53 protein-coding genes (2 of these 53 cut by a window edge) are annotated in these 57,671 nt (G+C 57.4%); 17 read left to right on the forward strand and 36 right to left on the reverse strand.

Annotated features, from left to right (window positions below; translation table 11 throughout):
• From FHR98_RS12325 to FHR98_RS12335, 3 genes are all read right to left on the reverse strand, one after another.
• Positions 1-1,309: the 5' portion of a cytochrome c oxidase subunit I gene (locus tag FHR98_RS12325; RefSeq protein WP_183417008.1), read on the reverse strand. It extends 473 nt beyond the left edge of the window; 1,309 of the gene's 1,782 nt are visible here — the first part of the coding sequence; its start codon is at positions 1,307-1,309; its stop codon lies beyond the left edge, outside the window.
• 88 nt (positions 1,310-1,397) lie between these two features.
• Positions 1,398-2,444 (reverse strand): cytochrome c oxidase subunit II, encoded by a 1,047-nt coding sequence (locus tag FHR98_RS12330; RefSeq protein WP_322091252.1) that lies wholly within the window; start codon positions 2,442-2,444, stop codon positions 1,398-1,400.
• Between the two features lie 640 nt (positions 2,445-3,084).
• Positions 3,085-4,713: an adenylate/guanylate cyclase domain-containing protein gene (locus tag FHR98_RS12335; RefSeq protein ID WP_183417009.1), complete on the reverse strand. Its 1,629-nt coding sequence runs from the start codon at positions 4,711-4,713 to the stop codon at positions 3,085-3,087.
• A gap of 235 nt (positions 4,714-4,948) precedes the next feature.
• Between FHR98_RS12335 and FHR98_RS12340 the strand changes: the two genes are divergently transcribed.
• A complete protein-coding gene (locus FHR98_RS12340) occupies positions 4,949-6,292 on the forward strand; it encodes a mechanosensitive ion channel family protein (RefSeq protein WP_183417010.1) in 1,344 nt (447 codons plus the stop codon).
• Between the two features lie 40 nt (positions 6,293-6,332).
• Here the strand turns inward: FHR98_RS12340 and FHR98_RS12345 are convergent, their stop codons facing one another.
• On the reverse strand, positions 6,333-6,707 hold the full coding sequence (locus FHR98_RS12345) for a DM13 domain-containing protein (protein WP_183417011.1): 375 nt from the start codon (positions 6,705-6,707) through the stop codon (positions 6,333-6,335).
• Positions 6,708-7,128: 421 nt separating this feature from the next.
• On the opposite strand from FHR98_RS12345, the gene FHR98_RS12350 reads away from it, so the two are divergent.
• The 5 genes from FHR98_RS12350 to FHR98_RS12370 all read left to right on the forward strand — a co-directional run bounded on the left by FHR98_RS12350 (position 7,129) and on the right by FHR98_RS12370 (position 12,333).
• Positions 7,129-8,280: an extracellular solute-binding protein gene (locus tag FHR98_RS12350; RefSeq protein WP_183417012.1), complete on the forward strand. Its 1,152-nt coding sequence runs from the start codon at positions 7,129-7,131 to the stop codon at positions 8,278-8,280.
• Between the two features lie 70 nt (positions 8,281-8,350).
• Positions 8,351-9,439 (forward strand): ABC transporter ATP-binding protein, encoded by a 1,089-nt coding sequence (locus FHR98_RS12355; RefSeq protein ID WP_183417013.1) that lies wholly within the window; start codon positions 8,351-8,353, stop codon positions 9,437-9,439.
• Positions 9,432-10,481, forward strand: coding sequence for an ABC transporter permease (locus FHR98_RS12360; protein ID WP_183417014.1), 1,050 nt, complete (start codon positions 9,432-9,434; stop codon positions 10,479-10,481). The genes FHR98_RS12355 and FHR98_RS12360 overlap by 8 nt, the downstream gene beginning before the upstream one ends.
• Positions 10,478-11,299, forward strand: coding sequence for an ABC transporter permease (locus FHR98_RS12365; protein ID WP_183417015.1), 822 nt, complete (start codon positions 10,478-10,480; stop codon positions 11,297-11,299). Before FHR98_RS12360 ends, FHR98_RS12365 begins: the two co-directional genes overlap by 4 nt.
• A complete protein-coding gene (locus FHR98_RS12370; RefSeq protein ID WP_221205880.1) occupies positions 11,296-12,333 on the forward strand; it encodes a sugar phosphate isomerase/epimerase family protein in 1,038 nt (345 codons plus the stop codon). Before FHR98_RS12365 ends, FHR98_RS12370 begins: the two co-directional genes overlap by 4 nt.
• A gap of 3 nt (positions 12,334-12,336) precedes the next feature.
• Here the strand turns inward: FHR98_RS12370 and FHR98_RS12375 are convergent, their stop codons facing one another.
• Entirely contained in the window at positions 12,337-12,702 is a 366-nt protein-coding gene (locus tag FHR98_RS12375) for a hypothetical protein (RefSeq protein ID WP_183417016.1), read from the reverse strand.
• A 70-nt stretch (positions 12,703-12,772) separates the two neighbouring features.
• A complete protein-coding gene (locus FHR98_RS12380) occupies positions 12,773-12,931 on the reverse strand; it encodes a thioredoxin domain-containing protein (protein ID WP_183417017.1) in 159 nt (52 codons plus the stop codon).
• Between the two features lie 349 nt (positions 12,932-13,280).
• Here FHR98_RS12380 and FHR98_RS12385 point away from each other — a divergent pair, with 349 nt between their 5' ends.
• A complete protein-coding gene (locus FHR98_RS12385) occupies positions 13,281-14,657 on the forward strand; it encodes a DEAD/DEAH box helicase (RefSeq protein WP_183417018.1) in 1,377 nt (458 codons plus the stop codon).
• Between the two features lie 78 nt (positions 14,658-14,735).
• Here the strand turns inward: FHR98_RS12385 and FHR98_RS12390 are convergent, their stop codons facing one another.
• The 5 genes from FHR98_RS12390 to FHR98_RS12410 are packed head-to-tail and all read right to left on the reverse strand — an operon-like array spanning position 14,736 to position 19,618.
• On the reverse strand, positions 14,736-15,497 hold the full coding sequence (locus FHR98_RS12390; RefSeq protein ID WP_183417019.1) for an SDR family NAD(P)-dependent oxidoreductase: 762 nt from the start codon (positions 15,495-15,497) through the stop codon (positions 14,736-14,738).
• Positions 15,498-15,538: 41 nt separating this feature from the next.
• The gene (locus FHR98_RS12395; protein WP_183417020.1) at positions 15,539-16,363 is read right to left on the reverse strand and encodes an ABC transporter permease; all 825 of its coding nucleotides are present in this window, start codon (positions 16,361-16,363) and stop codon (positions 15,539-15,541) included.
• A 10-nt stretch (positions 16,364-16,373) separates the two neighbouring features.
• Entirely contained in the window at positions 16,374-17,225 is an 852-nt protein-coding gene (locus FHR98_RS12400; protein WP_183417021.1) for an ABC transporter permease, read from the reverse strand.
• A 37-nt stretch (positions 17,226-17,262) separates the two neighbouring features.
• On the reverse strand, positions 17,263-18,432 hold the full coding sequence (locus FHR98_RS12405) for an ABC transporter substrate-binding protein (protein ID WP_183417022.1): 1,170 nt from the start codon (positions 18,430-18,432) through the stop codon (positions 17,263-17,265).
• Positions 18,433-18,490: 58 nt separating this feature from the next.
• On the reverse strand, positions 18,491-19,618 hold the full coding sequence (locus FHR98_RS12410) for an ABC transporter ATP-binding protein (RefSeq protein ID WP_183417023.1): 1,128 nt from the start codon (positions 19,616-19,618) through the stop codon (positions 18,491-18,493).
• A gap of 197 nt (positions 19,619-19,815) precedes the next feature.
• On the opposite strand from FHR98_RS12410, the gene FHR98_RS12415 reads away from it, so the two are divergent.
• The 3 genes from FHR98_RS12415 to FHR98_RS12425 all read left to right on the forward strand — a co-directional run bounded on the left by FHR98_RS12415 (position 19,816) and on the right by FHR98_RS12425 (position 23,400).
• Positions 19,816-20,646: a helix-turn-helix transcriptional regulator gene (locus FHR98_RS12415; RefSeq protein WP_183417024.1), complete on the forward strand. Its 831-nt coding sequence runs from the start codon at positions 19,816-19,818 to the stop codon at positions 20,644-20,646.
• A gap of 104 nt (positions 20,647-20,750) precedes the next feature.
• Positions 20,751-22,373, forward strand: a complete 1,623-nt coding sequence (locus FHR98_RS12420) for a GMC family oxidoreductase (protein WP_183417025.1) — start codon at positions 20,751-20,753, stop codon at positions 22,371-22,373.
• A gap of 133 nt (positions 22,374-22,506) precedes the next feature.
• Positions 22,507-23,400 carry an RT0821/Lpp0805 family surface protein gene (locus tag FHR98_RS12425; RefSeq protein ID WP_221205882.1) on the forward strand — a complete coding sequence of 298 codons (894 nt, stop codon included), beginning with the start codon at positions 22,507-22,509 and terminating at the stop codon, positions 23,398-23,400.
• Between the two features lie 2 nt (positions 23,401-23,402).
• Here FHR98_RS12425 and FHR98_RS12430 read toward each other — a convergent pair whose 3' ends face one another.
• Positions 23,403-24,584 (reverse strand): LL-diaminopimelate aminotransferase, encoded by a 1,182-nt coding sequence (locus tag FHR98_RS12430; protein ID WP_183417131.1) that lies wholly within the window; start codon positions 24,582-24,584, stop codon positions 23,403-23,405.
• A gap of 334 nt (positions 24,585-24,918) precedes the next feature.
• Positions 24,919-25,740 (reverse strand): 4-helix bundle domain-containing protein, encoded by an 822-nt coding sequence (locus FHR98_RS12435; RefSeq protein WP_183417026.1) that lies wholly within the window; start codon positions 25,738-25,740, stop codon positions 24,919-24,921.
• A gap of 100 nt (positions 25,741-25,840) precedes the next feature.
• Here FHR98_RS12435 and FHR98_RS12440 point away from each other — a divergent pair, with 100 nt between their 5' ends.
• Positions 25,841-26,503: a Fe2+-dependent dioxygenase gene (locus tag FHR98_RS12440; protein WP_183417027.1), complete on the forward strand. Its 663-nt coding sequence runs from the start codon at positions 25,841-25,843 to the stop codon at positions 26,501-26,503.
• Between the two features lie 36 nt (positions 26,504-26,539).
• Here FHR98_RS12440 and FHR98_RS12445 read toward each other — a convergent pair whose 3' ends face one another.
• The 5 genes from FHR98_RS12445 to FHR98_RS12465 form a co-directional block, all read right to left on the reverse strand.
• Positions 26,540-27,298, reverse strand: coding sequence for an amino acid ABC transporter ATP-binding protein (locus tag FHR98_RS12445; RefSeq protein ID WP_221205883.1), 759 nt, complete (start codon positions 27,296-27,298; stop codon positions 26,540-26,542).
• Between the two features lie 24 nt (positions 27,299-27,322).
• Complete coding sequence (locus FHR98_RS12450) at positions 27,323-28,216, reverse strand: amino acid ABC transporter permease (RefSeq protein WP_183417028.1); 894 nt, start codon at positions 28,214-28,216, stop codon at positions 27,323-27,325.
• An 8-nt stretch (positions 28,217-28,224) separates the two neighbouring features.
• Positions 28,225-28,977, reverse strand: coding sequence for an amino acid ABC transporter permease (locus FHR98_RS12455; RefSeq protein ID WP_322091253.1), 753 nt, complete (start codon positions 28,975-28,977; stop codon positions 28,225-28,227).
• A gap of 167 nt (positions 28,978-29,144) precedes the next feature.
• A complete protein-coding gene (locus FHR98_RS12460; RefSeq protein WP_183417030.1) occupies positions 29,145-29,948 on the reverse strand; it encodes a transporter substrate-binding domain-containing protein in 804 nt (267 codons plus the stop codon).
• Between the two features lie 81 nt (positions 29,949-30,029).
• Positions 30,030-30,557 (reverse strand): DUF6314 family protein, encoded by a 528-nt coding sequence (locus FHR98_RS12465; RefSeq protein WP_183417031.1) that lies wholly within the window; start codon positions 30,555-30,557, stop codon positions 30,030-30,032.
• Between the two features lie 114 nt (positions 30,558-30,671).
• On the opposite strand from FHR98_RS12465, the gene FHR98_RS12470 reads away from it, so the two are divergent.
• From FHR98_RS12470 to FHR98_RS12480, 3 genes are all read left to right on the forward strand, one after another.
• Positions 30,672-31,598 (forward strand): AraC family transcriptional regulator, encoded by a 927-nt coding sequence (locus FHR98_RS12470; protein ID WP_183417032.1) that lies wholly within the window; start codon positions 30,672-30,674, stop codon positions 31,596-31,598.
• Between the two features lie 118 nt (positions 31,599-31,716).
• Positions 31,717-32,268: a carboxymuconolactone decarboxylase family protein gene (locus tag FHR98_RS12475; protein WP_183417033.1), complete on the forward strand. Its 552-nt coding sequence runs from the start codon at positions 31,717-31,719 to the stop codon at positions 32,266-32,268.
• Positions 32,269-32,304: 36 nt separating this feature from the next.
• Complete coding sequence (locus FHR98_RS12480; RefSeq protein ID WP_183417034.1) at positions 32,305-32,787, forward strand: YHS domain-containing (seleno)protein; 483 nt, start codon at positions 32,305-32,307, stop codon at positions 32,785-32,787.
• Between the two features lie 210 nt (positions 32,788-32,997).
• Here FHR98_RS12480 and FHR98_RS12485 read toward each other — a convergent pair whose 3' ends face one another.
• Positions 32,998-33,675, reverse strand: a complete 678-nt coding sequence (locus FHR98_RS12485; RefSeq protein WP_183417035.1) for a cupin domain-containing protein — start codon at positions 33,673-33,675, stop codon at positions 32,998-33,000.
• A 39-nt stretch (positions 33,676-33,714) separates the two neighbouring features.
• Positions 33,715-34,341, reverse strand: a complete 627-nt coding sequence (locus FHR98_RS12490) for a glutathione S-transferase family protein (protein WP_183417036.1) — start codon at positions 34,339-34,341, stop codon at positions 33,715-33,717.
• A gap of 133 nt (positions 34,342-34,474) precedes the next feature.
• Between FHR98_RS12490 and FHR98_RS12495 the strand changes: the two genes are divergently transcribed.
• Both FHR98_RS12495 and FHR98_RS12500 read left to right on the forward strand, forming a co-directional pair.
• Positions 34,475-35,038 (forward strand): TetR/AcrR family transcriptional regulator, encoded by a 564-nt coding sequence (locus FHR98_RS12495; RefSeq protein WP_183417037.1) that lies wholly within the window; start codon positions 34,475-34,477, stop codon positions 35,036-35,038.
• A 57-nt stretch (positions 35,039-35,095) separates the two neighbouring features.
• A complete protein-coding gene (locus FHR98_RS12500) occupies positions 35,096-36,028 on the forward strand; it encodes a DMT family transporter (RefSeq protein ID WP_183417038.1) in 933 nt (310 codons plus the stop codon).
• Here the strand turns inward: FHR98_RS12500 and FHR98_RS12505 are convergent.
• The 11 genes from FHR98_RS12505 to FHR98_RS12560 form a co-directional block, all read right to left on the reverse strand.
• The gene (locus tag FHR98_RS12505) at positions 36,012-37,307 is read right to left on the reverse strand and encodes an amidase family protein (protein WP_183417039.1); all 1,296 of its coding nucleotides are present in this window, start codon (positions 37,305-37,307) and stop codon (positions 36,012-36,014) included. The genes FHR98_RS12500 and FHR98_RS12505 overlap by 17 nt on opposite strands.
• A 4-nt stretch (positions 37,308-37,311) precedes the next feature.
• A complete protein-coding gene (locus FHR98_RS12510; RefSeq protein ID WP_183417040.1) occupies positions 37,312-37,992 on the reverse strand; it encodes a DUF4286 family protein in 681 nt (226 codons plus the stop codon).
• Between the two features lie 139 nt (positions 37,993-38,131).
• Positions 38,132-39,112, reverse strand: a complete 981-nt coding sequence (locus FHR98_RS12515; protein ID WP_183417041.1) for a hypothetical protein — start codon at positions 39,110-39,112, stop codon at positions 38,132-38,134.
• Positions 39,113-39,186: 74 nt separating this feature from the next.
• The gene (locus tag FHR98_RS12520; RefSeq protein WP_183417042.1) at positions 39,187-39,948 is read right to left on the reverse strand and encodes a hypothetical protein; all 762 of its coding nucleotides are present in this window, start codon (positions 39,946-39,948) and stop codon (positions 39,187-39,189) included.
• Positions 39,949-39,952: 4 nt separating this feature from the next.
• Entirely contained in the window at positions 39,953-41,968 is a 2,016-nt protein-coding gene (locus FHR98_RS12525) for a class I SAM-dependent methyltransferase (RefSeq protein WP_183417043.1), read from the reverse strand.
• A 155-nt stretch (positions 41,969-42,123) separates the two neighbouring features.
• On the reverse strand, positions 42,124-43,143 hold the full coding sequence (locus tag FHR98_RS12530; protein ID WP_183417044.1) for a hypothetical protein: 1,020 nt from the start codon (positions 43,141-43,143) through the stop codon (positions 42,124-42,126).
• A gap of 190 nt (positions 43,144-43,333) precedes the next feature.
• Positions 43,334-43,738 carry a hypothetical protein gene (locus tag FHR98_RS12535; RefSeq protein WP_183417045.1) on the reverse strand — a complete coding sequence of 135 codons (405 nt, stop codon included), beginning with the start codon at positions 43,736-43,738 and terminating at the stop codon, positions 43,334-43,336.
• Between the two features lie 109 nt (positions 43,739-43,847).
• Positions 43,848-45,314: a right-handed parallel beta-helix repeat-containing protein gene (locus FHR98_RS12540; protein WP_183417046.1), complete on the reverse strand. Its 1,467-nt coding sequence runs from the start codon at positions 45,312-45,314 to the stop codon at positions 43,848-43,850.
• Positions 45,315-45,735: 421 nt separating this feature from the next.
• Entirely contained in the window at positions 45,736-47,214 is a 1,479-nt protein-coding gene (locus tag FHR98_RS12550; protein WP_183417048.1) for a right-handed parallel beta-helix repeat-containing protein, read from the reverse strand.
• A gap of 248 nt (positions 47,215-47,462) precedes the next feature.
• Positions 47,463-48,365 (reverse strand): PhzF family phenazine biosynthesis protein, encoded by a 903-nt coding sequence (locus tag FHR98_RS12555; protein ID WP_183417049.1) that lies wholly within the window; start codon positions 48,363-48,365, stop codon positions 47,463-47,465.
• Complete coding sequence (locus FHR98_RS12560; protein ID WP_183417050.1) at positions 48,362-49,420, reverse strand: isopenicillin N synthase family dioxygenase; 1,059 nt, start codon at positions 49,418-49,420, stop codon at positions 48,362-48,364. Before FHR98_RS12560 ends, FHR98_RS12555 begins: the two co-directional genes overlap by 4 nt.
• 163 nt (positions 49,421-49,583) lie before the next feature.
• Between FHR98_RS12560 and FHR98_RS12565 the strand changes: the two genes are divergently transcribed.
• Positions 49,584-50,036, forward strand: coding sequence for a hypothetical protein (locus tag FHR98_RS12565; protein WP_183417051.1), 453 nt, complete (start codon positions 49,584-49,586; stop codon positions 50,034-50,036).
• Between the two features lie 22 nt (positions 50,037-50,058).
• Here FHR98_RS12565 and FHR98_RS12570 read toward each other — a convergent pair whose 3' ends face one another.
• The 5 genes in view from FHR98_RS12570 to FHR98_RS12590 are tightly spaced (at most 12 nt apart) and all read right to left on the reverse strand, a layout consistent with a single transcriptional unit that may run on beyond the window.
• Positions 50,059-50,994: a choline/ethanolamine kinase family protein gene (locus FHR98_RS12570; RefSeq protein ID WP_183417052.1), complete on the reverse strand. Its 936-nt coding sequence runs from the start codon at positions 50,992-50,994 to the stop codon at positions 50,059-50,061.
• An 11-nt stretch (positions 50,995-51,005) separates the two neighbouring features.
• Entirely contained in the window at positions 51,006-53,426 is a 2,421-nt protein-coding gene (locus FHR98_RS12575; RefSeq protein WP_183417053.1) for a GcvT family protein, read from the reverse strand.
• 12 nt (positions 53,427-53,438) lie between these two features.
• Complete coding sequence (locus tag FHR98_RS12580; RefSeq protein WP_183417054.1) at positions 53,439-55,880, reverse strand: GcvT family protein; 2,442 nt, start codon at positions 55,878-55,880, stop codon at positions 53,439-53,441.
• Between the two features lie 7 nt (positions 55,881-55,887).
• On the reverse strand, positions 55,888-56,772 hold the full coding sequence (locus FHR98_RS12585; protein ID WP_183417055.1) for a phosphotransferase family protein: 885 nt from the start codon (positions 56,770-56,772) through the stop codon (positions 55,888-55,890).
• Positions 56,769-57,671: the end of an ABC transporter permease gene (locus FHR98_RS12590; protein WP_183417056.1), read on the reverse strand. 1,116 nt of this gene lie beyond the right edge of the window; the window shows 903 of its 2,019 coding nt (coding positions 1,117-2,019); its start codon lies beyond the right edge, outside the window; the stop codon is at positions 56,769-56,771. Before FHR98_RS12590 ends, FHR98_RS12585 begins: the two co-directional genes overlap by 4 nt.

Here is a 57,671-nt window from a genome sequence, read left to right on the forward strand (position 1 = left end):
GATAAATGGCGCCGAAGATAACCAAAATGGGCGCGACACCCATGACCATGTGGAAATGGGCAACCACGAACATGGTATCGGAAAGTGGGACATCCACCACGGCGTTGCCCAAGAACAGGCCCGTCATGCCGCCATTCACGAAGGAGATGACGAAACCCAGCGCAAACAGCATCGGCACTGAGAAATGGATGTTTCCGCGCCACAGCGTCAGAACCCAGTTGTATACCTTCAGAGCCGTCGGAACCGCGATGATCAGGGTCGTCGTGGCGAAGAAGAACCCGAAATAGGGGTCCATGCCGCTGACGTACATGTGGTGTGCCCAGACGATGAAGCTGAGACCGCCGATGATGACAATCGCCCAGACCATCATGCGATAGCCGAAGATGTTCCGTCGGGCATGAACGCTGATCAAGTCGGATACAATTCCAAAAGCAGGGAGGGCGACGATGTAGACCTCCGGATGCCCGAAGAACCAGAAGAGGTGCTGGAACAGGATCGGGCTGCCCCCTTGGTAGTCCAGCGCTTGCCCCATCTCAACGATGGCCGGGACGAAGAAGCTTGTGCCGAGGATACGATCAAACAGCAGCATGACCGCGCCGACGAAGAGAGCCGGGAAGGCCAGCAAGGCCAGCACGCTGGCGGTGAAGATGCCCCAAACGGTCAGTGGCATGCGCATTAGTGTCATTCCGCGCGCGCGCGCCTGAAGCACCGTTACGACATAGTTCAGGCCACCCATCGTAAAGCCGATGATAAAGATAATCAGCGAAACCAGCATCAGGATGATGCCCGCGCCGCTTCCCGGCGTCCCGGACAGGATGGATTGCGGCGGATAGAGCGTCCAACCTGCGCCAGTTGGGCCGCCCGGCACAAAGAAGCTGATGACCAGGACGATGACCGCCAGCAAATAGAGCCAATAGCTGAGCATGTTTACATAGGGGAATACCATGTCCCGAGCGCCCACCATGAGCGGAATCAGGTAGTTACCGAATCCCCCCAGAAACAGCGCCGTGAGCAGATAGATCACCATGATCATGCCGTGCATGGTGATGTACTGGTAATACTGCTCTGCATCGATGATCGATAATTCAGGAAAGCCCAACTGCAGACGCATCAGCCATGACAGCACAAGCGCCACTAAACCGATGGCGATTGCCGTGCTGGAATACTGGATCGCAATCACCTTGGCGTCTTGGCTAAAGACGTACTTCGTCAGCCAGCTTTTGGCGTGATAGAGCTCTACTTCAGGAACTTCCAGGGGGGGTACTGCGTCCGAGGCGCCACCCGGCATGTTGTGCGTTGTATCGACCATCAGGCGACTCTCCTCGATCCAATCAATTGGCGCCGCAGATGCCGGGCAGCCAATCCGTGCGTTCCTGTCGTCACAGCGGGTCTCATCGTCATGGCTTAGCCTCCCCCTGGTTTTGTGTCAGGCTTGAAACCCGGCTTTCGCGGGCTGCCGCGGCTAACTGTGCGAAGGTCTTTTGTTCCTGCAGCCAAGCGAGATATTCGGCTTCCTCATCCACCACGACTTCGCCGCGCATCAGGGCATGGGCGACGCCACAGAGCTCTGCGCAGAGAACTTGGAAGGTTCCGGTGCGAGACGGTGTCAGCCAAAGGAAAGTGACCATACCCGGCACCATATCCATCTTGGTGCGGAACTCCGGCACGTAGAAGCTGTGCAGGACGTCTATGGAGCGCATCAGGACTTTGACGGGCTTGTCCAAAGGCAAGTGCAAAGCGCCACCCTGAACGACGATATCATCCTGACCGTTGGGATCGTCGGGATTGATGCCCAGCGGATTGTCAGGGCCAATGTGCTTGATGTTGGACGTACCGAGCTGGCCATCCTCGCCCGGTAGGCGATAGCTCCAGTTCCACTGCTGGCCGATTACCTCGATCTCAGTTGCCTCCGCTGGCGGTTCGACGAACTGGTTCCACACAAACAGGCCGGGAGCCAGCATCGCCGCAACCGCAACCGTTGTCAGAACGGTGAGGATAACCTCCAGTTTCTTGCTTTCGGGCTCGTACTCCGCACGGTTCCCTTTCTTGTGGCTGTAGCGGACAACGCAGTAGGCCATGAAAAGCAGAATGATCACGAACACTGCACCAGTCAGCAGAAAGGTAAGATTTATCGTGTCGTCGATGTACTGCCAGTTGGACGCGATCGGAGCCCACCACCAGGGGCTGAAAATATGAAACGCGACAGTGCCGAGAGCCACACCGATCAACATGTGCGCTACATAGTTCGGTCGTTCCCGGACCAAACCTTCCGATTCGTCGAAAGCCGCGCGAATCAAGTTGAAGACAACAAGGATGCCGGCGAGGAAGACGATCAGGCCGATCCAGTAGAAAATCCCGCTGCCCGCACGGCTTGCCAAAAATAATCCCAGCAGGCTGGCAAGGCCCATACATCCGCCGAGGTTCCATCTCGCACTTTTACTCACCGTTCCCTCACCTTCGTTTTATGGGTCCGGCGTGTTTGCGTACGCCGTCCCTTCATTGTTCCAGCGGTCAAGGTTGAAGTAGCGATATGCCGCTTGCGGTCGAGCCTCGGTTTCGCGGGTTGTGGCCCCGTGAATTCTGCCTCGTCCCGAAGCCAATTGAATCGACTGAAAAACGCGTAAGGAATTCGCTCTGCGCCTGAATGTTTAGCGCAGCCTGCAAAAATCGCTGTCGTGCCGAAGCGAAGGGTAGGCGAATCGACTTGCCACCCCTGGCGGTCGGCGATCGCGTACTGGTATGCCATATGCACACCTCCAGTCCCGCCGCGCCGGGCGGACGTAGTCGCGATAGGTCAATCTGTTCCCGGACTGGCCAGCGGAAGCAAGAAGCACGCCTTGGCCCTACCAGCCTCGCCGGATCTGTTGCCCGTCACGACTGTTAATCGATCTCCGGTGTCTCTGACTCACTGCGTGATCGACGCAAAAATACTGCGCGACTTATATGCTGTGGTCAAGCGTAAGCCCTTTATTAGGCTTGTATATCTAAATCAGAATATGTTTTTTGCGATATGAGGTCCGGGGTTACGTGGGGCCTCTGGCCAGCAGCCTAGGGCCATCTCTAAAGCGGCTGAAAACTGCAAAATCAGTGGCGCAGTATAGCGTTCAGGGCAGAAGAAAGCGCCTTTTCGATCTCACGTCTTTCACCCTCGTCAATCGCGGAGAGGTTGAGATGCAGTTGCATTCTCTCGGACTTGACCTCGATCACGTCCGAGGACAGATCCATGTGGTCACCGTAAATGTTTTCTATGACGTAAGGCACGATCTCCCTGCTGATACCCTTGAGCGTGATGGGTTCAAGCGCGCGCGCGGTGACATGATCCTGGACCAGGGCGTAAGTTTCATAGCTCATGACGATGCCGCCGGGCTGTGCGATGGACTCGAGCCTGGCCGCTAAATTGGCTTCGGCGCCGATGATGGTGTAGTCCATGCGGTCGTCGCTGCCGAAGTTTCCGACGTTGCAGTACCCGGTGCTGATGCCCATGCGGGCGCGCAATGGGTTCTCCAGGCCACGCCGCCGCCATTCGCCCCCCAGTTCCTCCAAGCGCCGTTGCATGGTGATGGCCATCTTCACGCAAGCCAAGGCGTCTTCCTTCGCACCTCTGGTTTCGGGATCGCCGAAGAATGCCAGTATCGCGTCGCCGATAAACTTATCGACCGTGGCGCCGTGTTCGTGGGCGATCTTCGCCATCTCGGTAAAGTATTCATTCAACAGTGCGGTCAGTTCTTCAGGCTGGAGGCGCTCGGTGGTGACGGTGAAATCCTTGATGTCCGAGAAAAAGATCGTGAGTTTCTTGCGCTCGGTCGCGATTACGGCGTCGCGCGCACCGCTGAAGATCGATTTGTAAACCTGCGGCGAAAGATACTTTGAAATCTTGATCGAGATGGCTGCCAGGAAGGAGTTCGCCTCCTCCAGCTCGCTGTTCATGCCTGCGAACTGTACCGCCAAACGCCATTGCACCGCCGCGAAGGCAAGACCGATGAATCCAGCAAACCCCAAATAGGTCAGCAGGTAGGTGAAGGAGAACAGATTTGCGGCAATGGGTTGGTCTATCCTGATGGATTGAATGCCACGCACGTCGCCGACCTTCCAGTCGCTTCGCGGGCTTTCAGGATGAGAGTTGTGGCAGGCAACGCAGGTCGTGCCCATGACGATCGGCACCGCCATCCGGATCTGCCGATTCAGAAGCGATCCGCCAACCTCGGTGACATTGCTGTCAGGGCGTCCGTCGGCGCGCAGCGTGTCAAGGGCTTGGATCTCGAATGGGTCCAGCACATGCGGGACGCGCCCCTTGAAGGTTTCATCGGAGACGAAACGGTAGGTAATTCCCTCCGCCCGCTTGCCGATCACTTCGCCTAACTCGATAGACAAGGTCGCAGGGATCGGGATTCCACCCTCGATCTCCTCATAGTTATGGGCCAAGATCGCGTTGCCATCATTGTCAAGGACCCGGCGAACCACATTGCTTGAGTAGTATCCCCGGATCTCGGAAATCATCCCGTTGAGATCTCTGGCTTGCCGGGTCAGCGATTCGTTGGAGAGTTGGTGAAGATCGAGCCAAACGGCGACCGGCAACATAATCAAAGCCAACAGGACCACCGCTACCACGCCGACCGGATGGGAAAGCGATCGCCGTCCGGCGGCATCCACCCGTGCGAGGATGCCATCGCCCTCGCCGCGTAGTGACGCACCCGCAGATTTTTGACTGCTCATTCCCACTCCCCCAGCGCCGCCAACGCCTCGGCCCAAATGCGCCTCACTTTGACGCCGCTTACGGCCAGCCTTTCCCCTTAGGCAGCTCTCGAGGATCAGGATATACCAACTTTCACCTTGGTCGCCGTTTTTCTGCTTCTGCCTAGGTGGGCGGTGGCAAAAGCGTTTGGGGTCTGCGGGATTTTCGCAAAGCAGGTTACACTGATGGAAGCCGACAACGATCAGGGGCGATGCTTTGGACCAGGAAGCAGACTTCATCCACTCCCTCGGTTTACTAGAATTGCCCGGCCATTTGCACGACTGGCTTCAGGATAACTTTCTGCGCCTGGAGACCTTGACGCAGGCCGGGATAATCGTCGCCGCTCTATTGGTGGCCTGGCTGTTGCGAGGCAGTGTTAAAGGTGTCCTGGGGATACCGGCCAAGCGCACGCTTACATGGGACGCCAAGCTACACCGTGTTGCCGAAGCGCTCCCCGACCTCGCCTTTCCGATCGCACTGTTGCTCTTGATCCTTGCGGGTCGGGCCGTAGCCGAAGCGGCGGAGCTTCCCAGCGGTCTGCTGGTGGTGGCGATCAGTCTGACGGCGGCCTGGATCGTGATCCGCTTGGGCGCTGCCGTTGTCCAAAGTCCGCAAACCTCCCGCATTCTGGCGGTTTCCGCCTGGGCGCTTGCGGCCCTCAATATCTTGGGTTGGTTGGACGATACCATCAGAATCCTGGATGGAACCGCACTTCCCTTCGCAGGGCAGCGCATTACGCTTCTTGTGGCCTTGAAGGCGGCAATCCTGCTGCTCCTGCTCCTGTGGCTTGCCCGCGTGCTGACGCGCTTTGCCCGTGGACGCATCGACCGTTCCAAGATGCTTACGCCTTCGATGAAGGTTTTGATCGAGAAGTCGCTCAAGATCGTCGTCTTCTCTTTAGTTTTCCTGGTGACCCTTGATTACCTCGGTGTCGATTTGACGGCCTTTGCGGTTTTTACGGGTGCGTTGGGCGTGGGCGTCGGCTTTGGCTTGCAGAAGGTCGTTTCGAATCTGGTTAGTGGTTTCATTCTCTTGATGGATCGCTCTATCAAACCCGGTGACGTGATCGAACTGGACGAAACGTTCGGATGGGTGACATCTCTTGGCGCACGCTATGTCGCGCTCTCGACCCGTGATGGTAAGGAGTGGCTCATACCGAATGAGGATCTGATTACCCAGCGGGTCGTGAACTGGTCCTATTCCAACAAACTCCTGCGCCTGCCGGTTCGTTTCGGTGTCGCTTATCATTCGGATGTGCGCAAAGCGATGGAATTGGCGATACAGGCCGCGAAATCCGAGCCTCGCGTGTTAACGGACCCGGCACCGGTATGCCGCCTTGTCGAATTCGGCGACAACTCAGTCAACTTTGAGCTGCGGGTCTGGATTTACGATCCCGAAGGCGGTGTCATGAATGTACGCAGCAACATTCTTTTGGCTCTATGGGATCTCCTACGCCAAGAAGAGATTGAGATACCCTTCCCGCAGCGCGACCTCCACATCAAGGAAGGTTCACGGCTGGTCGTGAAGTTGGACAAGGATCAACCGGACGATCAAAAGTAGTGCGTGTCAGGAAATTTCATAGCGCCCGTCAACCCGACGGTCATTGCCGGATTTTGGCGACTCCTAGTGGGACCGCGTATTTCTTGCACCAGATGATGACTTCCGATGCCTCTTCGAGCGCGGCGGTTGCTGGCGCACTGTAGCTTTGTTCGCCGGTCCAGGATTCGAGCTTTTCGAGAATGCCGCCATCGGTTGGCTTTGATGCGTTACCCAATGCAACGTAGGCATCCGGGGCGCTATCGAGCGAGAAACTTTCATCTAGCTTGATCGTGATCGTGCCATTCTCGTTCGTAACGGAGACCGTCCCAGAGGTCTTGTGACCCGATGCGCCGGTGAAGGAGCCCTCGCCAGCAAAGGCCGGGGATGTGATGATCAAGACTGTCGCCACGGCTGCTAAAAAGGTCCGCTGGAACATGATGTGCCTCCAGATATATCAAAGGAAGTTCTGTATCTTTAACACCTTTATCGGACTGTTGGCCCCGTCTTGCCAGTTAACATCTCGTGATGAAGCGGTGTTTACAAAGCTGGGGCAGGGTTCTACCGAAACCAGCCGAGTGCTGGCGAACCTGCGAGTTTCACCGAGGCAGCAACTGTTACAATTTCCGTATTGTCGGCCCTTTGACACGCGCCTATTGTCATCAAACGTTGGCTTTTGAAAGCCTGTTCCAACGTGCATCATGCGCCGCAGCGCGTCGGTGTCTGGTGCTAGGCCAAAAATGGTAAAGGTACCTTTGTAACGACCTAATCCTAGAACGTGCGCGCGCAGACGTTTCGGGCACCTGCCCAAAAAAAAGACCGCGGAAGCACCGGGGTCACGACGACAGGAGAGAATGAAGATGGAAACAAAAATCACCTTAACGCCCCGCGCCAAGCGGGCCTTTAGCCGCCGCTCCGTTCTTGGTGGTGTCGCGGCTGCTGCACTTGCAGCACCCATGATTAGCCGCCGTGCCTTGTCTTCATCGGGCGAGGTCAATGTCTTTACCTGGGGTGACTACTTCCAGGACAACATGACCGAGGCCTTCACCAAGGCGACGGGCATTAAGGTCAATGTATCGACCTATGGTTCGAACGAGGAGGCGCAAAGCAAGCTACGTGCCGCCAACGGTGCTGGCTTTGACCTGATCTTCCCATCGGTGGATACCCGTCCCAACTACGATGACGGGGACTTGCTCGCCGAGATCGACGAGAGCCGCATCAAGGTAGACAGGGTACAGTCCGCGCTGTGGCGTAATTCCCTGCGATTGGGCGCCGCCCGTCGCGGCAAACGGTACCTCGTGCCGTTCAGCTGGGGTACCGAAGGCATCACCTATGACAGCAGTGTTCATAACATCGGGCCGGGTGAGCTGTCCTATGGACACCTTTGGGCCGACGGACTGGACGGCAAGGTAGCCGCCCGTCAGAAATCGGTGCTGGTGAGCTTGGCGATCTATCTCGACTCGACCGGTGAGTTGAAGTCAGACCGTGCCATGGATTTCTATAAAACCGAAGCCGATTGCCGTCGGGTCTTCGAGGGCTGTCTGGCGTTTGCCGGTAAGCACAAGAAGAACATTGGCGCTTATTGGAACAATGCCACGGAAGCAACCGGCGCTTTCACGGATGCCGGCTGCACGGTCGGACAAACTTGGGACACCACCGGCATCAAGTTGCATCAGGATGTCGATCCGAAATGGCGCTATGCGGCGCCCAAGGAAGGCGCTCTGGGCTGGATGGACACCGTGGCCATTCCTTCCGGCGCGGCGAACGTCGATCAGGCCTACGAGCTGATCAACTTCCTGATGACGCCGGAGATCGGCGGCATGTTCGCGAACAACACCGGCTATAACTCTGCCGCAGTGAATGCCAGCGAACATCTGACCGATGCCAGCAAGGAAGCCTTCGCATTCGCTTATCCGGGCGATGCAATCGATAACCTCTGGTGGTGGCCGATGTTCACGCCATGGTTCTCGGAAATGCGTCAGGAGTACGTTGAGAAACTGACGAACCTCTGATCTGTCGAGGGCGCGGGCGAAAATTCGCCCGCGCCTTTTTCCGCCAATGACATGGATAAAGGGCCGACAGATGCGTGGTAAGGATATCGTTCTGGATGGCGCTTCGGTGATGTTCGGCAGTTTCACTGCGGTGCACCCGACCGATCTCAAGATAGAAGCCGGAGAGTTCTTCTCCATTCTCGGCCCGTCGGGCTGCGGTAAAACAACCATTCTCAGGATGCTGTCAGGGTTCTTGCAGCCGACCGAGGGGGAAGTCCTGATCGGCGGCGAGCCGATGACCGGGATCGGACCCAGTAAACGTCCGACCGCTCTGATCTTTCAGAATCTGGCGTTGTTTCCTCTGATGACGGTTTGGGAGAACGTTGCTTTCGGCCTGGAAATGCGGGGATGGAGCAAACCCAAACGCCGGGAACGAGCCTTGGAGCTCTTGGCGACCGTCGAATTGACCGATCATGCGGACAAGACACCTGCGGAGTTATCCGGCGGTCAGCGCCAGCGCGTTGCCATCGCCCGGGCTTTGGCGGTTGAACCTGCGGTGCTGTTGCTAGACGAGCCGCTGTCGGCCTTGGACCTAAAGTTGCGCCAGCACATGCGCGCCGAATTGAAACAGATCCAGAAGGCAACCGGTATCACGTTCGTTTACATTACCCACGATCAGGGCGAAGCCTTGACCATGTCCGACCGGGTCGCGGTCATGAACCAAGGGCGCATCGAACAGGTCGGCACTGCGGATCATATTTACAGCGCGCCAGCAAACTCCTTTGTCGCGTCCTTCGTCGGCGAGAACAACCTGCTGCACGGCGAGATCGCGGAGATCAACGGTGATTACGCATTGCTTGCGGCGCCCCAAGGTCGTTTCAGAGCGCGTAACGCCCATGGCTTGAACCTGGGGGACAAGGCCATGCTTTTCGTTCGGCCTGAACGCATGCAGATTGTCGCCAACGGCGAAGCAACGGAAAACACCATGGCGGCAAAGTTTTTGAGACGTGATCTTGAAGGCCCTTTTGCTAACCTTTTCGTGCGCTGCAATGGCGGTGAATTCGCAATTCACCAAACCAATTTGGCTGAAGCCAGCGCCTCTCATCCCGAGGATTTGACCGTTACCTTTCCGGCCGATGCAGCCATCGTGATGGCGGAGGGGATATTAGCCGATGAGTAATCTGCTGCGCTCCTTTGGCGGCCCCATGACGGCCGTTATTCTGTTCCTCGTCAGCCTGTGGGTGTTTGGGATGATCGCCGGCCCGCAGGTCATTATGATCGAGCAGTCCTTGTGGAAGATCGAGCGCGGCGAGGGTGGGGCGGAGCTCTCGAACCGGATCGACGGTCTATACAACCAGGTCGACATTCTTTCGTTGGACCGGATGGATCTAGAAGAAAAGCCGGCGACACCCGAACGCGACGCCAAACTTGCAGCGATAGACGCTGAGATCGCCGAGATACAGGCTGAAGTGAGCGAACTGGAGAGCCGCGAGATCGAGCCGAGAAAAGTCTACACCTGGGAAAATTACGGCCTCATGGGGTCGGCCCATCTGTCGATTTTCATCAAGACAATTCTGGCATCGCTCTCCGTAACGGCCATCGCTTTCGTGGTTTGCTATCCCATTGCTTTTGCGGTTGCCAAACTCGCCACGCCCGGGCGCGCGGCCATCATCATGCTTGGTCTCGTTATTCCCTATGCAATCAACGAGTTGTTGCGAATTTTCGCCTGGCAGATGATCTTGAACTATAACGGGGTGGCGAACGTGTTGCTGGGGCTGCTCGGATTTGAGCCGATTCCCTTTTTGGAAAGCGGCACGGGCGTCTTCATCGCTATGGTTTATGCCTACATCCTCTTCATGGTCTTCCCGATCTACAACACCATCGAAACTCTGGACATGAACCAGATAGAAGCCGCACGTGATCTCGGCGCGCCGACCTGGAAGATTCACTGGCGCGTTGTTCTGCCCCACGCCAGACCTGGGATCGCAGTCGGGTGTATCATGACCTTCATGCTGTCGGCCGGGTCTTATGCCGTGCCCTACATCATGACGCGCGGCATCGCCGAGCCCTGGTTCACACAATTAATCTACAATAAGTTCTTTGAGTCGACGAACTGGAACGCCGGATCGGCCTACGCCTTTACACTGCTGTGCGCCTGTGTGGTCTTCATCTTTGTCATGATGAAACTCCTCAAGGTTCGACTACAGGATATTGCGAAATGACCGGGGTTGCTGCCGCCGCGCCAGGGGCCGCCAGCCGCATGGTATTGCGGGTCTACATGACGATTTTCTTCATCTACATGTTCTTCCCGCTCTTCATCATGGTGGCCGCCGGATTCAACGACTTCGCTCAGCCGTCCGTCACGGTCTGGCGGGGTTTTACCTTCAAATGGTTCGGCCTGCTGGCACAAGACGAGCGCATGTGGACCGGGTTGGCCAACTCGGTGATCATTGCCGTTGTGGTGATCATCGTAGCGTTGCCCCAAGGATTGGCCGGGGCGTTTTTGATTACGCGCCTGCAGTCGCGGTTCACGGGGCTCATTTATGCAATCATGGTTTCACCCTTGCTGACCCCGGGGATCATTCTGGGAATCTCCACCTTGATCTTTTGGCGCAACCTGGGGGTTGCCGGCGGCCTCTTCACCGCTATCCTCGCGCAATCCACCTTCATTGCGTCGTATGCCATGTTGATGTTCATGGCGCGGTTGCAGCGCCAGGACTTGAGCCTGGAGGAGGCGGCATTGGACCTTGGCGCCACACACTCGCAAGCATTCTGGCGGATCACCGTTCCCTTCTTGAAGCCAACGATCGTTACTGCCTCGGTCATTGCATTCCTGCAGTCTTTTGAAAACTACAATACGACCATCTTTGCGATCGGCGGTGAGCACACCTTGGTGACCGAAATTGGATCACGTATGCGCTTTGGTCTTAGCCCGACCATCAATGTGATCGGTATTCTTTTCATTGTTTTGACCGTGATCTTCGCCACGCTCTATGTGCTGGTGCGCGAACGCGAACGTCGCCGGGAGGCCGCCAAGTGAACGCGCCTGATGGTTTTGTGGGATCGGATCATGGATTGTGGGCACAGCGAATCGCAGGCCTGTCCAAGACGCAAGCAGCGGAGTTGGCAAGACGAGCACGCCACGCGCCCTTGTTTATGCACGCCTATTCATTGCACTTGAACTTTCGGTTCGGCGATTTCAAACCGATTGATCTGCTGGATTTTGCGGCGGAGCAGAAGCTGATCGGCGTGAAAATCCATGTTGAGGATGGTGAGGAGGCAAACAGCCTGCTGACGGCTTCCGACAAGACGCGCGCGGCATTCGCAGATCATGCGCGCGCGCTGGGCTTGAAGGTGCATATCGAAACCAGTTCGACGGCGCTGGGAGACCTTGAGGCCGCCATTGAGGTGGCGCGTGCCGTTGGCGGCGTGTCCGTTCGTTCCTATCCACGCTATGAGGCCCATGTTTCGGAGATAATCGCACGCACCATCGACGACCTCAAAGCCTTGTCCCGATTGGATCCGGAAGGAAAGTTGCTTTTTACTCTCGAACAGCACGAAGACCTAAACTCCACAGACTTGGTCGGAATCGTCGAAGCCGTCGGCAATCCGCACCTTTCGTTGCTGTTCGATTTCGGCAACATGATCAATGCCTATGAGCGTCCGCTGGAGGCACTTCGGATACAGGCACCGCACGTGACGGAGGTGCATGTCAAAGATTGTCACGTCGTCCCGGACCGGGGCGGATGGGCGCAAACCGGCTGTATCAGCGGCACGGGTGATCTGCCCTTCGCCGATCTGTTGGTGGAATTGCTCTTGTTGGGCCGCGACAAACCTCAGGTGACGGCTTTGGCGCTGGAAGAAGAGGTTGATTACCACGCACCGGCGATGCGGTTTCCTGACGAGACGGATGACCCCTTCATTCCCTTTCGTACCGCGAGCCTGACACCTTTCGATGTGGCGACGCTGCCCGAGCGCATGGCGCGGGAGCGCCAGGAAGCTCTCGGGCAGATCATTACGGTACGTAGCTTGCTACAGGAAATCGAAAGCCTGGCTCTCGAAGTTGCGTGCTAGACCTCACTTCCAACCGGCCTCCGCAGCGTCGTCACTGCATTTAACCCGTACCGCGACCTTTGCCTGCGCGGATTGGTCCGGCGATAGGTTCTTCCAACGCACACGCCAGGTGTTCTCGCTGACCGGAAGGTTCATGGTGATCCCGACACTGTTGACCTTCGGCTCAGCCGACGGCATACCGCCGCCGCCAGACGACACATAGGGTTTGTCTGCGGGACAAGTGACCTCGAGGTTACATTCGTCGCCAGGGCCCATGTCGCACTGCTTTACCTCTGGCTTCTGCCAGGCGGACTCGGCCTTTGCCTTATAGGGTGTCATTCCGACCAAAATCGCCAAAGCAAATGGGATAACAAAATACCGTGCTTGCATTGTCAGTCTTCCTCCCGTTGAGCCTTTGTAACAATGAGTATGACGGTGGAGGAAAGAGGCCCGCAAGCGGTCAGATTGGCTGTCCGGTGATCGCTTCTCGCAGGAAGCCCGAGCGATCCTGGCCGAAGTAGGGCTCGTTCTTGTAGAAGTAAGTTGGTGAGCCGAACACGGCTTTTTCAGCGGCTAGGCTGGTGTTGCTCGCCAGTTCCTCCTGTATCGGGGCGGTCATGGCTTCCTCGCAAGTCTTGCGACCGGAAACGCCGAGGTTCAGGTGATCGAGAAGCGTCGAAATGACGCAGGGGTCTGCGATGTCGAAATCATCTCGCCCTCGAACCGAATGATGTGACTGCGTTCTTTAGCTTGACGCGCCGACGCGTCTGTGTTCTTGTGCAGCGCAACATAAAGACCCTCGCGATTGCGCGACCGACCGATGCGATATGAGCCCCGGTCTTCCCGAGCGGATCTTCTTCCAAATCTTTCTGCACCATGATCGCGCATGGCTGGCGGACCAAAGCGCCGCCGAACAACCGGGCAACTCCGCAGGAGTGTCCGCATGGGTTGGTGCATGAGGATTAATTTTGACTAACACGACCTTTTCCGATCTTGGCCTGACCGGCCAACTACTCTCGACCCTTGAGGCCGCGCGTTTCCACGTTCCTACGCCCATTCAGGCGAAAACCATTCCGTTGATCCTGTCCGGCAAGGACGTTTTGGGTATTGCCCAGACAGGCACCGGCAAGACGGGCGCCTTCGCGTTGCCGCTTTTGCAGCAGCTCGCAGAAAACCGCGTTAGCACAAAGAACGGTCGCATTCGCGCCTTGATCCTGGCACCAACCCGCGAGTTGGCGGTGCAAATCGAAGCCGCTTTGCGGATCTTTGGCCGCCAGATGCGTTTGTATCAAGTCGCCGTGTACGGTGGCGTGGGCCGCCGTCCGCAGATCGAGCAGCTTCGCCGCGGCGTCGATATCGTCATCGCGACCCCGGGTCGTTTCTTGGACCTCTATGACGAGGGCCACATCGACATGAGTAACCTCAGCCATTTGGTGCTGGATGAAGCCGACCGCATGTTGGATATGGGCTTCATCAATGATATCCGGCGGATCGTTTCCGGGATGCCGAAGGAGCGCCGCTCCCTGTTGTTCTCGGCCACGATGCCAAAGACGATTGATCGCTTAGCTGCGGAAATCCTGAACCAGCCAGCGCGCGTGGAAATGCCGCGTGAAAGTGTGGCGCCAGCCGCCATCGAACAGCGTGTGATCCACGTCCCGACACCTGAAAAGCGCGAGCTTTTGACGACCTTGCTGCGCGATCCGGGTATGTCCAGGGTCATTGTTTTCACGCGCACCAAGCACATGGCCAATCGCGTGCAGGAGCACCTTTCCAAGGCCGGAACGCAGGCTGAAGCGCTGCATGGCAACAAGAGCCAAGCTGCCCGACAGCAGGCGCTCAAGCGCTTCCGTTCCGGTAATGCGCGTGTCCTTGTTGCAACAGATGTCGCCGCGCGTGGTATCGATGTGACCGCGATCAGCCATGTTATTAACTTCGATCTGCCGAACGAGCCAGAGAGCTATGTACATCGCATCGGCCGTACAGCGCGTGCGGGCGGCTCAGGTGTCGCGCTTTCTTTCTGTGGTCGTGACGAAATCGCCTATCTGCGTGATATCGAGCGGCTGATTGGCCTGTCCCTTCCAGCGGAGGGGGACGTTCCCTCGGCGCAGGAGATGGCCAGCATGAAGCACGTCAAGCCGGGTCGTGGACGGCGTGGCCCAGGCGGTCACGGCGGCGGCAGAGGCCGTAACGGTTCGAGCCAGGGTGGCCCGGGACGCGGTGCCCCGGGTCGTAGTGGTGCAGGTCGCAACGGTCCGTCCGGGCAAGAAGGCGGACATCGTTCCGAAAGCCGCAAGGGCGGACAGGCAAACGCCGGCCGCTTCCGCGGTACCAAGCGCGCTGCCTAAGGCATAGCCAAGCCCGATTTGAGGCTACAGGTTTAAGGATAACCCCGCCGGTGTTTGATAGCACCGCGCGGGGTTTTCTTATGCGATGGCTTCGCCGCCGTCGACAACAAGGGCATGCCCGGTCATGAAGGAAGACCGGTCGGAGGCTAGGAAAACAATCGCTTCGGCAATTTCTTCCGGGCGCGCCCATCGCCCGAGGGGAATCTTTTCCTTCACATAGTTTTCAATGGCTTGACGGCCGCCCATCTGGCGAATGAAGGGCTCGTTGAAGGGGGTGTCCACCCAGCCTGGACACAAGGCATTGATGCGAACGTTGTAGCGTCCGTAATCGATCGCGATCTGGCGTACCATGGCTATCACCGCGTGCTTGGTCGTAGCATAGGCAAGCATTTCCCGGTCGTAGAACACGCCGGAGTTGGAAGAGGTCACGATGATCGAGCCACCGCCTTGTTCGCGCATCTGGGGCATCGCCAGCCGTGCCGCCATGAAATGTGCCCGAACATTCAATTCCCATGACGCGGTTAAACCGGACGGATCGACCTGTTCCAACGTCCCTTCCACTTGGATGCCCGCGTGACTGTGCAGGATATCAAGACGCCCGAAATCCCGAACTGTCCGGGCGATCAGCTCCGCAAGTTGCGCATCGTCGGTTACGTCCGTTGCCAGCGCGCTCGCGCGGCCACCCTCCGCTGCAATGAACGCTACAGTTTCACCACCTTTCTCGGCCGATAGGTCTGCAACAATCACGTTTGCCCCCTCCAACGCCAAGGCACGTGCACCCGCCCGTCCTATGCCTGAGCCGGCGCCGGTAACGATTGCGATTCGATCCTTCAGAATCATCCAGATGGCTCCTTTGCCGAACGAACAGGCGGATAGGCGTATCAGCGCCGGGTCGGCTTCTCCCGTTTGCGCAACATGAATTGGGCCGTGATCAACAGGGTCAGAGAGACAGCAAGAACCATTGTGCCGATGGCATTGATCTCCGGCGTGACGCCACGGCGTATCGAAGAGAACACATAGATAGGCAAAGTGGTTTGCGAGCCGGCGACAAAGAAAGCAATGATGAAATCGTCAAAACTGAAGGTAAAGCTGAGCAGAAATCCGGCAAGGATCGCCGGAAAAATCTGCGGCAGTGTTACCTGCCAGAACGTTCGCCAGGGCGTCGCATAGAGATCGGTGGACGCCTCGATCAACGCGCGGTCCATTCCTGCGATCCTCGCCCTTACGATGACAATCACCAACGACATGGTGAAAAGCGTATGAGCGGCGATCAGCGACCCCAGCCCCATGTTTAACTTCGGCGCCGCTTCCGGCCCGGTGGGCCATATCGAGGCCAGGAAGGGGTTCACTACCTCGAAGACCGTCACCAGGGCGATTAGTGTCGCAATGCCGATAACGATGCCCGGTATCATGATCGATACGTAAATCATGGCATCATAGAAAACCCGCATGCGACCCTTAACCTGTTGCAGGGCGAGCGCGGCCATGGTTCCGAACAGGCTCGCCATAACCGCACTCGCCAGGGCGACGGTAAAGCTGGTGGTCAGCGAATCCATGACGATCGGGTTGGCGAGCGCCTTGCCGTACCACTGAGTGGAAAACCCGCGTAGATCGCTGGCATGGCGTCCCGCATTGAAACTGAACAGCACAATCACGCCGATCGGTATGTAGAGGAAGAGATAGACCGCCAAAGCATAGAGACGCATCCGGCCCTCCCTAGAACAGCGAGACATCGTCGCGCTGACCGGCGCGGCGCATGGCAAGGCGCATATAGAGGCTGACGGTTATCAGCATGATGACCACGAGTGTCGCCGCGACCGCCGATCCATAGGCCCAGTTCCGAGATTGCAGGAAAAGGTCGACCAGGGCGTTGCCGACGAAGAATACCTTTCCACCGCCAAGCAGAGCCGGGATGAGGAACTCGCCCATCAACAGGATGAAAACCAGCATGCAGCCGGTCGCCACACCTGGAAGCGACAGCGGCAAAGTCACCTGACGGAAGGTTGCAAAAGGAAGGGCGCCAAGGTCGCTGGAGGCCTCTAGCAGGCGCTTATCCAGCTTTTCCAAACTGACATAGATCGGGAAAACCATGAGTGGCAGGTAGCCGTAAACAATCCCAACAAGCACCGCGAATGAGGTGTTCATCAAGCGAACGTCGGCGATCCCGACCATATCCAGCAACAGGGGGAGGCCACGCCCGCCAAGGATGAATATCCAGGCGTAGGTTCGGATCAAGATGCTGGTCCAGAAGGGAACGATCACGAGAATGAGCAGCAGGGTTCGCCAACGAGGGCTGACACGAACCGCAAGATAGTAAGCCAGTGGATAGGCCACGACGAGTGCGGCTAGGGTGCCCAAGGGTGCCATGATCAAGGTGTTCTTGAAGGCAGTGAGGCGCGCCGGAAGATTGGCATATTGCGCCAGCGTGAAGGCCGGGACATAACCGCCTGCGGCCCCCCGTTCACCGAAGCTGAACACGATGACGACTATCAGCGGCAGGACGAGCATTCCCAGCAACCAGAGCGTTGCTGGCGCGAGTAGGGCTCTGTTGATCCAGGTACCTTTCATTGCCGGGTCTACTCGTCCTTTGCGTAAGCCGCTTTCGTCAGGCCGACTTGAAGCGGGCCAACAACTCGGCCCGGTTTGGATCGGTCAGCGTTGCCGCTGCGCCGAACTCAAGAGCATCCAGCAGTTCTTGCGCCGGATAGAGGATTGGGTCTTCCAGCAGTTCCTTGGGCAACAACGCATTGGTGCGGCTGTCGGCGACCGGGTAGCCGTGGGCCAGCACCTCCTTCGCGTTGACCGCAGGGTCAAGCAGGAAGTCGATCAAGGCGTAACCGGCGGCACGGTGCTCCGCTCCGCGCGGTACCGCATAGTAATCGCTCCAGATCTCCCCACCTTCGCGGCCGAGAACATAGCGCATCTCCGGCATGTCGTTGTTTAGCTGCTTACCGTCGCCGGTCCAGCACATTGACATCCAGGCATCGCCATTGCGCAGAGGCGGCTGATAGTCACTGTTGATGGCATAGAGGTGTGGCTTGACGTCGAGCAGCAGTTTTTCGGCATCAGCCAACTCTTTTGGATCAACAGAGTTGAAGGAGTAGCCGAAGTACTTGAGTGCGTTGCCGATGGTCGTAAGTTGGTAGTCGTGCACCATGGTGCGGCCGGAGAACTCGGCCTTGGTCATATCCCAGAATTCCTTCCAGGTCGTCGGTGTCATGCCGCCGCTATGGGCGGTATTGATAACGTAGCCCGTCGTTCCCCAATTCTTGGGGACTGCGTAGAGCGTGCCGTTCACGGTGCCGGCGTCAGAGAACCGCGGGTCGAAGGCTGCCGCGTCGTAGTTTGAAAGCTTGCTGAGATCGAGTGGCTCAATCAGATCTTCCCCGACATAGGTGGTGATTGTGTAGTTTGTCGGCACGAAGACGTCCCAACCGCTGCCGCCGGCTTGCAGCTTAGCCAACATCTCTTCGTTTGAACCGAAGACATTGACTTGCACATAAGCCCCAGTCATTTCGGTGAACTTCTCAAAGTTTGCCGGATCGTGGTAGTTCGGCCAGGTCGCGAGCACGACCCGATCACCGATATCGCCGGCGGACCAAGCTTTGCGGGGTCGCAAGCCCGGAACGGCACCTGCCATCACGGCGCTGGCCATCCCTAAACCGGTGACGCCGAGGAAATGCCGCCGGGTGATGGAACCTTTTTGATAACGCCGCAACTGAGCGATGAATTCCTCACGGCTGATAGGCAGATTATCTTTGTAGTCTTTGGACATGATCTTCTCCCATGCAAATCACTTAGGGGTGCCGACGGTGATGCGCTGCTTCCCTTTTTTATCGGTCCTCCAAGACCAGGGCAGTGGCGCTTCGCCAAGATATCTGCACCTGATCGCCTGTGTTGAAACCGCCGGTCATGGCCTCGGCGTGCTTGGGGGCACGCACGAGGATCTCGCCCAGGCCCTCGGCCTCGACGAGATATTCGGTCTGTTCACCCAGGAAGATGCGATTCCGAACCCTTGCAGGTACGCGAACATCGGCTTCCTGGGGGAGCATTTCGCTAGGTGAATCAATCGATATCAGTTCTGGGCGAATTGCGATGACGCCGGCTGCCCCCGGTGCCAACGCCTGCGCGGTTCGCGGCCTGCGACCGACAAGCACTATCCCGGTCGCCGCCTCAATGCTGGTGTGCCCATCTGCAGTTTCGCCGGCTCTCCCGGCGATGAAGTTGGATTTTCCAACAAAATCAGCAACATATCGGTTGGCAGGCTCGTCGTAGAGTTCTGTAGGTCCGCCGGTCTGAACGATGCGTCCGTCCAGCATGATGCAGATGCTGTCGCTCATCGACAGTGCCTCCTCCTGATCATGCGTGACAAGGATGAAGGTGATGCCGACTTCCCGTTGCAGGGTTTGTAGCTCTATCTGCATTTCCCGGCGCAGCTTGCGATCCAATGCGGCCAAAGGTTCGTCGAGCAGTAGGACTGTAGGGTGGTTAATCAGCGCCCGCGCCAGTGCAACCCGTTGCTGTTGGCCGCCCGACAGCTCCCATGTACGCCGTTTCTCAAATCCGGCAAGGCGAACCAGGTCCAGCGCCTCGCCGACACTCTTGGTGACCTCGGCTTTAGCCGGACGCGGCTTAACCTGGCGCAATCCGTAAGCGATATTGTCGAAAACGTTCAGATGCGGGAACAGGGCATAGTGCTGGAACACCATGTTGACCGGCCGGCGATAGGCAGGGATGCCGACCACGGAACGGCCTTCGATCAGAACATCGCCCTCGGTCGGCTGATCAAACCCGGCGATCATGCGCAACGAGGTTGTCTTGCCACAGCCCGAGGGCCCCAGAAAGCTGAAAAAGCCCCCGCGGGGTATGGAAAGGTCAACACTGTCGACCGCAACGACGTCGCCGAACCGTTTGGTGACCTTTTGGAACTCAATATCGTGATGATCCTTGGATTCTGTCACCAACCTATACCCTTACTCGACTTAATGGCCTTGTTTTCTTGATTAGAGGGTTATACCTCTGTTCGGGTCATAGGCTCGCAAATTTCACTTACGAGGGATATACCTCCCAAGGAGTATATCCGGGTTGGTAGAGGCAGGTAGCGCCAGCTCATCATGAGTTTTGGGTTTGGCACATAAGTCTTGCGAGGGGTATCCCGTTGAGCGGTGATCGAGACTGGCACCAGGAGCTTGCGAAAGCTGTAAGAGCTTTGCGAACCCCCGACTTTCCGCAAACGCTCGTGGCGGCGCTCGGGACGCTCGTAAGTTTCGATTTTTCAGTCATGTTCGCCTACCGCGGAGACGAACGGCCACTCGATCTGTTTGATAACTTCGGCGAGACAAGACGGGAGATTTTTGTCTCTATTTATCAGGAGGGGCCTTACCTGCTGGACCCCTTCTTCCAAGCATCGCGAGACAGTTGCGCCCCCGGGCTCTACCGGATTCGAGAGCTGGCGCCGGATCGCTTTTACCAGAGCGAGTACTTCCGTTCCTACTACGTGAGAACAGGGCTTTCCGAGGAGATTGGGTTCTTTATAGCCCTGCCGGAGGAAGTACGGGCGGTGATTTCTCTAATGCGGGCAGGCAAACGCCAGACCTTCAGTGAAAAGGAGATGGCACGCCTGCGGTTGGTGGAACCTGTGGTACGCGCCGCCGCCGAATATCATTGGGAGAACCTAAGCGCGCGCTTCTCTGCCGAACGCCCAGACCCGGAGCAGGAGATACTGGAGCGCCATATTGATGCGACCTTCAGAAACTTCGGCCGTTCGCTTTTGTCTCCCCGGGAGCGCGAGGTTGCGGGTTTGATTTTGCGCGGACATTCGTCGGATTCGATTTCCAAGATATTGGGAATCGCGGCTGGAACCGTGAAAGTCCACCGCAAGAACACCTATTCGAAACTTGGCATTGCGTCCCAATCGGAGCTCTTCTCAATTTTTCTCGGGTCTCTCTCGCAGATGCGATCAACCGTGGTACCGCCCCCAAGGAAATAGGGCTCCTGTGGCTCAATAATCGCTGATATGTTCTGAGCGATCCTGACGCGCCGAAGCGTTCAGGGCGTTGGCGATTGAACCGTAGGCGGATCGGGGCTCATGGAATGACGGAGGCGTTTGATTACATCATCGTCGGTGCCGGATCGGCGGGCTGTGTACTAGCTAATCGCTTGACCGCGGATCACCGAAACCGGGTGCTGCTTCTTGAGGCAGGAGGGTCGGATGCGCGGTTCTGGATTACGGTACCGATCGGCTACGGTAAAACCTTCTATGACCGTCGTGTGAACTGGTCGTACGAAACGGAGATTGAGCCCGGACTTGCCGGGCGAAGCAGTTACTGGCCCCGTGGCAAGGTTTTAGGCGGTTCCAGCTCTATCAACGCTATGGTCTATGTTCGCGGCAATCCTGCTGACTACGACGATTGGGCCGCCATGGATTGCGCTGGCTGGGGTTGGTCGGAGGTCGAGCCCTATTTCCGTAAGATGGAGTCTTGGCGCGGAGAGCCGTCCGAACTACGAGGATCGAACGGCCCGTTGAGCGTTTCCGATACGTCCCGCGAAATCCATCCTCTTTGCGATCATTACCTGCAGGCTGCCCAGGAAGCGGGCTTGAAACGGAACCCGGACTACAACGGCGCTTCTATGGAAGGCGTCGGTCCTTATCAGATAACGGTGCGCGATGGTCGCAGGGCTTCAGCTTCTCAGGCCTATCTGCGTCCTGCGATGGGGCGTAAGAACTTGACCGTCGTTACCAACGCCCTGGTCGAAAAAGTATTGATTGAAGAACAGCGTGCGAGCGGTGTGCGCTATCGTCACGGCGGTCGTGTGCGGGAGGCGCGAGCCAATGTGGAAGTCATCATCAGCGCCGGCGCTGTAAACTCGCCGCAGGTGTTGCAGTTATCGGGTATCGGCGAGGCCGAGAAGCTCCGCGATCTCGGGATTCCGCCGATCTTGGATGCGCCACAGGTCGGGAAAAATCTCCAGGACCATCTGGGTATCGACTATCATTACCGCGCCAACCGGCCAACGTTGAACTCTCAACTCAGACCCTGGTGGAGTCAGTTGTTGCTGGGCGCGCGCTATCTGCTGACGCGCGGCGGACCTTTGGCGTTGAGCGTCAATCAAGCGGGCGGATTCGTGCGCTCGGATGCGGGGCGATCACGCCCGAACATGCAGCTATACTTCTCGCCCCTGACATTCGATACCGCGCCAACCGGTACGCGACCGGTGACCCGCGTCGATCCTTATCCAGCCTTTCGGCTGGGCGTCTCTCCCTGCCGCCCCCTCAGCCGGGGTTGGCTCTCCATACGCTCTCCTGATCCGACCGACGCGCCGGAAATCCGGCCCGGTTACCTAAGCGTGGAGGAAGATGTGGAAGAGATGTTGAGCGGCGTTCGCTTGATCAGACGGCTGGCCGCAATGCCGGGTCTGAGCGAAGTGATCGCCGAAGAGATGCAGCCTGGGCCGATCGTCTCTGGTGACGATCAACTGCGTGAGGATATCCACAAGCGGGCATGGAGCGTTTTCCACCCCTGCGGCACCTGCCGGATGGGTTCGGACCCGAGCCGGTCGGTTGTGGATCCCAGTTTCAGGGTTCATGGTTTGCGGGGAATGCGGGTTGTCGACGCTTCGGTCTTCCCGACAGTTACTTCCGGAAACATCAATGGGCCGGTGATCATGGTTGCAGAACGCGCCAGCAACATGATTTTAGCTGACAGGAACCGGTGATCGGCCACTGAAACGCTCTTCGATTTCCCAGACTCTACAAGCCATGCAACGCGGCGGGGATGCTTGGCGCGGTTGCTCCGTACTACCCAGTGAGGGCAAAACACCCAACAGGGATAGATTGGAGCTAAATACCATGATTGGTAAAGCAAAGCAGTTTCTCAAACCAAAGCGGTTGATGCTTTTCGTGGGCGCTTGCGCCCTCGGGTTCTCCTTCGCCGCTATGCCCTATTCTCCGGCGCTGGCAGGCCACAGCCGCCAGGACACTTCCGGCTGGAACGGCAGCCGAGATAATGATGGCAACAGGCGTGTGCAGTCACGTGACAGGTATGAGGAAAAAGACTATCCCAAGTCCCGCTCCGGTGAGAGGCGCGTTGGTAACGGCGATGAGCGACCCCGCGCCAGTGATCGCAATTACAATGACCGGGACCGTTACAGAAACCGTACCGACCGCGCTGTCGTCAGTCGCGATGACCAGCACTACCAGCGCGACTATGACAAACGCAAAAAGTACAAGAAGTACGAGAAGCATGATCACAACAAGCACGGCACGCACGGTCATTGGAACCAGGGGCAAGGGCACTGGAAAGACGACCACAAAAAATACAGCAAGAAGCATGCCCACAATCACGACAGGCGCCGTTATTACAGAGATGTTGTGATCTATCGACCTCACGGGCACTGGTATTCGGGCTACGGCTATTACCGCAACGACAACGATGCCTATAAATGGTTGGCGTTCACAGCCATCACGCTAAAGCTTTTGGATAACCTCAACGAATCGCAGCAGCGCGCTCATGAACGCGCTCAGATCAACGCTGCAACAGCACCGATTGGCGAAACCATTTACTGGCGTGAAGCCGGGGCTTATGGCTCAGTTACGCCGCTACGCGACGGAAATAGTAACTCCGGGCGTTACTGCAGAGAGTTCCAGCAGACCGTGACGATCGGCGGTCGAAACGAACAGGCTTACGGCACCGCTTGCCTGCAGCCGGATGGCAGTTGGGAGGTTGTCTCCTCCAACAACTGACTTCAGCGCGCCAGAGCGGTCTTCATGTTGCGGACCGCCTGGCGGATGCGCTGCTCGTTTTCAACCAAGCCCAAACGAACAAAACCCTCTCCGTACTCTCCGAATCCGACGCCGGGGGCAACCGCGACCTTGGCTTCTGTCAGTAGGTGCTTGGAAAACTCCAGGGACCCTAAATGGGTGAAGGCCTCGGGGAGGGGGGCCCATACGAACATCGTTGCGGGCGGGCTCGGCGTTTCCCAACCGGCTGTACGCATTCCTTCGACAAGACAGTCACGCCGTTGTTTGTAGCGTTTCCGCATCTCGTCAACACAGTCCTGCGGGCCATTCAACGCTGCGGTAGCAGCGACCTGTACAGCGGTGAAGATGCCGTAGTCTACATAGGATTTTACACGCGCAAGCGCTGCGATCAGCTTGGGATTTCCGGCGCAAAACCCGACCCTCCATCCCGGCATGGAGTAGGTTTTCGACAGCGAGGTGAACTCTACGGCCACGTCCTTTGCGCCCGGCACCTGAAGAATGGACGGCGGCGGGCCACTCTCGAAATAGACCTCTGAATAAGCGAGATCGGAAATAATGTAGATTCCGTGCTGGCGGCAGAAGGCGACGACCTCCTCGTAGAAGTCGAGGTCGACGACTTGGCCCGTTGGATTGGCGGGATAATTCAGAACGACAGCAAGTGGCTTGGGGACCGAATGGCGGAGTGCGCGCGACAATTGCTCGACCACCGTTGCGCTATCACCAAGCTGAAACTGCCTGATGGACGCGCCGGCGATTATGAAGCCGAATGCATGGATCGGATAGCTGGGCGAGGGGACAAGAATGATATCGCCCGGGCTCGTGATGGCTTGGGCAAGGTTCGCCAAGCCTTCCTTTGAGCCCAAGGTTACGATTACCTCTCGGTCAAAATCCAGATCGACATTGAAGCGCCGGTCGTAGTAGGCGGCGAGGGCTTTTCGCAGGCCGGGAATCCCGCGGGATTGCGAATAACGGTGGATGCGTGGATCCGACAGGGTTTCCACCAGCTTTGCCGTAACGTGCGCCGGTGGCGGCTGATCAGGGTTTCCCATGCCGAAATCGATGATGTCCTGACCGGCGGCGCGACCCGCGGCCTTCAAAGCGTTCACTTCGGCAAAAACGTATGGTGGTAGGCGCTTAATGCGATGAAACTGCTCTGCGTTATCCAATTCCACCTGTGGATACTCCCATCTCAGGCTAATGACGAGGGAATCGCGCTCACCTCAAGTGGTGGCGCTCGTTCCGGCGGGCGTAGAGTTCTGCGGCAGTTTGCCCGCCGTCAAGGGCAAACTTCGGTTGGTCCGCCTAATTTTACACGAGATGATGAAACGCACTGTGGAATTACTGGCATCCTGCAGGGGAGTCAGTTACCCTTCGGCTGAGGGGGCGCGATTGTTTCCACACAGTTTTAGGGTGTTCGGATTTGGCGCGGCCGAAAGAGTTTACCTCCTTGCCGGGAGGAAGGGCGGCCACGGATTTACTGGGCCGCCCTCTTTTTTCCATTCAATCCTTAAGGCTTAAAGCGGCGATTTCAATGCGTGCCGCCGCGCCATATAGAGCCGATGGGTCCATAGTCGCCTGTACCGGTGGGACCACCGACGGCCACGCCGGCTTGATGGCCGCAATCTGCTCTTTGATCTCAGCGACCAAAGAGGTGTCCGCATCGGATTGGGCGAGCAGATCGGTCAAGGCTTCGGCGATGCGAGTAAAGCCCAAAGCGTCCTGATACTCGTGCCCATTGACAATCTTGCCGTCATCAACGCCCTCGTCGTATTCCTCCGCGGCGGTGTGGATGAGGTCGTAGATCACCTCGGCGATTTCATCAGCAGGTTGAGGGCCCGCGGCAGCTTCAGCGCGCGTGATAGCCTCAAGAACGGCTGCATAGGCTGCTTGAACCTTAGCATTATCGGCTTGGTTTTCCACCAACGTGGCCAGGGTTTCCAGTTCCTCCTCGAACCCCGGAGCGCCGCGATCCTTCAAGGCATCTTCCATCGACTCATACAACTCATCCTCGGGGTGCTTCATGTGCGTTGCGGCATTGGCAAGTTCCCCCAGACCGTACAGTTCGACACCAACGCTCAAGTGGCCGCGCATAAGACCAAGCTGTGTCAGGTAAGCGGAGTCCGAATGGCTAAGCTCACCACCTTCGCCGCCTTCTCCAGCCTCTCCCGCTTCGCCGGATGCCAACTGAACTTTGCTCCAGACAGTGTCTCGTGACCGCTCTGTGTTATCTGGTGTATCGCCGGCAAGAGCCGCGGTCGCTAACGAGGTGCTGGCGAGAAGTGCGGCACCTAGGCCGACCCAGACTTTGTTCCTAATAACCATCACTAAATCCTTTGGCAGAGTGTTTCTGTTGCCGCTTGCACCGCGGCGTTGAAAGCACTAACTTAGATGCGAATGATTATCAATAGCAAATAATGCTCCTATGATTCTGCAACTTGGTGAAGTCGTTTCCGCTCCTGTCCGGGGCGCCTTACAAGCCGCTATGGCAAAGTCGGAGATGTTTGAAGACGGCGCGAAAACCGCCGGTTGGCGTGCGCGTGAACGCAAAAACAACCTGCAAGCAGGCAAAACAGCCCTGGCATCGGGGGCAATAAAGAAGGTGGAGAAGGCGTTGCTGGAAAATACGCTTTTCCTGTCTGCTGCCCGTCCGAAAGAGATCGTCCGGATATTGCTCAGTCGATATGAGGTGGGCATGCATTATGGCGCACATGTGGATGACGCGGTCATGGCGGGGCGCCGTACCGACCTTTCCTTTACGCTGTTTCTGGCTGATCCGGAAAGCTACGACGGCGGTGCGTTGGTTATTGATCGGACGGAGGGTGAACGAGCCTTCAAGCTGCCGGCTGGTCACTTGCTTCTCTATCCCTCGACGACGTTGCATAGGGTCGAACCGGTAACCCGTGGATCACGATTGGCGGCCGTTGGTTGGGTCCGCAGTCTTATCCGCGACGATGCTCAGCGAGAACTTCTCTTTGACCTGGATCAAGCAGCGGTCTTGCTTCGCAGTGAAGCGGGGCGCGACGCGGCCATCGATCTAGTGCTCAAGACGCGCAGCAATCTGCTTCGCCGTTGGGTGGATGATTGAAGCGCTGGCGCGTCGCCCGCCGCGGTCCTGTTGGGATCAGAGTATCTGCGACAGGAATTCCTTGGTGCGCGGGTCGCGTGGATTGGCAAAGAATTCCTTCGGCGGGCCGTCCTCTACGATGATGCCGCGATCGGTAAAGTACATATGATCGGCGATCTCGCGTGCAAAGCCCATTTCGTGTGTGACCAACAAGCAGGTCATACCCTCCTCGGCCAGTTGACGGATGGTGACAAGGACCTCCTTCACGGTTTCCGGGTCAAGGGCTGCCGTCACCTCATCAAAGAGCATCACGTCCGGACTCATGGCGAGTGAGCGGGCGATGGCCACGCGCTGCTGTTGCCCACCGGAAAGCTCGCCTGGATACTGCAACTCCTTGCCCTCAAGCCTCACCTTTTTCAGCAAACGATAGGCTCGCTCCTCGACCTCCTTGCGGTTCTGCTTCAAGACGATGGTGGGCGCCATCATGACATTCTGCAAAGCCGTGCGATGAGGAAAGAGGTTGTATTGCTGGAAAACCATGCCGACCTTGCGCCGCAGCGCGAGCTTATCCAATCGAGGATTGTTGACCTCCTGGCCTTCAACCTTGATTGAGCCCTGGTTGATGGGTACCAGCGCGTTGATGCAGCGAAGCAATGTCGATTTGCCGGATCCCGACGGCCCGATAATACAAATCACATCGCCCTTTCGAACATTCATCGAGACACCCTTTAGCACCTCCACGGCTCCAAAGGACTTATGCACATCCGAGACTTCGATGATCGGTTGGTCCGGGCTCCAGGCGCTTGCTGTGGCCATGGCGGTCATCACTCCTGTTTCATCCTAAAGCTTTACCTGGAAGCGCTGCTCCAAGCGCACGGTGAAGCGGGCAATGGGGTAGCAGTAAACAAAAAAGCACAACAACACGAAGCTGTAGATCGGGATCAAGAGGTCCGGTCGATCTTCGGCCGCCAGCACGCGTCCAGCCTGCGTCATCATCTCCGATACGCCAACGATCGAGGCCAGCACGGTAGCCATGGTCAAGATCGCATAGAGGTTCATCCAAGGCGGCAGCATACGCTTGACGCATTGTGGCAGAATGATCTGCCAAAGCGTCTGCCGTCTTGAGAATGCGAGCGATTCAGAAGCCTCCCACTGACCCGACGGGATGGAGGCGATGGCGCCACGGACGATCTCCGATACGTTGGCCATCACAGGCAGTGCCAAGCCAATGGTTGCTTTGATCCAATCGGGGAAGGGTATGACCAATCCGCCGAGGCGAAACTCGAAGGGCAGCAGGAACATGCAGTAAAACAGCAACACCAACCAAGGCGCATTTCGGAAGAACTGCGTGACCAACCAGGAGCCCTGGCGCACCGGCAGCAGCAACGAGATCTGCATCAGGCCAAGACTGGTCCCTACCAGCGTGCCAATCGCCATCGCCATGAAGGAAATAAGAATGTTGAAGCCGAAGCCTGTAAGGAGCACTGGCAGCCACTTGAAAATCACTTCGTAGGCCGGTTGGCGCGCGTCACCGCTCTGCGCCGCTGCAACCCCTGACGAAAGAACCAAAATAGCAAGCAGCCAAAGCCCGTGTTTTGCCGTTAGACGCGGCAGGAAACCGCCGACCAGCCGATCACGTTCCGCTTGTTGTTGGAGCCGTTGCGCAGCGGGCAGCAGCACCGGCAGATCGGTGCCGCCGGTTCGAAGTGCGGGGTGGTCGAAAGGAGTCTTCATCAAACACTTCATTGGCCGAACCCCGGTAATCGCATGGCGCGTTCCCAACGATGCATGCCCATCACAAGAACGCCCACGAGGAGAACATAAGCGACCAGCAAGAAGGTCATCATCTCCGGTACGTTTACCGAGTCGGACCAAATCTGGTTCGCCATGTAGAGCATCTCGGGAACAGCGATGGCATAGGCCAGCGTCGTTGTCTTCACTAGATTGACGAGATTATTGTTCAGCGCCGGCAGGCAAACCCTGAAGGCCAACGGCATGACAATGTAAATGTAAATCTGCAGCCGGTTGAAACCCAACGCCTCAGCCGCCTCGACGGTCGACTCCGGGACCGCTTCGATACCCGAACGGAAGATTTCGACATTGAAGGCGCCGGCAAAGAACGACAGCGAGATAACCGCCCAGGTGAAGTTGTCCAGCATAGGCTCTTGAAAACCGAAACGGTTCTCAACCGTGGGCAGGAGGCTGCCGATGGCGAAATAGAAAAAGTAAAGCTGAACGAGCGGCGGCGTATTGCGGAAAAACTGAATATAGCCCTGCACGACCCGACGGGTCCAAACCAACTTGGACCCTTGAAGCCAGGCGCCGACAAGACCGATTACGATCGAGAAGGCGAGGCAGATCAGAGAGATGTAGACGCTGTTCAGGAATCCTCGGGCTAAGCGATTCCTGTCGAAGGAATCGTAAATGAACGTCAGGTTTATCCCGGTCTCCCGGTACAACTCCTGCGCCCAGTCAAATAGCCACTGCATGTCCATCCAATAACTCGCCGCTGTTATAATTAAGCAAGCCTAACGGTCGTCCTTGCCTGCACAGGTCGGGCGGTGCTTGAAGGTGGGGCGGCAAGGGTGACGCTATCGCTGCGTCACCCTCTCGATTGACCGCCTTAAAAGCCGTGCAAGCGAATCAAGGTGCCGTAAGGAAGTTACTTCAGCTTGTCGTGCATGGTCTTGGCGAAAGGCGTGTTCGGAACACCGTACTTCGTCTCAAGCTCAAGGATACGCCCAGAAGCGTGCCATGATGTGATCATCTCGCTCATGAGGTCGTAAAAGGCCTGTTCACCCTTGGCGACGGCCAGGCCCCAAGGGGCGTCATCAATGGTCTCGAGGGGCATCTCGAAGTCGGCCCACTCAGGCTCGTTCAGCTTCGATACAATGAAGGAATCGTCATAGACGAATGCCAGGCAGCTGCCTTGTCCCAATGCCGTGAGTGCTTCGGAGGTGCCTTTGAAGGCGACGATCTGCGCGCCGAATTCTTCCTCGGTCTTGCGATTGTAGAAAGCGCCCTGAATACCGCAGACCGGAAGGCCCTTCAGGTCTTCCCATTTCTTGAAGCCGGCTTTTTTGACCGCCAGAACATTTGTGCCGGAGGAGTAGTAGTTGGGCTCCACAATATAGACCACTTCGCGGCGGTCGGGCCGATCTGTCATGGTGGCGATCATCAGATCGATCTTGCCCTGCTCAAGGAACTGCATGCGGTTGGATGACACAACCGGCACCAACTCCAGCGCGACACCAAGCTTGTCAGCAACGTCCTGTGCCAATTCGGGCTCAATACCGATGATCTTTCCGTCTTCGTTGAGGTAGCCGTAGGGCTTGTAGTCGGCTTTGACGCCGACAATCAGCTTACCGCGCGCCTTGATCTGCTCGATCGCATCCGCGGCAGCCTGTGTTGTCAGGCCGGCCGTAAGGAAAGCGGCAGCCAGCAGTAATCCCAGGAATTTTTTCATTTCAACTCTCTCCCTATCTATCACTCGTATCCCGTCTAGAGCGAGATCTTGCTGGACGGTACATGGACCAAGGCCGTTTTTCTAGCCCTCAGGCGGTGGTTTCTGATTCTCCAGGTCACTCCGAGCGCGGCTGAACCGGGAAAACGAGCGGTAACTCTTGCTTGGTCCCGTGACGCAGTGCGTGATGTAGAAACAGCCGTCCGAGCGGAAGGTATAGCGGCTTCGATAGCGGTCTGGTGGACAGCAATGCTCGGCCATACCGGTCAGGCCGCCACCCAAAAGGGGCGTCAGGCGAACTTCTTGAAAAAGCCGGTCCGGCGACTGGTCGTAGTAAACGGCAAAGCCGTCGCCGAGCGCCCGGAACAAATAGCTGCGCGATGCCTGAAAGGATTCGCCATTCTTCAGCTTTAGGCATCCCTGTTCGACATACCGCAGGCGATCTGCGTCAAGCCGCACGACATGGGCTTTGCCCTCCATCCCGGCGATGCCGGGAATGCGCCGCTTGAGGGTCCAGTCTCCGGCAAGAGTCTCGAAAACAGCGCCAACGCCTCCCCATGCATCGAGGGATGCCGTTGTCGGTGGCCTATAAAATTTAAAGCTAACCGTCATCACGCCGAAGCATGCGACCGGGACCGCATTCCGGCAAGGCGGATAGAATCCTTGAAATGAGAATAGTGCGAGGGATAATTTGCAGATACACCCAAAATGAAGGATGAATGGCAAATGGACGTGTTGAATGATGTTCTTGATACGCTCAATTTGAAAGGCGCACTTTATTTTCGAACCGACTTCTCTGGCCCGTGGGGCGTCACGGTTCCCGACCTTCAGCAGGCCGCGCGCTTTCATTTAGTGGTGCAGGGCCGTTGTCATGTGTCTTTTGCATCCGGCGCATCGGTCGATTTGGGGCCGGGTGACATTGTTCTGATTCCGCGTGGGCGGTCTCATGTTCTGGCGGATACGGTGTCGCGCCAAGCGCCTCCGCTGGAGACGGTGCTTGAGCTTTCGGGGTATGACGGACAGGGGGTTTTGGTTGTTGGGGAGCGCGACCCCCAAGCGTCAACGCAAATGGTTTGTGGCCATTTCAGTTTTCGTAAAGGCGCAGATCATCCGCTCTTGAGGGCCCTTCCGGAGTACCTCGTGACTACCACGGGGATGCGGGCTAGAGAGCCGTGGCTTGATGAGATGCTGCGCCTTGTGGTTCATCGGATGTTTTCTGAGGAAATCGGATCGCTGGCCGCCGTGACCCGCCTTTCGGAGATCGTCTTCATTGAGTTGCTCCGCGTCGGGATATCCCAAAGCCCGGATCTCAAAGCCATTCTCGAGGCTTTCCGTGACCGACAAATTGGCCAGGCACTGCAACTGATTCACAATCAACCTGCTGAATCTTGGACGGTGGAGCGGATCGCGGCGGCGGTTGGTATGTCTCGGAGCCGGTTTGCTGAAAAGTTCAGCGAGCTTATTGGCACCGGCCCAATGGCCTATCTTTCGGAGTGGCGATTGCAAAAGGCCCTCGCGCTTCTGGATGGGTCGCGTTCATCCATCCAGCAGGTGGCTCTGCAGGCCGGGTATCAGTCGCCGGCAGCCTTCACGCGCGCCTTTGCGGGAAAATTCGGTCTGCCGCCGACGGAATATCGCCGAAGTTTGGATTAATTTTGCAGATCGTCCCAAAGCGCTTGCACTAAGTCCTGGTATTAAGCCAGGTTCTTGATCTATCGCGCCGTCCCTCACAATTTCCCTCCTGTCGATCCCATAGACCGTAGGAGGTATCATGCAAAGGATTGAAAGACTGAGCGAGGCAGACGCCCCGCAGAAAACCCAAGACCTGTTGACCGCCGTCAAGAAACAGATGGGCGGTGTCCCGAATATCATCGCAACGCTTGCCCAATCATCCGCCGCGCTTGGCGGCTACCTCGGATTTGCCGGTGCTCTGGGCGGCGGTACGCTTTCCGCTCGTTTCCGCGAGCAGATCGCGCTGGCGGTTGCCGGTGCCAACCGTTGCGACTACTGCGCTTCGGCGCACACCGCGCTTGGCGGCATGCAGGGCTTAGAAGCCGAGGAGCTTGATCGCAACCTGAAGGGCAGGTCTAGCGATACCAAGGTTGACGCGGCCCTTCGATTCGCTTCGCGGATCGTATCATTGCGCGGCAATGTCACCGACGAAGACCTCGCTGCGGTTCGCAACGCTGGGCTTACCGAGGAAGAGATCGTGGAGATCGTGGCAAACACGGTGCTCAACATCTTCACTAACTACTTCAACCATATCGCCGGAACGGAAATCGACTTCCCGGTCGTTAACACGGCCGCAGTCGAAGCGGCCTGATCAACGAGGCTCCATTCTCACGAAAAGGAAAAAGACATGTCTGGAAAACTTACGCTCTCTGCCTTAGCTCTGATCGGCGCCATTGCGTCGGCGCCGGCCTTTGCGGCTGACGAACACAACACGGTTCCCGGCCTGACGGCTGCCGGTGCGCCCTTGGGTCTGCACGGAGTGGACCCCGTGGCTTTCATTCAGCTTGGTAACCGAATTGAAGGTACGGCGACCTACACGGCGATCCATGATGGCGTCGCCTACTATTTTGCCAGTGAAGAAAACAAGGAAACCTTCGAGGACGCCCCGGAGAAGTTTGTGCCCGAGAACGGCGGCTTTTGCACCTACGGGGTTTCGGTGGGTAAGAAGTTCGATGGAGACCCGAAGTACTCGGCCGTGGTCGACGGGAAGCTCTACGTCTTTTTGAACGAAGAGATATTCAAGGCGTTCCAGCAGGATCGTGCCGGCACGATCGCCAAGGCGGAAGAGAACTGGGCCAAGATCCAACACACCGCAGCAGGCGACCTTTAGTCCCTGCTTGGGAGGGCGCGGGTTTCTCCCCAAACTCGCGCCCTTTTAACCGTCAACGTTTGTTGAGAACCGGATAGCCTCGTACATAGAGTAAGTCGTCAGGTCGTTGGCCAGAACCGAAGAAGTCCCAAGCTGGCCCCATTCTTTCTGAAAATTGATACCGGGTATCTACAGCAGCGCATCTGTCGAAGCCGCCACGGCGCCGATTGCTCAGATCAGATCGCCTAAATGCCCGCTTTTCGTCCAGACGGTAGCGCCTTGGCTTCCCGCCACGGCGGTCGCATTTTGATCGGCTGGTAAGCCAGGGGGTAAGCGCAACCAGGAGTGACGCTGGAGGGTGTCGCCGCCCTGCTCGAAGCTGCCATCCAGTACGAAGATTTCCATGCCGCCGGCGGCGGTAAGAGGAACAGCCGTACCGGCGTCCCAGCGTTCGACGCGAACCGTTTCACGAGAATCCCGAAACAATGGGGTGACCGAAACACCTTCCCGTCCGGCAATCGCGAGAGCTTCGATCTTGTTCAGGTCAATTCGAACGAAGGTGCGGTCGTCAGGCGCGAACTGCCGGAGCTTCACCAGAATAGTGCAGCCAAGCTCAGAAGCGGGTGCGTGACTGGACGTCGGTGGGTTCCGAACATATGTGCCGGTGGGGTAGTCACCATGTTCGTCTTGAAAGACTCCCTCCAGTACGAGGAACTCCTCTCCGGCTTCATGGCAATGTGTCGGAAATCGGCTACCGGCCGCATAGCGGACAATGGTCGTGGCCCGGGCTACCTCGCCGCCGATGCGATCAAGCATTCGGCGGCTAACCCCCGGTGTTGGGGACTCTTGCCAGTCGATATTCTCGGCATGGAGGGCAATACGGCAGGTGAAGTCTGCATTCAGTTCCATGACGATACTCCTTGTACCCAGAAGACGAGCCGGTAGCTGCTAAACGGCCCGAGCCAAGCTCGGGCGGGCGGTGACGCGTTGATGCCAAGCAGTCAGTCTCGTCAGATCGTCGGGTATCGCAATGCCCGCGGCCGAAGCGAAAGCAAAACCCGCCATCGCCGTTATGTCGACGACCGTGAACTGATCGCCTGCAAGGTAATCATGCTCTTCCAGTAGCCCATCCATCCAGACCAGTGTCTTTAGGGCGATTTCGCGTTGGTGCCTACCCCAGTCCTGGTTCTGATAGGTTTCGAGAACCGGTCCCAAGCCGTCGGTGGCATGATGGAAGTAGGCGCCCACGGCATTCAGAAACCCTGCTTCAACCTTACGTTGGAGCATATGAATGATACCACGCTCTAGGGCGGTTCTTCCTGTCAGCGTCTTTTCACCATGGGCATGATCGAGATACTCGGTGATAGCCGTGCACTCAGACAGAAAGGTGCCGTCGTCCAGCTCCAAAACCGGGACAGTGCCGCTCGGGTTCTTAGCCAGAAACGCAGGTTTGCGGTGCTCGCCCCCCATTACGTCGACAGGCACGAACTCGACTTGGTCAAGCAGTCCTTTCTCAGCCAGAGCGATGCGAACGCGTAAGGGATTGGCGAAACCTGCAATGTCATGAATCTTCATGGTGACTTCCTCAAGTTGATTTCCTCATGGGGGAACGGCAAGCAAAAAACTATCTATCGATAGATAGGATATAATAAGGCGCAGGGGTTTGACGCTTGTCAATACCTATCTGCTGATAGATAAATGCTTTGTGATGACAGACGAAATCAGAGGCAAGGCAGCAGAGATCTTGGATGCAGCGGAACGTCGTATCCGCTGCGGCGGGTTTGATAGCGTCAGCTTCCGTGATCTGGCGGCCGACGTTGGCATCAAAAGCGCGAGTGTCCATTACCATTTTCCGCAGAAAGCCAACCTTGGAGAGGCGGTTGTGGAGCGCTATGGCGAACGGTTCATAGCTGCTCTGGGCGACCCGGACGATCCCAAGGAGAGTGCTAAGACCCGTATCAAGCGTCTGTGCGAGGCTTACCGTATCTCGACCCTTGACCAGGGGATGATTTGCCTTTGCTCCGTACTCGGCAGCGCGACATTAGAACTTCCTCCGCAGGTTTCGCGGGCAGTGGTGCGGTTCTTTCATCGTCTGATGGAATGGACGGACCGGGCCCTTGAAGACGCTGACGGGGTGACAAGTGCGCTGGGTCCGCCTAGCGCTGGACATATCATCGCAAGCCTACAGGGGACCGTCATTCTAGCGCTTACCCTTGAAAAGCCGTCGCTTTTTGCGGAAACCCAGGAGCGCCTGCTCCGCGACCTTGCGTAAGCCACGGTGGCAGGCCAATCTGGCAGGATAATCAAAGCAATTTCCGAATAGGAAAAGATGCAATTCTCATCGGATAACGCGCGCGGGGCGACCTACATGGTCGCCTGTATGGTGGGCTACGTACTGAACGACGCCATGATCAAGCTGGCGTCAGCCGACCTGGGCCTGTTCCAGACAGTGTTCCTGCGCGGCGGTGTCATATCCTTGCTGATCGGTATTCTTGCCTGGAACCGTGGCCAACTGTTGTGCCGCCTTTCGAAACAGGATTGGCGTCTGCTTGGCTTGCGAATCTTCGGCGAGCTTGGTGGCACGGTTTGTTTCCTGATGGCGCTATTCAATATGCCGCTCGCCAATGCGACGGCGATCATGCAGGCGATGCCGCTGGCCGTCACGTTGGCGGCGGCGCTATTTTTGGGTGAAGCGGTTGGGTGGCGGCGCTACAGCGCAATCCTGATTGGATTCCTGGGTGTTCTTGTCATCGTGCGCCCAGGTACCGAAGGCTTCACAAGCTATTCCTTCTGGGCGGTGGGTGCGCTGGGATTTCTGGTGCTGCGCGATCTCACGACGCGGCGGTTCTCAGAAAAGCTGCCGTCAGTTTTCGCGGTTTTGATGACGTCGCTTGCCGCCACAGTGATGGGCGGCGTTGCCTCGGTCGCGGTTCCCTGGAATCCGGTGACACTGCAAAGCTTCTTGCTGTTGACTGCAGCAGCCGTTTTTCTGTTGTTCGGTTATCTCTTCAGCGTCATGGCGATGCGCGTGGGGGAGATCGGTTTCGTGTCGCCGTTTCGCTACACGGTATTGATCTGGGCCATCATTCTCGGGTACCTCGTCTTCGGCGATGTGCCCGACGGCTGGATGCTTTTGGGTAGTCTAATCGTCGTTGGCATGGGATCCTACACATTCTACCGGGAGCGTCAGCGCCGTGCGCAGGAAGGCAAACCCGATGTCCCGCCTCTCGCCGGACCTTCGGCCCCTAGCACGCGGCCATAATCTCCTCAAGGTGCTGTGCTTCTGCTAGCAAGGCGAGATCCTGGCCGCCACGCTTGGTCAGCATGATCCCGAGTGGAACGCCCCCTTCCCGAGTTGGCAGGGACACACTACAGCCGTCAATGACATTGGCCAGCGTCGTGTTGCGCAAGGTCATCAAGTTCACGCGGTCATAGGCTTCTTGCGATTCCAGCTCGCTGCGGCGCGGCGGCCCGATCGCCACGGTCGGCAACAGCAGTGTATCTTCGCCGATTGCCGCGTTGAATGCTGCGATAAGGCTCTCTCGTCTGTCCAACGTTTGGCGGTACTCGATTGCGGAGAGCCCCTCGGCCCGTTGCATGCGGATCAGAACGCGCGGGTCGAAAAGCTCCGGCTTCTCTTCTACCAAGGTGGCAAAAGTGGCGCGGGACTCAACGGCGGCAAATTGCCAGAGGGGAAGTGTTTTGTAAGAATCGAGCACCGGCAGCGGCCGTTCCTCAACCGTCATGCCGGCGACAATCATTGCTGCGACTGTTGCGCGGAACTTTCGTTCGACTGCAGGGTCCAGAGCATCGAGGCCGAAGTTGCTAGGGATCAGATAACGCCGTTTCCGGTCCTGTTCGGATTGAAGGGCTGCATAAGGGCAACCGGCAAGTACCGACCAAGCGGCATGGCAGGCCGCGACCGTCCGGGCCATCGGCCCCACGCTATCAAGCGAACCGGACAGCGGTACGACACCGCGTCGCGAGGTGCTTTCCTGACTGGGCTTAAACCCGACAATACCTGTAAAGGCAGCAGGAATCCGGAGCGAACCGCCGGTATCGCTGCCAAACGCAATATCAGCCAGTCCGAGCGCGACGGATACCGCACCGCCGGACGTGGACCCGCCAGGCACGTGGCCGGGACAAACCGGGTTCTCAGGTGTGCCGTAGTGCGGATTGAGACCAAGCCCCGAGTAGGCAAACTCCGTCATGTTGCTATGCCCCAACATCACGGCGCCCGCGGCTCGTACCGCAGCAACCGCATCGGAGTCAGCTTGTGCTACGGGCTGGGTTGCGCGCACCTTGGTTCCCGCGGTTGTGACGTAGCCTTTTACGTCGTAGAGGTCCTTGATGGTGACCAGGGCTCCGGCCAATGGAGATGTCGTTGCCGACGGCAAAGACGCTGCGGTCTGCAGCGCTTCCTCCTTGAACAGCCTGACGAAGACGGAACGAAAGGCTTCCGTGTCCGATTCGATCCGCTTGAAGGCTGCGACGGTTCGTTCGGACGCGGTCTGCGGCGACCAGGGGAACTCAGTCTTCATGGGTTTAGGCGCTCGTGGTCTTTGCTGTGTAGGCCGTCAGGTCATCGGCGTGGAGGTCCCAGAGGAGAGAGAATGTCATGCCGCGCTCTGCCGGCAAGCCGAGCGTCTCCAGGGCATTTGAGAGCGCCGCCGTCGCGGTCGCACTTGAGGACGCCTCGATCAGGATCAAGGCTTCCAACTTACGTGTTGCGAGGTCTTCCGACGGGAGCGGTGTTGAAAGACCTGAATCTGGCTCCATTGCCCGCGCAGAGAAGACGCCATCCAGCATAACGACTTCTGCCAAGACCGGCTCGACCTCGGCGTTGTCGATCTCGCCTGCGGTAAGAGTGATAAGTGCAACGGCACCGCCGCTCCCGACGCCGGCCTCCAGCGCCAAGGTTGAGACCCGACGCTTGGTGTTTCGCATGCGCTCAAAGTTCCGATAAGACCAATCGGTTTGCTGTTCGAAGGCCTTCTTGTAGGAAGCGGAAGTGAAGGTTTCTACGCCGGCTGCACGATACAGTGCCAGATACCGGCGGGCGCTATCGCTGGTGGCCCGATAGCGCCTCGCCCAGCGAAATCCCTCGATTGCAACGCGTTCGGCCATATGTTCGCGGTCGTACCAGCGGTTGAAGTCGTCCTCGTGGGCCGGATCGACGTCCGTCCAGACAAGAAGCTCCGCCTCACGACCAGCGTTCTTTTGCATCCCTAGGTCTCCCAGCTAAAAAATGGCTCTTACTGTGCCGCGTTCGGCCGCACTGTTACAAACGTTTGTTGTTCTTACCGGCAATTTCCCGACGAGGGTTCAGGAGGGCGAATTGCTCGGAATCTCGCTTGCAAGGAAATCACTTCCGGCGGTGCATTGCAAAGAGCAGACGCCATATCAGGTCGTGCTCCCGTTGGCTCCACTCTGCCTCGCTCAATTCCAATCGGTCGGGCAAATTGCTTTCGTCGAACAAAGTCTCTTGATCCGGAAAGTAAGTTTTCCGCAAACGTTCGTTCCCGGCACGAAAGCGATCGAGCAGCCTCTGGCGATCTTCCTTGCCTAGATGAATCGAACCGCCTTCCTTTTCATAGACGACCGACCCCAGGTGCTCGCCCAGGAACGCAAAGAAACGGTTATCATGCGGCCCGTCGAACAGGTCGCGATTCCTTTCGGCGATGCGCAATGTCAGCTCGCTAAAACCACGGTTCTGCTCTGTGTTGCCAAGGTCGAAAGTTTTCCCATCCAGCCCCAGAATGTTAAAGAAATCCAATACGACGTCGTTGCCGTGGAGCTTCGGACGCTCGAACGTTCTGACGATTATCTGCTTTTTAAAAGCGGCAGCTTCCCAATCCGCCAGCGCAACATCCCAATTGGCGATATCACCCAGCCCATTGGCGATCCAGTCGTCGAAATCCGGGTGGCTCTTGAATCCCCATTGCTGCCAGTGAGCTTGGATGTATTGGTCCTGCCGCCGAAGGTAGGCAATCACGACAACGCGAAAATGTTTGTCCACGTCAAGAAAGAGGTCGGGAAATTTGCGGCGGTTGATCAGGTTCTCCGCGCTGACGACCAACGAGTGGCACTCTTGTTCCGCCATCGCGTTCTTACAGCGCAGGAGTCGGCGTAAGACCTTTTTCTGTGATTCCGGCTCATCCTTCGGCAAGCCTTGAAAAAACCAAAGCTGATGCCCGCTTACCGTGGCATCTGGCTCCAGCTTATCGCCTGGAACCAAGAAACCCTGTTCGCGCAAGGGCACCGCGCAGCGGGCGAGGGCTGCCTGTATGGAAGAACTGCCGGATTTTCCAGCGCCGATATGCAGATAAAGGGTTGGTTTGGTCAACTACGTTCCAGCCTGCTTCGGGTGATGCGCCGGTGGCTCAAGCAGATGGCGCGGCGCAACTTATCCTTTGTTAGCTACAGCGCCATAATGTCAGGAGTCAAACCAAACTCTTTGCAAATCGCCTTTAACTCTTTTGCCGGGTCGATTCCGAGGGATCGCACGAACCGGTAGTAAGCGCCGTCTTCAGTGTTAATTTCCTTCGTATGACGTGCCTGCACGCTGTCGATCACTTGAGGCGCCTGGTCGAAATGCTGACTTACGCGTTCTCCGCAGAGAAAATCCAGCCCCCAGCCGCTGAGGGACCGCGGGAAGTCCGATAGACAAAGGTTCAGGGCCTCGCCCGAGAACCCAGGCATCATAATCTCGACAGCATTGACGGGGCGGGCGTCCCTTTCCCCCTTTTGATGGTGGAGCAATGGCCAGGCGCAATAGGAGTCGGCGGTCAGCGAAGATTGGAAGAGATGTAGGTCCTTTTCTTCCGCAATACGGAACAGTTGGCTCAAGGCTTCGACCCCGAAGAGCAGATCATCGTCGAGCAAGAGAATATGCCGATAGCTCAATAGGGACGGAAAAACCTGTGCCACATTGTAGACACCGGAAAACTTTGTGCCACGTTGATAGAAGGCAATATCGCCGATCGGCGAATGGAGGTAGGAATCATCATAATAATTGACGATCAGGTCCCAGTTGCGCCCAGTGTTGGAAAGCCATTTATGGTGAATCGATCCACGCCCGCACTGCAGGAAAACCGCCTGCTCGCCGGATAGGGTTTGAGGATCGCCCCATAACATTTCCGGTGTGTCACCGAAAAAGGGCTTCTGTACCGTGCTGGCCATCGTGTCAGCTGCTGCCGGTCAGGCGACGTTTGAGCCAGCGCAAGGGAGCGGTGACCCGCCATGAGGTAGAATTGTAGACCAGTTGAAGCTCATGATGCAGGCGCAGAACTTCGGGTTGCTCGGCCATCGGTGTGGCGGCGCCGACAGACTGCGCGTTACCGCGGCCGGATTTCAAAGATTGCTTCAAGTCCTGGTTCTCGAAGGACAACAGCTTGCGCTGTAGGGATAGCTCTCCGACACTGGCGAAGAAGTGACGCAGGATGTCTCCCTCGGTTTCATTGGAGAGATAAGCCGCCAAACGTTGAGCGGGACTGCCGTCGGCTGCGCCAGGCATGAAGAGAATGCCCAGACCATGGCAATGCAGGAACTCGAAGGTTTGATACTGTTTCTTCAACTCCTTCCAAAGCCGCCAAACCCCAAAGTCCTTGGTGTATACATTGATGTCGTGGAAAAGAATGACGCCGCCGGGCGACACCTTATCCTTCCAGGTCTTGAAATCGTGCGAAACCGCCTCGTAGGTGTGCAATCCGTCGATGTGCAAAAGGTCAATTGACCCTTCATCGAATTTTTCCGCTGCCTCGTCGAAGTACATCTTCAGGTAACGCCCGATGCCCTTGTAACGCTGTTCCAAAAGATGCTCGAAACGTTCCAGGACGGAATTGTCGTAGAAGCCGGCCTGTGAATCCCCAGACCAAGTATCGACAGCAATGGCCTGGCCGCCAATTTCCCGTCGCTTGAGTGCTTGGCACACCGCAAAAAAGCTCGCACCGTGATGCGTCCCAAGCTCGACGAACACCCGCGGGCGAAGGATGGAAACCACTGCCAGCATGAAGGGGATGTGCTCACCCCATGATGTCGGCACCAGTGTTTCGATATCCCAAGTCGCACACTGCATCAGCTCTTTGCGGATCTCGTCAGCCGAACTGACACCGGCCCTGTTTCCTGTGGAGGATAGTGTCGTGTAATGCAAATGATTGGCCCGCAAGCTATTGCCGACTAAATCGTCACTCTGTTCAAGATTCCATTCCTGGCTCAAGGTTCTCGCTTTCTCCTGGTCTACGATGCCGGACCGAGCAATTGTCCGCAGGCACTCGGCCGTCATTTCGCTCCACATGGGCGTCGGTAACGCATCTTCGCAGCGCACACCCTTCATGGTACTCGGCAGTTTCTGTACCACATAGCCGGTGGCAAGCAAGCTTTCGTCCGTCATCCCCGCCGTTTCCGAGGAATCTGTTTCACCATACTGCAGAGCGATCCTGTTCAAATCGCTCTTGGAAAGGTGAGAATCCGCAAGCTTGCGAAAGAGCTCGAACCAATGGGCACCGTGGGCGTTGTTACGGCGCCGACCTTGTTTCCAATAGCCGATAATACCCTGACAGATTTTAAGGCGGAACTGATCTTGGGTTCGCAGCGGTAGATGGTAAAGATGGCCTTCCGCCTTAGGGGACGAAGGCGTTCTCTTGCCTTTCGGGTACTCCAGGAAATGGTTTCCCTGACCCATCACGAAAGTGCCCTTCAGAAACAGCTGGCGGCTCCAGAATACCTTGCCATGGCCGGCAAACTGAGGAGGAATGAACCAGGAATCCGTTCGAGGATTTCCTTTATTGGGGAGCAGAGGGGCGCAGTTCTTCCAGAGTAGCGTGAAAGCCTTGCGACCTTGCAGGCGTTTCAAGAACCGGACGAATTCGTCGCGTGAACCAAAGGTCAGAAACTCGTCGGCATCAAGGGAGGTAATCCAGGAGATTCCGGCCTCCCGCGCCAACAGCCCTTCTGCCAGAAAGTTCATCAGCCGCGCCTGATCGTATTCTGGTTCTATGTAGCGGACGATCTTGAGGCGCTCGGGAATCTTTGATTCAACCGCCTTCAAGTACTCGAATGTGCCGTCGGTAGAGTTGTGGTCGGCAATCACAATATGGTCGAAAAGATCGGTCACATGCGCCAACCAATCGGCGATGATGTCCGCTTCGTTCTTGACCATTGAAACCAGGCCCGTCACTGGAAGTTCGTTGGAATTTGCCATAATCGCGTTCTTACCCGCAGTGCTTTTAGCCCGATGTTATCGCCGCCCCGGTGTATACCGTGGAATGTTTAAAGTCTGTAGATTTATAGCAGGTTAAGCGACAAGGGCGCTTTCGGTTAATTGCATAAATTTGCATAATTGGGACGCCGCTGTGCCTACTTCCGCTTGTTGCTCCAGATCGCAGCCGTCAACTCGATTGCACGCTCAACCGTCAATGTGGGGCCGCTGTATTGCGTTTTGCCCTTTTCCTCTGTCGGCGTAGCGAAGAGAGTCGGATTTTCTCGTCCAAGGTATTCGGCGGCCACCCGGGCATTGGATTCTTTGTATCTCGCAAAGAAAGCGAGACGTTCGGCAGCCGTCAAAAACCTGGAATCACCAGCAGGAAGATCTTCGAGAATCCTGACCACTTCGGCCCTCGACCGATTGGGACCCAACTCCGAGAAGTTCGGTAAGGCTTGATTGAGTAGCCGCAGAAACTCGACCGTATCGCAGCCAAGGCGACGGTTCTGAATTGAAGGACGGGTAAAGCCGGCCAGGGAAAAGGTCATTCCAACCGCCTCAGCGAAATCCTCGATGATGCTGCCGTGCTTGGTGACGGCGTCTTCGAAGAGTCGAACGGCAATGTTTTGCTTGCCAAAGCTTGCCGACCAAAGCTGGAGTAAGTGCCAATAATCATAGCGATGCTTGGCTGCTGCTGCTGTCGGTATCTTGAAGGGCTCTGTGCGTCCGGCTTTTACGGCGGTGGAGTATGTACTCTCCAACAATTCATCCTGGCGGCGAAGGTATACGATGATCTTTGGATTGTCGTCGTATGTCGCAAGGAAATCCCGAAGCGCCTGTATCTCCGACCGGCTGTTAAGGCGGGATGAACAGTGTTCGCTGCTGAGAATGATCTTGCCTCGCCGTTTGCTGATTTCTTTGTCAAAATCGGCGGCGAAGGTGGTGCGGAAGTTCGCGATAGCCTGCGCATCGTTTATCCCAAGCATCTGAGCCAAGTGCTTCTTTCGATCGTGGTCGTGGCAGTAGGCCGCAAGTCGGACATGGCTGTACGGTCCGGGCGATGTCGGAAAGTAAAATCCTTTGGATTGCAGTGCCTGCCGATTGCTGGCCAGGAAATGCTGGATGGCGGTTGTCCCGGTTTTTTCGAGGCCGATATGCAGACAAATCTTTGGCATTGGTAGTCTAGTCACTTCTCGACAATGTGAGCCGTTCCTGAATCTTGTCAGCCCAGCAGTGAATAATGCTGCTTAGTGTATTTTTGAGATAGCGGCATTGATGAGGGCAACTTAGGTGCGACCACCAGCCAATTGCAACGGTGCAGTTGATTAAATCTGCGACGAGGGCACGGGCTCGGCGCTTTAAGGCCTAATCGTCGCTTGAGCGGCGCAACGATCCGTTGTCGGGCAGCGGTGGGCGCTCCCCTTGACGAAGTTTGCGTACGCGCTCATTGCTGCCGTCCGCCGCGTCAGCGCCGCTATTGCCGCCTGCCGCACCGGTAGCGGCATTGCTCTGCCGGCGTTCCAGCAATAGATAGTCGTAGCCCAAACCATCGCTCTTGCGAGGTTCCCCGGATGTGCGGATGCAGGTAACGACGATGGGGGCGTCAGATGGCCTTGCCTCTTCAATCACGCCCTTGTCCTGCAATTGCGTTGCCCAGTCGATACGCATCTGCCAAGCGGCCATGCGGCAAAGATCCTGCGACGGAAAGGCAACCTCAAGCGGCGCGGCGGTTGTACGTTCAAGAAAGAATACCAGCAACAACCATTCCATTGTATTTCGCCCCTCGTGTTTTTGCTCAGCGGCACCCGATGACACCGAAAGAGTAAAAAAAAGCCGGGCCTAGTGAAAGGCCCGGCTGAATCTGACGATGAGGCAACGCCTACGGAGCTTGATCGCGGCAGATCGTCAGACCGAACATCGTTCCGCTGGTGTTGTCGGTGTTGCAATCCATTACGCCGTTGAAAACGGAGTCGGAACGCGCCCGAACGTAGGCGAGTCCGCCCGCAGCGATATCTCCGTTCACGGTCGCGCCGCCACGGAATTCGAACAGGGATTGATGGAAGACCGACGCCGCTGCCCCCTGCACCCCGCCGTTGAGTGTGGAGGTGCCGCGAACCTCGGCGTATCCCTGTCGATAGATATCGATACCGACCGGACAGTTGAAGTTGTTCAGGAAGTCGCAGCCACCATCATCCGCAGCGGTCAGAGTGTCGCCGTTGTCGGAACGGAAAAAGCTCTGTGCGCCGACTTCAACGGCCGCGTAACCGTTGCCGGTAGCAGTATTGTCCCGGCTGCGGACTGAGCTATGATGGGCGATCTGGAATCCGGCGTTAAAGTCCACAAAGACTCCGTTCGAGTTCAGGGTCGATCCGGTCACATAAGCGAAGGAATCGCGGAAAACACCGATACCGTCGTCGCCGTTGTTACTCATGGTGCTGTTGATCACGCGCACACTTGAGCCGTTTGCGACCTCGATTCCAGCGCCGTAGTCAACGGTGCCGTTGCCGGTGAAGCTGCTGTCAACCACGCCTGCAATCGAGGCCAGGTTGAGAAGAAACCCTGAGCCGTTATGGCCGGTCGATACAACGTTGTTCAAAAACCCTATGACGGCGCCATCAAACCAGATACCTGGGCCGGTGCCGTTTTGGACCGTCAGGTACTCCAGGATGGCTGTGCGGTTATCTACGAATATCGTACCGGTCAGGGTGTGGTCGCCGCCGAGGTTCATGTTGCCGTCCTCGTCGCCGGAAATAGTCAGCCCCATTGCGCCAACTATCACCACATCCTCGGCGCAATCGGACAAGAGCAGGATACGGTCAGCGCCGCTGGAGGCGTCGACTGCGTCCTGAATGGATGTGAAATCACCTGTCGCGCCCACACAATCAACGGTATGCGTGGCGCCGCCGGCAGCGGCGTTTATGGCGTCGATGACTTCCTGGTTCAGGTCTTCCAACAGGACCGTGCCGTTGGTGATCTTGGAGCTTGTGACGACACCGTCGGCGATCTTGTTGCCGGTCACCGAACTGTTGGCCAGCGTCGTGGTGTTGATTGAGCCGGGGATGAGTTTGGCCGGGCTGATGGTGCTGTTGGCGATCTTAGCGCCGGTCACCGCGCCGCCGGAGATCTTATTCCCCGTGATCGACAGGTTGGCGATGGTGTTGGTATTGATCGAGCCTGGAATCAGATCAAGTGGGCTGATGGTGCCGTCCTCGATATCCGAGGATTGCACGCATCCGACGCATTGCACGTCCGTCGCGAGCTGAGCAAGAGTTGTTCCCGGCACAGCCACTGTAAGTCCAAGGGCGGCAATGGCGAGACCTAGGGTAAAGGTGCTTTCCTTTGTCATGACTTCCCCCAATAACCCGAGTTTTGGAACATTCGGTATTCTTATATATATCCTATAATGAATATGTCGTAATTCAATAAAAATGATCGTATATTCAATGTATATTTAGAGATAATAAGAATAAATAAAGAACAAATCATATATATCCCATAAAAATCTAGTAGATATAATGATTTATTCATAATTAATGTGTAAATTGTCTCGTAACCATTTGTCTACTGGAAACAAATGGCCCGCGACATGCCCCGATTGATGTTCCAGGCGCTGTTTGGCGTGGTTGGAGAGTGCGGCCAAACCGGGGAAATCGATGCCGATCTCCTTCTGGCTTACTTGTCGCGGGCGAAAGGAAAGGGGTTAGGCAGAAAAAAGGCCGGACCCGTTACCGAGCCCGGCCGTTAGATCTAGATTCCATAAAGTTGGACTAGGGGAAATTCACCTGGTCGCGGCAGATGCTGAACCCTGGTCCCTCTCGGGTTGTATTGTTGCAACCAAGCATCCCGCCGGTGAAGGTTGCGCCGCTCCGTGCACGAACAAAGGCGAGCTGCCCTAAGGAGACGTCGCCCGTGACCGAGACTGTGTCCCTGAACTCAAAGAGCGACTGGTGAAATACCTGCGCTGCAGCATCCTGTGTTCCGCCATTGACGGTTGAGTCGCCTCGGACCTCGACATAACCCTGGCGGTAGATATCGATCGCGACAGGGCAATCGCCGGAGCCGCTGAAATCACAGGTGTCGTTGGCGGCGGTAAAGGTGTCGCCGCCGTCCGAACGGAAAAAGCTTTGACCGCCGATTTCAATGGCAGCGTAGCCATTTCCGGTTGCTGTGTTGTTTGTACTGCGCACCGAACTGTGATGAGCGACCTGGAAGCCTGCATCGAAGTTGGACTCGACGCCGTTGTTGTTGAGGGTTGAACCGGTCACATAAGCAAAGGAATCGCGGAATACGCCGATGCCATCGTTCCCGTTGTTGTTCATGGTTGAGTTCTGGACAATGACCTTGGAGGCGTTCGCAACTTCGACACCTGCGCCATAGCTACCGGTGCCGTTGTTGGTAAAGATGCTGTCCTCCACGCCGACTGTGGAGGCGAGGTTCACCAGCAGGCCGGAACCGACGTTGTTATTGGAATCGACGCCTGTGACGCTGCCATCAGAATTGCCGTGGAACCAGATTCCGGGACCCGAGCTACCGGTAACGGTCAAATACTCAATCTCCACGTCGCCGAAGTCTACCAAGATTGAACCAGTCAAGGTGTGGTCGCCGCCTTGAGTCTGGGTATTGGACTCGTCGCCTGAAATGACGAGGCCATCCACGTCCTCAATAACCACATCCTCGGCACAATCGGACAAGAGCAGGATACGGTCATCAAAACCCGCCGCATTGACGGCGTCTTGAATGGATGTGAAGTCGCCTGTTGCGCCGACGCAGTCCACGGTGTGGGTGACGCCTCCGCCGCCGCCGCCGCCACCTGCGTTGATAGCGTCGATGACTTCTTGGTTCAGGTCCTCCAACAGGATCGCGCCGTTGGTGATCTTGGCGCTGTTGACGACACCGTCGGCAATCTTGTTGCCGGTTACCGAACTGTTGGCCAGCGTCGTGGTGTTGATTGAGCCGGGGATGAGTTTGGCCGGGCTGATGGTGCTGTTGGCGATCTTAGCGCCGGTCACCGCGCCGCCGGAAATCTTGTTCCCCGTGATCGACAGGTTGGCGATGGTGTTGGTATTGATCGAGCCGGGAATCAGATCAAGCGGGCTGATGGTGCCGTCCTCGATATCCGAGGATTGCACGCAACCGGTGCACTGCACGTCCGTCGCCAACTGGGCTTGAGCAGCCTGTGGTGTAGCAATTGCAAGTCCAATTGCCGCCAGCAACAAGGCCAGATTGTTAGAGCTTCTCTTCCTCATGTCTACCCTCTCAGTGGTTTTTCTTTGCCCAAATTTTGTAGATAAAACCAGAATAACTTGAGGATTTATGTTTTCAACCAGCAAATAATTTAAATGCAAATTTTGGAATTACACGCACGAGCGGTGAAATTGAACAACGCTCTGGTTTTATATACTGCACTTTAATTGAATATTGATGTAGTAATCGATACAGAATGCCTAATCCTGTGACATCATTCTCATACGAGTCGGCGCAGCGAATCGCTCCACTAATCCTTGAGTTTCAGGTTCCCTTCACCGATCACCACGGCACTGCCCCCGAGCGTTACACGAGCTAGCTTATTACTTGCGATCCTAAGGTCGAGGTCCAGGCGACTGGGGCGTCCCATGGCCTCGCCTTGCCGAATGACGACTGCGTGGTCACCATCACGGAGGCTGAGAACGGTCGCATATTCGCCCGCAAAAGCAGCCGCTGCGCCGCCGGTGGCTGCGTCCTCGGCAATACCCATCGCCGGCGCAAACATGCGGGCCTGTACTTCTTCGGGTTGCCGGGGGTCGAGAAGATAGGGATAGAGGTGCGGGGCGGGGCTCTGGGACACCGAGGTCTTCCATAGGCCTAGGTCAACCAGGATCGAAGCCAGGGCGTCCTCGCTTGTGAGCGGGATAAAGACAAACGGCACCCCTGCCGACCAAGCTGTCGGCCCCCATTTTGCGATAGCGGAGACTGGGAGGCCCAAAAGCTTTGCTGCTAAAGCGGCGTCGCATTTCACCGGGAGCCGCTCGGGCAACTTGGGCGCCGTAAAGCGCGCGCGCCCCGTATCGCTACCCAAACGTTCTGCTTGCGCAGCTATCGGACCAATGGGTGGTACCAGAGTAAAGGTCATCGCTGGCCCCGGTTCATTCGCTGCCAAGGCAAGAGTTACGGCGGTACCTACTGTTGGGTGACCAGCGAAAGGAAGTTCTATCTGTGGCGTCATGATGCGAAGATCGAAGGTTGTGTCGGAATCACGGCGAGGGAACACAAACACTGTCTCCGAGAGATTGAATTCAGCGGCGATGCTTTGCATTGTCGCGTCGCTCAGTCCATGGGCGTCGGTGACCACGGCCAAGGGGTTGCCGGCGAAGGGCTTGTCCGTGAAAACGTCCAGGAGGCGGTAGGGATAGAGCTTCATTGCGGCTGGAAATCCTTGTTTTGGTGCTCAGGGCTTACTGTCGTCCCGTGTTCGAGATGATCTGCGCCAAGCGTCGGAAACACCTTGGCGACCTTGCTTAAGAGGTAATCGCCATAGCGGCCAGAGAAAATATGAGGATCTTCGCCGTCCCAACGCGGTGCATCGATGTGATCTCTCGCTAACCGCGGAAGGGGGACAATTTCCGCGGCGAAATCTGGATCAAGAAACAATGGAAAAGACAAACGATCGTGACCGCTCCGGTTCATGACCCGGTGCAGGGTCGAGCGGTAGGTACCGCCGGTCAAGCGCTCCAGCATGTCGCCGATGTTACAAACCAACGCCCCTTCTATCGGCGGTGCTTGAATCCAACCATTGGGGGTCTTGACCTCCAGACCGCCGTAGCGATCCTGTGCCAGCAAGGTCAACAGGCCATAATCGCAATGTGCGCCGGCACCCCAGGATTCCCGCCAGGATTCGGGCATTTCTGCCGGGTAATGGAATACCCGGAACAAGACTGTAGGGTTGGCTGTGTAGGTGTTCAGGAAGTAGTACCGGTCCAACCCCAGGCTAAGAGAAATGCCCTCCAACAACGCTTGTCCCGCTCGCGTGGTGGCCGTCATGTAGGTCTCGACGGCATTGCGTAGGCCGGCTGGTTTGCTCGGCCAAAGGTTGGCGCCATGCAGCGGCCATCCGCCCCGTACCCGCGGATGATCGTTCGGCAGATCGCTGCCGAAATACAATCCCTCCTTGTTATCGGGCTTGCCTGAAGTCAGTTCGTTGCCAACAGGAAAGTATCCGCGCCACGCAGCACCGCCCCGCGCCATGGCTACCTGCATTTTTTCAGTCAGGGGTAGCGCAAAGAAAGCGCGGCTTTCGGCCTCCAAATCGGTGAGGCATTGCGAGGGGATCGCGTGGCCAACAACGTAAAAGAACCCCACCTTGCGGCAAGCGGTGTCGATTGCACGTGCAACCTGCTGGCGTGCTTTGTCGTCATCGCCAAATAGAGGTGTCATGTCGATTACCGGCAGACTGAGCATCGGGTCGCGCGTCATCATCCTCTCCACCCTGAGCTGACCTGAGCTTACCCCATTTGGTAAACTTGGTGCAGTGCTCTCCAATCTGTGAATGGAACGGATCAGCGCGGATCGTAACCTATTACGAAGAACTGCATCCAATACTCCAGTGCGCCTACTAAGCCGTAAATTGCAGGGAGCCCAAATGGTGTCTTATTCGCGTAGCACATTCTATTCGGCGGAGGCCTCAGTGCCTCTCTCCAATTCAAGGCTTCCTGATCTTGAGGGCAAGCTCCGGTTCGAGCGCTCTACCGCCAACACGGTGGGGGATTTGACGGCGCTGGGCCTGGTTTCGGAACTAACCGCCGACGAACATGCGTTGGTTGTGCAGGCCTTTCAGCTTGAAGCGGCCGATCTCGAACAACGTGAATATGACGAAGCGCTCGAAGATCGAGGTTTGCCCCCGGCAGATGATGCAAAATTGATGGCGCTGTGGCGTTATGCACGGAGCCTCACCCACTGCGGCGGTTGGGCTGAAGGCGCCGAACGGGAGGCTTTCCAAGCTGCCGGGTATTCGGCTCGTTCGCTTCTTGAGGTGGCGGTGCTCTACGGCTCAATCGTGCTGCAGCGCTATAGGAAGGCAGATCCCAACGAATGACGGCACTGGCTGTACAGGCGTTCTAAGGACCGGCCCGCACGGCGGAAACGTGGTCCACAAATCCTTCGCTTCCCATAAGAGATTTGCAGCGTTCGAAGCGTTCCGTCGAATAGGCCCAAAAGTCGTCCACCGGATTTTTATTGGCGTGTTGGATCAGGCCCCACAGGGTCCACAGTAGATCGCACATAGCCTTGTAAATAACCATCCGACCCTGTTCGCCGGGCGCTGGTTCCCGTCCGAAATAGGCGCAAAGCATTTCGTGGTCCTGCGCCTCGCTGAAAACGCCTTCGACAGAAAGGTCGCCCAGATCCCATAGCGGATCATTCATGCCGGAATATTCCCAGTCGACCATCCACATACGGCTGCCCGTATCGAGAAAATTCTCGCAAAGGGGATCGCAATGACAGGGTGCCAGCGGCAGTGGGTGCGCAGCAAGGGCTGCGCGCAGTGTTTCAGCTTCGCCCAGTACTTGGTGGTAGCCTTCTGGTAAATCGACCGTTTTGCCAGAAAGAATTTTTAGATAATCGTCGATCATCGCGAATAGCTCGAAACGAAAATCGAACTTGGCGCCGCTATGGTGCAGCTTACGGAAAGCTTCTCCAGCACGTGCCGCTGCGCCCTTGCGCTGTGCGAAGGCCTTTGGGGTCATCGTGATCGTATCCTCGATGAATGCAGTGACCATGATGCCGCTATCGGGATCGACAAAGAGCAGTTCCGGACTGACACCGGCCTTCGCCGTTTCCCGTGCGGCCTTCGCTTCGTTCTTCCGGTCGATGTATTCCTCGGTACCCTTACCGGGGATACGCAGGCACCAAGCGCACTCGCCAGACGAGACCCTGAAGACCAGGTTGGTCAGGCCGCCAAGGCGCTCCAGTTTCACGTTTGCCGGATCAATCCCGGCAAAAATCGGTAGCTGGTCCAGAACGGCACGAGCCTGATCTAGCGCGTCATCAGTCATGGGGTCCTCCGTCAAGCTTTCAGTCGCTCCATCTTTGGGTCGTAGAGGCAACGTGCGCCGCGCGTGGCGTGCCAGTTCTGTCCAAAGGCCTCGATCTCAAAAGCGGTCTTTCCGGCGATTTTTGTCGGTAGATAGGCAAAAGCGATGGTCTTGCCGGTCCAGTGACCATAACCGCAAGAGGTCGTCGAACCGACGACTTTGCCATCCAGCAAGATTGGCTCCCCACCCAAGAGTGGGGCGAAACCATCGATTGCCAGGGACACCAGCTTACGGCTGACGCCTTTTTCATGAATGTGGGTTAACGCTTTGCGACCAGTGAAGTCGCCCTTTTCCAAGGCGACGCAAAAGCCCAACCCAGCTTCATAGGGGTTGTAGTCCGGGCTGATGTCGCCCGACCAGTAAAGGTAACCCTTTTCTAAGCGGCAACTTTCAACCGCACGGTAGCCCGCATTGGACATGCCATGAGTTTCACCGGCCTCCCACAGGGCTTCGTAAACGGCGGCGGCAAACTCCTGTGGGATATAGAGCTCGTATCCGAGTTCACCGACATAGCCGACACGAACGGCCAGGGCCTGCGCGTTGGCTAATCCAATCTTGCGGATTGCGAGAAAGGGGAAAGCCTCGTTGGATAGATCATCGTCGCTGACGGTTTGCAGAACTTTGCGCGCGTGCGGCCCGCAAACATTGATGGTGGCGTATGCGCCTGTGATCTCAACCATCGACACGCCTGCGCCGGGCAATTGTCGTTCGATCCAGTCGCTATCGCGAACGCCAAAGCCTGACCCGGTGACAAGCCAGAAGTGATCATCGTCCAAATGCAACAGCGTTACATCGGCCTCGATCCCGCCCCGGTCGTTGCAGAGTTGAGTGTAGATTGCTTTTCCCTTGGGCCCCGAGAGATCGTTGGCGGCGATCCTTTGCAAGGCTGCAAACGTTCCCGGCCCTCGCAATTCGAACTTTGAGAAGGAGCTTTGGTCGATTAGGGCCACGCGCTCTCGAATGGCGCGCACCTCTTCTCCCACACCGTCGAACCAACTTGGTTTGCCTTCGAAGCTCGGCACGTCTTCCAGTGGGTCGCCGTCGCGACGGAACCAATTCGGCCGCTCCCAACCAAACTTGGAGCCGAAGACCGCGCCGCGCGCCTTTAGCGGTTCGTAGAGGGCTGAGCGGCGCAGACCGCGTCCGGCGAGCGATTCCTCTGCGGGCCAGTGGATCTTATAGTACGCGGCATAGGCCTCGACGGCGCGCTGTTCCAAGTAGCGAGCCTGCGCGTGTACCGGGCCGAAACGCCGAACGTCCAAAGACCAGAGGTCCATACCCGGGTCGCCTTCGAGGATCCAGTTCGACATGGCCTGACCGGCCCCTCCCGAAGCGGCAATCCCGGCCGTGAAACCGCAGGCGACGAAGAAATTATCCAGACCGGGCGCCAGGCCCATCATTGGCTCGCCATCGGCGGAGACCGGGATCGGGCCGTTAATGATCGTCTGAATGCCGATCTCATTCAAAACCGGCAGGCGTTCCGCAGCGGGTAACGCGAAACGCTCCAGGCGATCCAGGTTGCCTTCAAAAAGCTCGCGGCCGAAATCCAGTGGCGGCTTGCCGCGCCAGCACCCGCGCGTGCCTTCCTCCCAACCGCCGATGGCGAAGGACCCGGTATCGGGTTTCAGATAAAAGTTCTTGTCCGGGTCGCGCAGGGTCGTCAGGTCTTTCGGTAAGTCCAGTGTTTTTTCCGTAAGGAAGTATTGATGCTCGACAACTCCTGCGGCCAGCGCTACCCCGGCCATCTCACCAACGCGCTTGGCCCAAAGGCCGGCACAGTTGACTAGAATATCGCAGCCAATAGTTCCGTGATCGGTGACCACGCCCAGGATGCGGCGGCCACGGCGGACAATCTCAACGACACTGGTGTGCTCTTCGATCTTTGCGCCGTATTTGCGCGCGGCCTTAGCGAAAGCCTGGGTCAGAGCATAGGGGTCGATGTAACCATCGCCGGGAATGAAGGCAGCACCCTCGATTCCCTCTGTCGTGATGTAGGGGAAAAGCTTGGCGGCTTCCTCGGCAGAGAGCGCGTGGCACTCCACGTCGAAACTGCGAGCCTGGCCCATCGAGCGGCGGATTTCACTCCAGCGATCCGGGGAGGAAGCAAGGCGTAGGGAGCCGACTTTCTTCCAGTCGATCGCCGCATCGGCTTCTTCGGCGAGGCGATCGAAAACCGCGACCGAGTTCTGCATCAGGCGCGTCAGGTTTCGTTTGCTGCGCAGTTGCCCGACCAGTCCGGCTGCGTGCCAGGTACAGCCCTCGGTGATCTGAGCCTTTTCAAGCAACAGAACATCTTTTTCGCCGGCTCTGGCCAGATGGTAAGCAACGGAGGTGCCAATGGCCCCGCCGCCGATGACGATGATGCGTGCGTGACGGTCAGCGGAAAAGGTCATTGCAGACCTCCCTTACACCTTGATGCGGGCGTTGGCAGCGTCATAGAGCGCTTCCAAGTGCAGCGTTGCCGGGACGCGTTCGGTCGCCACCACCAGTTCGTATTTACCGCTGCTCAGGTAATCGTCGTTGACGCCATCGGCGTGGCGGACATATCCGAAACCGATCGACTTGCCGACGCTATAACCGAAGCCGGCACTGGTCAGGTATCCTGCAAATTCGCCGTTGCGGAGGATCGTCTCCCGGCCCAGCAAAACGACGCCTGGGTCCTCAACCGTGAAGCAGGCCAGCTTCTTTTTGAGGGGTGAGTTGGCGGTACGCTCTGCGGCAGCACGGCCGATGAAGTTCATGTCTCTCTTCAGCTTAACGGCCCAACCAAGTCCAGCCTCGAATGGAGAATCGTTCGGCGTGATGTCAGAGCCCCAGGCGCGGTAGCCCTTTTCCAGCCGCAAGGATTCGATGGCCCGATATCCACAGGGTCGAATCCCGTGGGCTGCGCCTGCCGTCATCAAGGCATCGAAGATGTCCCCGGTCGCCGAGAGTGGCGTGTGCAATTCCCAACCCAATTCTCCGACGTAGGTGATGCGCAGCGCGCGCACTGGATGCCCCGCAATCTCGACTTCTTGAACATGGCCGAAGGGGAAGGCTTCGTTCGTGCAGTCGGCTGTGGTGACAGCCTGCAACACGTCGCGTGCTTTGGGGCCCATCAGGGAAAGCGTTCCGAAATCCTCGGTGACGTCGGTCAGAGTCGCTTCGCTACCATCGGGCAGGTGGTCACGGATCCAGGTGCCGTCATGTGTTCGGAAGCCCGTGCCGGTCACGATGTAGAAGTGATCGTCGGCCAATCGCGCCACCGTCAGGTCGCATTCGATGCCGCCGCGGCTGTTAAGAAGCTGCGTGTAGGTCAGCCGGCCCGCAGGCTTGGAGACATGGTTTGCGCAGATAGCATCCATCGCCGCCGCAGCGCCGGACCCACGCAGTTCAAACTTGGCAAAGGACGATTGGTCGAACAGGCCTACGGCCTCGCGTACGGCGCGATGCTCCTCGCCGACGGCGTCGAACCAATTCTGCCGTCCCATGCTGTACTGGTCCTGCGGTTCGGTTCCCGGCGGTGCGAACCAATTGGGTCTCTCCCATCCCAGCTTCGAGCCAAAGACCGCCCGGCGTTCCTTCAGGCGTTCATAGAGCGGCGAAACGATGCGGGGGCGGCCTGTTTCATACTCCTCGTGCGGGAATCCGATGGTGTAGTGCTTGCCGTATGCCTCGAGCGTGCGGTCGCAGACCCACTGACGATCCCGGTGAAGTTCCGAAAAGCGCCGGATGTCCACCGTCCAGAGGTCGAGCGGGGCCTCCCCGCTCATCACCCATTCCGCGAGCACCCAACCCGCGCCGCCGCCCGAGGCGATGCCGAAGGCATTAAAACCGGCGCCGACATACATGTTTTCGCATTCGGGAGCCCTCCCGAGGATGAAGTTGCCATCAGGCGTGAAGCTTTCCGGCCCGTTGATCATCTGCTTGACCCCGGTGTTTTCCAAGGCGGGTACGCGGGCGATGGCCTGATGCAGATGTTGTTCGAAGTGGTCCCAATCGTCATCGAATAGCTGAAACTCGAAGCTGTCAGGCACGTCGCCGGTCGTCCAGGCCTGCGGGTTAGGTTCGTAACCACCCATGACGAGGCCGCCGACTTCTTCCTTGAAGTAAGTGCGGCGGTCCGGGTCACGCACGGTCGCGGTGTCGCTGGCCAGCCCCGCGATGGGCTCGGTAACGATGTACTGATGCTTGACTGGTTGCAGCGGCACATTGATGCCAGCCAGTTCGCCCAGTTGCCGAGCCCACTGTCCGGCGCAGTTGACGACAGTCTCGCAGGCAATCGTTCCTTGCGCGGTTTCAACAGCAGTGATGCGCTCGCCGTCCATCCGGAATCCGGTAACACGCTCGCCTTCGACGATCCGGACGCCGTGCATCCGCGCGCCCTTCGCCAGTGACTGCGTAATGTCGGTCGGGTTGGCCTGACCGTCCGTTGGCAAGAAGGTGGCGCCAACAAGATCGCTCACATCCATCAGCGGCCACATGGCCTTGACCTCGCTGGGGCTCAACAAATGCATGTCCATGTTGAAACTGCGGGCTGTCGTCGCCAAGCGCTTGAATTCGATCCAGCGGTCTTCGTTGCAGGCAAGCCGCAAGCAACCGCTCATCTTCCAACCCGTCTCCAGCCCGGTCTCAGCGTCCAGTTTCTTGTAGAGATCGACCGAGTATCGTAGCACCTGGGTGATGCTGGCAGACGAGCGCAACTGGCCGACCAGCCCGGCAGCATGCCATGTCGAACCAGAGGTCAACTTGCCTTGTTCCAGCAGCAGCACCTCGGCTTTGTGGTCCTTGGCCAGATGATAGGCGGTGGAACAGCCGATGATCCCGCCGCCGATGACGATGATCTGGGAATGGGAGGGAAGCGACATGGGGGTATCAGGCCTTTCCGTAACGTGACCGGTAGCGCGCCAGTTCAGCGGCGAGGCGGTCCAGGTTTTCTTGTGTGTAAGCTTCGTAGTCGACGCCGGGTGCTGAGAGGTGGAGTTCGGAAACCAAGCTCCAGAGTGTCTCGCGCAGCAAGGATGCGCATTTCATGGCGGCTTGACTCCGCAGCAGGGCGGGCGACGGTTTCTCATTGAAGTAACGGGCCAGAAGCGCTTCGTCCTGCTCGGGCGAGAAACCGGCATTCGAGGCGATACCCGCCAGATCGAACATTGCGGTGGAGAAACCGGCGTACTCGAAATCGATCAGCCAAATCCGCTCGTCGTCCTCGATGAAATTGGCGGGCAGCAGATCATTGTGACCGAAGATGATCGGCAGCGGCACCTGCACGGCCTCCAACTCCTCGGATAAATCCAGAAACTCCGGCAACTTTGCCGCCATTCGGCTACCGCCGGCCTCCAATGTGCGGGCATAATCTCGGATTACATGGAATACCCAGAACAGAAAAGCGGCGCCGCTAACATGACGCGGCATCGCTTGGTGAAACCCTCGGATCAGATCGGCGATCGGCTCCAGATTGGTCTGAACTTCATCAGCTCCATAGGTTTGACCCTCGATAAAGACCGTAACCATCAGACCAGGCGCGGCATAGGTCACCTCCGGTGCGAAGCCCGCCCGGACAGCGGCCCGGGTGGTCATTAGTTCCCGGTCACGAAAGACGTGATGAAAAGGGAAATCACGGCCCAGGCGGACAACCTGTTTCCGGCCCGCGTCGATCACGGTATAGCTTTCGTTGCTCAGGCCGCCTTTCAACAACACCGGGTCAACCGATCCAGCCCAGATTGGCAAGCCCTTGATGCGCGTGATGCTGTCGCTCATGTCTCGTCTCCCGCGCCCGGCGAGAGGCCAAGTCGGGCCCGGGTCTTGGCCGCGCCTGCCGAGATCAGGCGGTCAGCGATGATGGCTATGAAAGCCACAGCCAATCCTGAAACCAAACCCCTGCCGGTATCGGCCTTGGTAAGAGCGATGTAGACCTCCTGACCGAGGTCGCGCGTGCCCACCAGGGCCGTGATGACCAGCATGGAAAGAGCCAGCATGATGGTTTGATTGAGGCCCAACATGATCGCCGGCAAGGCAAGCTTCAGCTTGATCTTGAGAAGCAGTTGGATAGGCGTGCAACCGGCGACCGTTCCGGCCTCCACCAACTGCGGGTCGATACGCTGGAGGCCGTGGGCGGTGTAGCGTATGGCAGGGGAAATCGCATAGGCAATGACCGCCAGCATGGCCGTGAAGTCACCGACCCGAAACAACATCACCGCAGGCATGAGATAAACGAAGGAAGGCAGCGTCTGGAGCGTGTCGATAATCACCCGAACGAACCGCCAAACGCGCTCGCGCTCGGCCGATAGGATGCCGATCGGAATGCCGATCAGCCCCGCGAGAACGACCGAGATGCCGCAGAGGTAGACCGTGATCATGGCCTTTTCCCATTGCCCGGTCGCGGCAATCAGGAAGGCTAGTGCAGCGACGGTCGCGGCCAAACGCCAGCGGCCGAGGCTCCAACCCGCCAGCGCCAGGAGTGCTGCGACGCCAAGCCAAGGGAGGTCGAGAAGGAAGCGTTTGAAGGGAATCAGAAGGTTCAGTAGCAGGGCATTCTTCAACCCTTCGAGCTGATCGAAGAAATTGATATTGATCCAGCGCAGGATGTCGCCCCAGAAGGTGCCGGTCGAGATTTCAGCCGCCGACGGATAGCTCTGGAAAGCAACGCTGCCGAGGCC

The organism is Limibacillus halophilus, assembly GCF_014191775.1.
In the GTDB taxonomy this organism is placed as follows: domain Bacteria; phylum Pseudomonadota; class Alphaproteobacteria; order Kiloniellales; family CECT-8803; genus Limibacillus; species Limibacillus halophilus.

Bases quoted from the DNA above. Each gene is read 5' to 3' on its own strand.
- FHR98_RS12335 (WP_183417009.1), bottom strand. From the start codon at position 4,713: ATGAGCAGTCAAAAATCTGCGGGTGCGTCACTACGCGGCGAGGGCGAT.
- FHR98_RS12345 (WP_183417011.1), bottom strand. From the start codon at position 6,707: ATGTTCCAGCGGACCTTTTTAGCAGCCGTGGCGACAGTCTTGATCATC.
- FHR98_RS12350 (WP_183417012.1), top strand. From the start codon at position 7,129: ATGGAAACAAAAATCACCTTAACGCCCCGCGCCAAGCGGGCCTTTAGC.
- FHR98_RS12355 (WP_183417013.1), top strand. From the start codon at position 8,351: ATGCGTGGTAAGGATATCGTTCTGGATGGCGCTTCGGTGATGTTCGGC.
- FHR98_RS12360 (WP_183417014.1), top strand. From the start codon at position 9,432: ATGAGTAATCTGCTGCGCTCCTTTGGCGGCCCCATGACGGCCGTTATT.
- FHR98_RS12365 (WP_183417015.1), top strand. From the start codon at position 10,478: ATGACCGGGGTTGCTGCCGCCGCGCCAGGGGCCGCCAGCCGCATGGTA.
- FHR98_RS12375 (WP_183417016.1), bottom strand. From the start codon at position 12,702: ATGCAAGCACGGTATTTTGTTATCCCATTTGCTTTGGCGATTTTGGTC.
- FHR98_RS12380 (WP_183417017.1), bottom strand. From the start codon at position 12,931: ATGACCGCCCCGATACAGGAGGAACTGGCGAGCAACACCAGCCTAGCC.
- FHR98_RS12390 (WP_183417019.1), bottom strand. From the start codon at position 15,497: ATGATTCTGAAGGATCGAATCGCAATCGTTACCGGCGCCGGCTCAGGC.
- FHR98_RS12395 (WP_183417020.1), bottom strand. From the start codon at position 16,363: ATGCGTCTCTATGCTTTGGCGGTCTATCTCTTCCTCTACATACCGATC.
- FHR98_RS12400 (WP_183417021.1), bottom strand. From the start codon at position 17,225: ATGAAAGGTACCTGGATCAACAGAGCCCTACTCGCGCCAGCAACGCTC.
- FHR98_RS12405 (WP_183417022.1), bottom strand. From the start codon at position 18,432: ATGTCCAAAGACTACAAAGATAATCTGCCTATCAGCCGTGAGGAATTC.
- FHR98_RS12420 (WP_183417025.1), top strand. From the start codon at position 20,751: ATGACGGAGGCGTTTGATTACATCATCGTCGGTGCCGGATCGGCGGGC.
- FHR98_RS12425 (WP_221205882.1), top strand. From the start codon at position 22,507: ATGATTGGTAAAGCAAAGCAGTTTCTCAAACCAAAGCGGTTGATGCTT.
- FHR98_RS12435 (WP_183417026.1), bottom strand. From the start codon at position 25,740: ATGGTTATTAGGAACAAAGTCTGGGTCGGCCTAGGTGCCGCACTTCTC.
- FHR98_RS12440 (WP_183417027.1), top strand. From the start codon at position 25,841: ATGATTCTGCAACTTGGTGAAGTCGTTTCCGCTCCTGTCCGGGGCGCC.
- FHR98_RS12445 (WP_221205883.1), bottom strand. From the start codon at position 27,298: ATGGCCACAGCAAGCGCCTGGAGCCCGGACCAACCGATCATCGAAGTC.
- FHR98_RS12450 (WP_183417028.1), bottom strand. From the start codon at position 28,216: ATGAAGACTCCTTTCGACCACCCCGCACTTCGAACCGGCGGCACCGAT.
- FHR98_RS12455 (WP_322091253.1), bottom strand. From the start codon at position 28,977: ATGGACATGCAGTGGCTATTTGACTGGGCGCAGGAGTTGTACCGGGAG.
- FHR98_RS12460 (WP_183417030.1), bottom strand. From the start codon at position 29,948: ATGAAAAAATTCCTGGGATTACTGCTGGCTGCCGCTTTCCTTACGGCC.
- FHR98_RS12465 (WP_183417031.1), bottom strand. From the start codon at position 30,557: ATGACGGTTAGCTTTAAATTTTATAGGCCACCGACAACGGCATCCCTC.
- FHR98_RS12470 (WP_183417032.1), top strand. From the start codon at position 30,672: ATGGACGTGTTGAATGATGTTCTTGATACGCTCAATTTGAAAGGCGCA.
- FHR98_RS12475 (WP_183417033.1), top strand. From the start codon at position 31,717: ATGCAAAGGATTGAAAGACTGAGCGAGGCAGACGCCCCGCAGAAAACC.
- FHR98_RS12480 (WP_183417034.1), top strand. From the start codon at position 32,305: ATGTCTGGAAAACTTACGCTCTCTGCCTTAGCTCTGATCGGCGCCATT.
- FHR98_RS12485 (WP_183417035.1), bottom strand. From the start codon at position 33,675: ATGGAACTGAATGCAGACTTCACCTGCCGTATTGCCCTCCATGCCGAG.
- FHR98_RS12490 (WP_183417036.1), bottom strand. From the start codon at position 34,341: ATGAAGATTCATGACATTGCAGGTTTCGCCAATCCCTTACGCGTTCGC.
- FHR98_RS12495 (WP_183417037.1), top strand. From the start codon at position 34,475: ATGACAGACGAAATCAGAGGCAAGGCAGCAGAGATCTTGGATGCAGCG.
- FHR98_RS12500 (WP_183417038.1), top strand. From the start codon at position 35,096: ATGCAATTCTCATCGGATAACGCGCGCGGGGCGACCTACATGGTCGCC.
- FHR98_RS12505 (WP_183417039.1), bottom strand. From the start codon at position 37,307: ATGAAGACTGAGTTCCCCTGGTCGCCGCAGACCGCGTCCGAACGAACC.
- FHR98_RS12510 (WP_183417040.1), bottom strand. From the start codon at position 37,992: ATGCAAAAGAACGCTGGTCGTGAGGCGGAGCTTCTTGTCTGGACGGAC.
- FHR98_RS12520 (WP_183417042.1), bottom strand. From the start codon at position 39,948: ATGGCCAGCACGGTACAGAAGCCCTTTTTCGGTGACACACCGGAAATG.
- FHR98_RS12525 (WP_183417043.1), bottom strand. From the start codon at position 41,968: ATGGCAAATTCCAACGAACTTCCAGTGACGGGCCTGGTTTCAATGGTC.
- FHR98_RS12530 (WP_183417044.1), bottom strand. From the start codon at position 43,143: ATGCCAAAGATTTGTCTGCATATCGGCCTCGAAAAAACCGGGACAACC.
- FHR98_RS12535 (WP_183417045.1), bottom strand. From the start codon at position 43,738: ATGGAATGGTTGTTGCTGGTATTCTTTCTTGAACGTACAACCGCCGCG.
- FHR98_RS12540 (WP_183417046.1), bottom strand. From the start codon at position 45,314: ATGACAAAGGAAAGCACCTTTACCCTAGGTCTCGCCATTGCCGCCCTT.
- FHR98_RS12550 (WP_183417048.1), bottom strand. From the start codon at position 47,214: ATGAGGAAGAGAAGCTCTAACAATCTGGCCTTGTTGCTGGCGGCAATT.
- FHR98_RS12555 (WP_183417049.1), bottom strand. From the start codon at position 48,365: ATGAAGCTCTATCCCTACCGCCTCCTGGACGTTTTCACGGACAAGCCC.
- FHR98_RS12560 (WP_183417050.1), bottom strand. From the start codon at position 49,420: ATGATGACGCGCGACCCGATGCTCAGTCTGCCGGTAATCGACATGACA.
- FHR98_RS12565 (WP_183417051.1), top strand. From the start codon at position 49,584: ATGGTGTCTTATTCGCGTAGCACATTCTATTCGGCGGAGGCCTCAGTG.
- FHR98_RS12570 (WP_183417052.1), bottom strand. From the start codon at position 50,994: ATGACTGATGACGCGCTAGATCAGGCTCGTGCCGTTCTGGACCAGCTA.
- FHR98_RS12575 (WP_183417053.1), bottom strand. From the start codon at position 53,426: ATGACCTTTTCCGCTGACCGTCACGCACGCATCATCGTCATCGGCGGC.
- FHR98_RS12580 (WP_183417054.1), bottom strand. From the start codon at position 55,880: ATGTCGCTTCCCTCCCATTCCCAGATCATCGTCATCGGCGGCGGGATC.
- FHR98_RS12585 (WP_183417055.1), bottom strand. From the start codon at position 56,772: ATGAGCGACAGCATCACGCGCATCAAGGGCTTGCCAATCTGGGCTGGA.